We start from the raw sequence: 57,671 nt of genomic DNA on the forward strand, positions 1-57,671 counted from the left end.
TCCTTAAAATTTGCTGCTTCGCCGTGACACTGCAGGCAATTTTTGTTGGGAAACGGCTTATACAGCTTAATGGGCAGATGCATGCCAATCCCGGTGTAGAAAGCGACTACGTGTCGCATGCCATCCAATTTCGCGTGGATTGGCCCCAAAAACGCGTAGTCGGCGTGGCAACGGTAGCATTGATCATTGAGAATAAACCGGTTCTTGTAATGCAGAGCGGCGAGTGCTTTGGAATGCGGGTCGGTCAGATCGGCGACCCAGGGAGTCATGGTGTGGCAGCTTGAGCAAAAACTCAAGGTTTCCGCTCTTTGGAATGAAAGATCGAACGTTGCCAGCGAAAGTAATGCTGGAGCCACTCCCAGAACTGCCAGCAACACCCACTTACCTTTTCCGCTCAGTTTGGGTTCCATTCGTCTGGTGGTCGTTTGGCCTGTTCTGAGTCCTGGGCAGAAGCCGGAGGAGGTCGGCCCGCCTCTTACTTCGCGTGCCTCTCATTTCTTGAGATTGCGAATGTATTTCACTAAATCTTGGATCTGCTGTGCGCTCAGCTTGTCGGAATAGGCCGGCATCTTCTTTTTTCCATTAGCAATCATGGCATTGAGCTCGGCATCGCTCTGCTTCTGCACGTCAGCCGACCGAAGGTCGCGTACCTCCAGTTTTTTTCCAGCGGGAGTTTCTCCGCTGCCATCCACGCCGTGACACGCCGCACATTTTGATTTGTAAAGATCCGCCACATCAGCTGCCATCGAGGGTAGCGATAGTCCCGTAAGTACAGCCGCGGAGATGACAACTGTAGCAAGTACCCTCATCTTTATGCCTCTGGTTTCGAGAAATCGTGGTCCCATCAAAATGAATACCGTGCTGAGATGGTCGCCAGGTTCGAATGAAATTTTCGCGGCAGTGTAGGCCCGACCAGCGACCTCTCATCATAATCATAGTAGTTCCAACCAACAATCCCGTCCACATGTCTCGCGAGATTGACTTCAACCCCAGCTAATGGACGGTGATAGTTGAAGCTCAAGGGTCCCACTGGCTGCAGTGGATCCAAGATCAGGGTGCTGCCATTCGTACTGACGATTCCATACCCCACATGGGTGGTTACACGTTTGACTGGTTGGAAGCGCACTGAAGCCGAACCGGAATGCGTTATGTTGTGATAAAAGCCGAAGGTTTGCAGCAGAGTAGCATCTTCCGGGCATGTGCTGCTTCCAGGCGGCACGAAAGTACCAATAAAGCAGATATTCTCGTTTTGCGAGTAATTGTTGTAGTTGTAATCGAAGTCCAGTCCGAACCGCTCGTTCCGCCCATACATTGCGGTAAGTCCCAGATTCCGGTTGTGCCCGTTGAATTGGATCTCAGAAAGGGGATCACGCCGTTCTAGCAGGTTCAATGCCGCCCCAAGCGTGAGCCACGGCCGCGGTGTGTAATTGGCATTGGCGCGGTACTGCCGCTGATGCCGCGGGTCAATGCGTACCAAAATATTATCGGCTGACATGAAGTCGGCATCCAGACTGACCCGCAAGTTGTCGATTGGCCTCAACCACAGCCCGAATATCCCCGCATGCTCGTTGATTTCGGTCAGATCGTCACCCGACTTGAACACTCCTGTAAAGGTGCAGCTTCCGTCGGGGTTGAGTGGCAATCCCGCACACTGACCACGATTTGGACGAGAAGGGAAGAACACGTTCCCCAATGCCGTAGCTAAATCCGAGTGATGCACCAGCCGATGGCGGAATCGGTAACCTACACGCGCTCCTACACGCGCCGAGAAGTCGTACTCCACGTCGAATTCATTTACTTTCTCGTTCTGCCCCAGAAACCGATTGAACAGCTCGGAAACTATGTCCGGGCCGGAACTGGAAGTGTGCGTAGGCTTCTTATCCGGAAATACCGCCGGCGTGGCCAGAAGGGAGGTGCCAAAAGAATCATTTTGTAACAATGCAAACGCGCCCGGAATCCGGAAATTATTAAACCGAAATGTGTCGGAGATGTGGAACTTCTCAGTCACCCGGAAAGTTGCGCCGCTCTCCACGGTCGTTGTAATTGACCTGGAACTGCTGCTGGACTTGCTAATTGACTGCCGCAAGTTAGTGCGACTTTCGCGTCCATTGAACATTTCCAACAATGGCGAATTCAGGTCCGACCAGCTGTACCCCACCCGCCCTACCAGATCCAAACGTGGAATGGCTCTCGTGACAAAGCTCAACTGGCTGCTAGGGGCCGTGGCTCGCGCCCGCTGGACGCGACTGTAGCCGAAATATCCATTACACCGTGGAAATACAAAGCCGCCCACTAAGGGCGTGGCGCAGGGCTGCCCGGCTCTTGTGTTCCACGGTAGTCCCAATTCCACCGGGGAGCCGTTCGGCAGCGGGAAGGTGGCGAAGGGCGCCAGACCGCGATCGCGGTCGTCCCGCGAATACTGTAGGAATTGGTCAAAACTGAGGCTGCTCTTGCGATCTTCTGTTTTCACCGTTCCGCCGAAGCGGTAAGAATCTGACGAAACGTCCCAAGGTTGATACAGAAGTGCATCGGTGCCGGTATGCAGACTGCTGAAAGATGGTCCGGAGACACCCGTGCGCCAGTAGCCAAAACGAAATGTAACCCGGGATTGTGGCAGTACGGTCAGGTCCACATTTCCCATTTTGCGGACGGTGTAGAAGCTGTGTGGCGATTGATTGACGGTGATGCCTAAATTCAATCCCGGAGGGTTTAGCGGATTCGCAAAAAGATCGTAATCGAAATAATTCTGGTCGCGGCGGAAACTCGCATTCACGTCATACCACTTGAACTTTGAAGCTCGCAGCCGGGCTGCATCGTTGGGATCCCCACCCCAGCCGAAACTGCTGACACTTAAACTGTCGAATAGCGCTCCCGTGTGCTCGAGTGAGCGCATGGACAGGCTCTGTTCGAAAATTCGTGGCCCGCTTTGAAGATTGACGAAGGTGTTATAGACAGCGTCGCTTCCGCTGGTATCCGTAAAGCGATAGCCCATCTCGATGGATTGCTGGACCCGATAGTTGCCGGACTCTATGCCCTCGTTTTCCGCAGCCGTGCTTGCCTGCGGCGCAGTTTTTGGGGATGAGGATGACTGTGCGCAGGCAACCGGGTTCAGAGCGCTCAATAGACAACAGGACAACGCAACCCGTAGCAGATGATCATGGTTCATGAATCGCCTCCTGCATCCTGCCTGGGAATCCACCCACCGTTGCCCGTCTATTTAAAAAAGAATTCATTAAAGTTCGACCCGTGAATTTGCGTGTGACACATGGTGCACGCCTGGTACTTCTGCGCCTGGTTGTGAAAACTTGGGGTCCCCGGGATTCCACTGTTCGCGATCGCTGAATGGCATTGCAGGCAGAGCAGGTTGACCTGGCTTACGCGCAGCATTCTTGGATTAGTGGAGCCATGCGGGGTGTGGCAACTTTCGCATCTCTCCGTCTTGACCGGCACGTGCTCGAATGCGAAGGGCCCCTGCTTCTCCACGTGGCAATTTACGCAAACTTGCTGCTGCGTCCGGGCGCTTCGCAATTGCTTGTCGCCGAAAGTTCCGTGCGGGTTATGGCAGTCGCTGCACTCGATCAAATGCTGGTCCACGCGGTGCCGGAAGGGCTTGGAAAAATCCGCCTTTGCGGGAGAGTGGCAGCCATAACACAACCCCGGTTGCGCCTTGCTCAATAGGAATTGGGGGGTGTTTGCGTGGTGGGGTGAATGGCAGCTCAGGCAACCGACATCGTTCTTAGCATGCGATGAGCGTTCGAAGTTAATGTGCTCTAGAGATCCGCTCTGGTGGCAACTCAGGCACCTTTTGTCAGCCTCTGCGGTGGAAAGTTTGGGAAAGCGGATGATCTTGCTGACGTCGCCGCCGCTTTCTGCGTGCGCCGCACCCGGGCCATGACAGGTCTCGCAGGAATGGGCTTCGCCGCCGCCCTTCAGCTTGAGCACGCTCTCAGAGTGTGGCGTGCCGTGGATGGATTTAAATTCCTCTTCGTGGCAGGTCTTGCAGGTGTCCGCGCCCACATAAGCGGAAGAGCTTGCAGGTCCATTGCCGGCTGCTTGCGACTGTGATTTCTCCCCGAGAAGCGTCCCCGCCCAGGCCAAGCTGGCCAGTGTCAGAGTTGAAATCGCCGCCCGCCTGAGTAGCTTCATCGTCGCCTCCACCTCGGGGATGCGTTTGTGAAACTGGGGCCCAGCCGGTGCGCACAACTTTGCCGGCAACTAAAAAGTTGGATTCGGTACAACCAAGATAATCGGCGTGCAACCCGAAAGCTCTAAAATTCGTATTTGGGATAACATTTGATCGCAGACGCTTCCGCGTTTAGAAGCGTTCCCGAAACGATCCCTGCCGCCAATTACCCGACCTCCAACGCCTTTCAGAGTATGCGAAGGGCGAAAGATTACGTTGTGACGGACATCACCATGGCTGGTGACATGTCCCGCCGCTCAATCCGGGCTCAGAAAATTGAGCTTACTTTACGATTCGCGCCACGTGGATGGTGTCAGAAGCCACGCTTCGGGCCGCACAGCAGTCGCCCGGAGGAATGGGTGTTCCGTGCGGGCAAGCGCGAGGGTGTCCAAGGAAAGTACAGATTCTGTCGGTGGCTTCCGGCGAGAGAATGTGCTCGAACTTGCAGGCCTGCTCTTCAATTTCCGCCTGGTTGTCCATTCCCAGGCTCTCGGTGAATAGCAGCTCCGCCAGGCGATGTCGCCGTATGACGTCCTGAGCGCGCTGCCTGCCACGCGGTGTAAAGGCGATCACCATGGCGCCGTCGCCCGCCGTCTGCGACACGTGACCCAGCGCATCATGGCAGGGATTGATCACCGCTTTGTGGCCGTGCACAATCGGCGGATGCGGCGAAGTTACCACCAGTCCCAGTTCAACCATCTTTTCCAGCGCGATCGTCACCGGAACCCCGCCATGAACTTCGAGCAACCCCAGTTCCGCCTGCTCGCCGTGCTCTTCAATCACCCAGATCTCTTCCAGCACTTCATCGAACTGCTCTTCATCGGACATGGCGAGAGACTCGGTTGCAATACGCCCATGATGCAATTCAACCCTGCGGTCGGCGAGACTCGCCACCATCGAGTCATGGGTGACCATGATGATGGTGCGGCCCTGCTTGTGCAGCTCACGCAGCAAGCGTAGGACGATTTCTTCATTCTGCGCGTCCAGGTTCCCAGTTGGCTCATCCGCAAGGATGATCTTGGGATCATTGATCAAGGCGCGCGCGATGCATACCCGCTGCTGCTCGCCACCCGAAAGTTGCGCGGGAAGGTGCCGCGACCTGTCCTTCAGCCCCACCCGCTCTAGCGCCGCCAGCGCTTCCTGCTCGTCAGTCATGCTATGGAAGTATTGCGCCAGCATGATGTTTTCGACGGCCGTCAGGTAGGGAATCAGATGATATTGCTGGAAGATGAAACCAATCTTTTCCGCGCGGACGCGGTTCAATTCTGCTCCGCTCATCGCGGCCACGTTTTGCCCATCCAGCCAGATCTCTCCCGAGGTGGGACGATCAAGACAGCCGATCAGGTTGACCAGCGTGGATTTCCCAGACCCCGAAGGCCCCATGATCGCCAGCCATTCGCCCGGTGGCACCAGCAGGGTTACGTCGTCCAAAGCGCGGATCTCGCCGCTGGCATCGGCGGTCGCCGGATAGACCCTGCTCACTTTTTGCAGACGAATCATTACTTAAGCTGCCCCAATTACTCTCCTCTCAGGATAGCGGCAGGCTGTACCCGTCGCAATAGCACCAGCGGCAATTGGGCGGAGAGAAGCGCCACAGCGATGCTTCCTGCGAACACAACAGGAAGGACGGCGAACCGGGGCATAATGTCGGCATGAAAGTTGGCGCGGCCGATCCATTCAGCAACCCCGACTCCAATCACAAATCCCAGCAGCGCTCCCACTGCCCCCAATGACACTGCTTCGGTTGCGAAGAAGCCACCTACCAGCCGTTCGGAAGCTCCGAGCGCCTTCATGACGGCGAAATCGCGCCGACGATCCAGCACCCACGCGGTCAGCGTGGCCACTAGACAGAGGGCCGCGGTAATGATGATCAGAATCGCCGATGCCAGCAGCGCCGACCGAGTCTTCCCCAGCACCCGGCCTTCCGCCTCTACAATCTGCCGTACCGGACGTACCTCCACCTCGGGCGCCGCCTGGGCGATTCTGGCAATCGTGGCGTTTACTTCGGCTGCGCTCCCGTTTGCGGCTACCTCAACGACCGAGGGCTCAACTCCTGTCCAAGCCACAAAATCAGGCAGCGCCACATATATACGGCTGTCTTCCGCGGCGCCGGTTTGCAAAGTTCCCACCGGATTCAGCCGGGTGCTCCGGCCCTGGAACTTCAATTCAAAAGCATGGTCCTGTGCGCTGACGACCGCTGCTGCGCGATTTCCCACCAGGGCATCGCCACTCAATTTTGGCCAGGCTGTAACCGACCACCAACTGTCCAGCTGCTGCACGGAACTCATGTCTGTTCCCGCCACCACGATTGGCGATCCGTTGCTGGTGCTCGCCACCACGTATGCGAACGGTACTGCAATGCCACGCCCATCGAGCGCCTTTTGAACCCTGCTCAACGTGCTCGGCGGCAGGGCTTGTCCTTGCTTTGCCACCACCACGATGTTCGCACCGTATCTGCGAAATTCTATTCCCAGCTTCGCCTGCACATCCTGGTACACGGTGAGCATGGCCGTTGCTGCCGCGGCCGCTACCACTACTGCCAGGAGTGCCGAAAGCGCTCTCCCGCGCCGCACCAATGCCCCACGGAGTAACATGCGCACAAACATCTTGGAGCGCGGTTGCAATCCCGTGCGTACGCGCGATCCGGTCATGCGTCGCCTCGCAGCACGATTGCCGGATCAACCCGCACCGCGCGGCGAACTGCGATTGCGCTTCCGCCGAATGTCACCAGCGCGGCAATGGCCAGAATGACAGGCAAGAGAACCGGTTGGACTGAGATTTGCGATCCAAAGATGCTGCGGCCAATTTCACGCGCCAGAATGCCGCCAGAGAAGAAGCCCACGCCCCCTCCCAGCAGCGCCAGCAAGGCCGCTTCAGCAAAGAACAGGGCCGCCACGGACCGGTGCGCCGCGCCCAAAGCCTTCATCAACCCAACTTCGCTGCGGCGTTCAAACAGCGCGGTAGCCATGGCCGCGGAAACTGCCAGCCCCGACGCCAGCAACGCCGCCAAGGTAACCAGCAGCATCAGTCCCTTGATGCGAGCCAATACCGTACCTTCGGTTTGCGCTACCTGGCGGATTTGCTCCACGTGCGAATGGGGGATCGCTTCGCCGAGTTGATAGGCGATTGAACGCGCGTATGGGGAGCAATACCAGCGATCGAAAGTGGGACCGGCGAGGGTTCTTGGATCGCGGCGGGCAAATGCGTCTTCTGGCTTGGTCAATGCACTGACATAGACCCGCCGCACTGCTCCAGGGTGACCGATGATCTCCTGCGCCATGGCGAGTGGCGCCACAATCTGTTCATCCTCTGCGCCTCCGCTTGAAAGCACGCCAGCAACACGGGTGTTGCTTCCATTTATATCGACCGTCCCACCCGCGCTGACTGCGACCCGCTCCGCCAGGCGCTCGCCGAGGAGCACGTCGTGAGAATTGTCATCCGGCCAGGCGCCATTGACTCTCCACCAGGAATTGGTCTTGGTCACCCCCGAGGTGAAGGTATCTTGCCCATACTTGAGTTGCTTGTTGAAATAAGTTCCCAGCAGCTCGACATCCTGCTCATGACCCGTGGCTTTGAGTTTTACGCGCACCGGCAGCAGGGGCGCAAAACCCAGAATATTATTTCGCCAGAACGTTCCTTTGATTTTGGGGAGGTCTGCTTCGCTGAGAAAAGCTCCATCGCTGGGCGGCTTGAGGTTGACCCCGCCGATTTCCACATCCAGGGTGTCCGCCTGCGGAGTAATGACCAGGTTGGCGCCATAGCCGCGCAGCTCGCGGTTGATTTTGTCTCCGATGTCAGTGGCCACTGCAATGATGGCCGTCGCCACCGAGACCCCCAGCGCAATGGCGACTCCGGCGAGCAATTTGCGGCGCTGCTGCCGCCGAAAGGATTCGAAAAGGAGCCGACCGAACACGTTATTTCAGGAAATGGCGAGCGCCGGCTGCCACCTCTGACTCCTGGATCACCACCCTGTCGGCAGTCACCGTGGCCTTGAGCGGGATGGGATTGCAGCCTCCTGGCTGGCCGACAGTCTGCGGATTAACCGGCGCCGCGCAGTTCTTGCAGACTATCCCGTGCGGACCTTTGGTGAAGCCCACGCCGCCGCAAATCTCGCAGGCGTCCAACACGGTCGCGACATTGCCGTCAGGTTTGCGATACAGCCAGAAACGTACAGGCACACCATTCTCTGTCGCCACGTAGCGGTGCAGATCGCCGTCGGCAAGTTGCGCGAGCGGAATGCGCGCTTCACCATTCGCGAAAGTAACCTCGGTGGCAGGCGAGAGGGAAGTGGTGCTCTTGGCGTAAATGAATTCCGCTGTCACCAGCATGATGAAAAGAAAAGAACTGGTGTACACGGAAACCATCCATAGCCGTTCGCGCCGCGCGCTCCACATGGCCTTGCGCCGCTCGGCTCCTGAAACAGCAGCCGGCACCGGCGCGCGCCGCTGCACTTCGAAGAGCACCATCAGCGCCGCCAGAGCCAGAATGGTTACGAAGAAGAAAACATCGTTGCGCACGATCGGCCCGATCAGCGCCATTTCACGCTTGCTCGAGGGCAGCACGCCATTCTCCGAAAGCTCGTGTAGTCCGGAGATCACCAGTTGCAGCGCTACAAAGAACAGGATCACGCTGGTGACGCGGAAAAACTTGCCCAGGTTGATGCGAACTGAACCCTTCACGAACATCACGTAGAAGACCACGGCCATCGCCACACCCAGCAGGGTTCCGATGACGCTCATCAGCTCGGTTGAATTCAGCGTGACCGCGGAAAGAATAAGGACCGTTTCAACCCCCTCGCGCAAAACCATCAGGAAGACAAACAGGAACAATCCTACTTGCGAGCCCCGGTCTGCGAGCAGACCAACTTTTCCTTCGATCTTGCCTTTTAGGCTGCGGGCGGTCTTCATCATGAAGATCACCATGGTTACCACGAAGAACGCAGCCACCAGCATGACCCAACCTTCAAAAATGTCCTGGTTGAGGTTAAAGCGGGAGACAATCACCGCTGCGCCGATGCTGCCCACAACGGCTGAAGCTAAAGCGGCGTAGACCACCCGGCGCAACTCCGGCCGGTTGATTTTGGCGAGGTAGGCGACTGTGATGCCAACAATAAGCGCCGCCTCCACTCCCTCACGCAGCGTAATTATGAAGGCGTCTATCACAACATTGGCTCCAAGCCCTTACCGGCGATTTTGAAAATGAATTTCATTTTCAACTAGATACAGGATACCCTTGGGCGGAGCGGAACGTCAACGCGCTTACAGCGAAGTGCGCCCACGCGCGGTCGCTGTTTACCCGAAATCCGCATTCATCCTGCGCAAAAAAGCCTCGAACATCCAGTCGCACCCCATCCGCTTCTAAGCTGTTGCGGGTTGGAGTGCGGCCTTTGGTCAAAATCAGAATCGCACGCTCGGCGGAGGAGATGGATTCCTTCCGTCCTCTCTGGGAGCGTCTTGAGAAATCCAACTCCTGCACTTTATTCCAAAGCTTCGCCTGGAACCGGCTGGTCGCAAGCAGGTTTCCCGCTCGCGAAGACCCCTACGTAGTGTGCGCGGAAAGCGATTCCGGCGCCGCCATCATTCCGGCCGCCATTGCCGACTACGGGCTCACGCTGCTCGGCGAAGCCCTTTTTGATTATCGTGACGTGCTCCATTTAGGTGATCCCGAAGTGCTGCGGCGTGCTTGGCAGGAGTTAGCCCGATTGCGCCTGCCCCTGTTCTTCACCGCGCTTCGTGGCGCGACCAGGCGCAGCCCCTGGGACGATCTCCGGCCCCAGCCATTCGTCAATGCGCCTTGCGTGCTGCTCAGCGATGTGGGAAATGCAGAGCAGTTCGCGGCCAATCACAACCGTCTGGGCCGGTGTCGCCGTCGGCTGGAGCGGCAAGGTGTCCATTTCTCTCGTCAGAACGCACCCTCGCCAGAGAGCTTGCGGCACGTTTATCAGCTAAAAGCTGACCAGCTTCCTGGCAGCCTCTTCCGCGATCCGGCGCGCCTCAGCTTCATCACTGCGGCGGCGAATCTGGACCCGACGAGTTGCGATCTTTACACTCTACGTCGCGATGAGTGCCTTGTGGCCGCTCTGGTTACCTTCCGCGATGGACCGACCCGCCGTTTCTACACCATCTACTACGATCACCAGTGGGCCCACTTCTCGCCCGGTGTAGTGCTGTTATTCGAGGCTACTCGTCAGTCGCTGGCCGAGGGCCTGGACTGTGATTACATGACGGGCGAACAACCCCACAAAGCTCGCCTAGCCACCTCAACCGTGCCTCTCTTCCGAGTCGAGGCCACCTGCGAAAGCCTCGCCATGTTTAGCGGCCTTGAAGAGCAGCCGGTCCCCGAGCTGGCAGCCTGAGGGCGGATTCTTCTCAAAGACGCTTCAGAAACTCCTTGGCTTGCTCCAGGTGAGGGAACATCTTCTCTTCGGCCTGAAATTCCGCGGAATGCACACAGCGCCGGCTTCCGCGCAATTTGACGGGATGCTTCAAGTGCAGCATCTCGTGATACAGAATGTACTCCACCGCATGTCGCGGGACCCGGGCATGGTCGAAGACGCGACTGATCACAATGGTGTTGTGCGCCGGATCGTAGTGCCCCAGGCTGTTGCGCGCGTGATCGCGGCTCCAGGTGAGTTGCGGACGTGCCATCAGTCCGTAGAAGTAACGCCGGTTCAGCTCTTCGAAGATCTCATCCAGGTCATAAACATGCCCGCGGGCGGAGTGAATCTGCTTGCGCCCGCGCAGCTGCCGCAGCAAATTCGCCTTCTTGCTGATTTCGTGACTTGAAATGTATTTCCGGTAACGGGTGGCGTGTGCCCGCTCAATCGGCTTGCGATACATCTTCGCCAGGAGAATATGCGCAATCGCCCGTACAACCGCCTCCGGAGCGCCTTCCAACAGGTCAGAAAGTCGCACCAGCAGCCTGTCCCTGCGCAGCCGGATGGTGTTATTGATGTTGGCGAACGCGAAGAACTCCACCACGATTTCCGGCATCGGCGCCCGCGGACGCAGATCACGGTAGCTTTCCTGGAAAATTAAGAGGAGCTTATCGGACAACTGTCTGAGTTCCTATTTGTGATACGTGAGGCTCCCGACTATTCTACTCGGACTAGAACTGGCCACTGCCCACTGAAGTTACTTCTTCTTCTTTGGCGCTGCATTCTGTTCTTCTAAGAGTTTGCGATGCTCCACGGAGCCATCGTTCACGCTATCAATTGCACTGGTTAACACGAATTCATCTTCCTTCCCCTCGTCCGGGGTAGAACTCTCCTTGAGTTTGTGGAGACGGGCGCGGAATTCAGCATCGCCTTGGATCACGTCCTTCAGTGGTTTTCTGAGGTCGGCGCTCTGTTCGCGATACATATCCAGGTTGTCGCCCAGTTCGTCGTAAATGACCACAAAATCCTGCAGCAGATCGTGCACCTGGGTTGTCTTATCGCCAGCGCTTGTCTTGGTGTCGGCACGTGCCCGATCTATGGCGTCCAAGCGGGCGCGGGCAAACTTCAAGATCAGCTTGAGGCGCTTCTCAGGCTCTTGAGTGGCCTCGCGCATCTCGTCCACTTCCGCGGGATTCAGCGGGTCCCGTTGTTGCGCCCACGCCGGAACTATCGCCAACAACATCACCAGAATAGGCCCGCGCAATCGTTCAAGTGACACTTTCATGATTTAATCCTTGCAAAGTCAGTCCTTGCAAACTCAGTTCTTGGAGAACATGCTCATCAACAGTTCGGTCCTGATGTGTTCCAAACGTTCCACGGCCTGCTGCATCTGGGGCCGGTCTTCGATGTCCAAGGTAGGAGTGATGTCCCGCAGCCGTTTGGACAACTTCCGCACTTCAATTTCCGTGTCCTTCATGTGTTTGCGGGATTTCAGGGAAGCGTCGCCTGCCTGCTGCGCGTAAGAGACTACCTCTTCCACGAGCGTCTTGCCCTCAGAAAATTTGCCGGCAGAAAATGCCTTGTCCGCTGCCTCAAGTTGCCGCTTGGCTATGGTCAGGCAAATCTTGGGCTGGTCCGCTACGGTGGCCGACTTCAATTTCGCCTTGAGGTCATCCAAGCTCTCGTCGCGCGCCCAGGCCGTCGTCACCGAGGCAAGCACCAGCGCTACTGCAACGAGCCCTTGGGCCGGCACTTTCATTTCGCTGCCGACTTTCTCTTGGGGGCTGATTGTCCTTTAGGATCAATGGCGATCAGCCGGTGCCTTGCCTGCCATTCCTGCTCCGGGTTCTTGCCATCCGAAAGCGCCAGAAACTGACGATAGTTTTCCGCGGCTGGTTTGAACATTTTCAAATGGTCCAGCGTGGTGGCGCGAAGAAAATAGGTTCCGGGATTCTCCGGAAGAAAACGGGCGCGTGCATCCAGGGCCTTCAGCGCCAGCTCGTAATTCTTGTTTTCCGCCGCCGTGACTGCAAGGTCCCCGTAAGCAGCAGAGAAGTCCGGCTTGAGTTTCAATGTCGCTAGCAATTCAGGCTCAGCATCGACGTATTTATATTGGCGAATCAAAGCCGATGCCAAACCAAAATGCAGAGCCGGATCATCACCGTGTCTTTGCAGGAGAGAACGGTACAGCGCCTCGGCTTTCTCATACTTGGCCGCATTTTCGTAAGCAGACGCGAGCTCGCGCGCCGCATCAGCGTCGTCGGGCGTTATGGCAATGCCTTGCTCGAGTTCCGAAATTGATTCCTCGTGCTTGCCTTGTGCCTCAAGCACATGGCCCAACTGGATGTGAGCTTGTCCGTCTTTTCGCTGCGTCACCAAATAGCGGCGCAGAGCTTCTTCCGCCTCCGGCAGGCGTCTTGACTTTATGTAAACGTTTACTAATCCCGCTAAAGGCTCTGCGGCATTGGGGGATAATAAGGCCGCCTGCTTGTATTCTCGCTCTGCGCCTCCGAAGTCGTTCTGCCGTTCTAACACCGCGCCCGCAGAAAGATGTGGCTCCGGATCTTTGGGCTGAGCCTTAGCCGCTTCGAGATACGCCTCTACGGCTTCGCGGGGCTTGGTGGATTCAATCACCTTGCCCAGCGAGAGCCAGGCCCGCTCCATTTCACGTTCCGGCTGCGCGGAGGGCTTCAACTGAGTGGCGTTACGCAAATACTGCTCGGCCTCTGGATTGTTGGCCTTGATCAGCGACAGGCCCAGGTTCAAATTCGACTCAAATACATCCGGCTTTGCGCCTACCGATTTGCGATAGGCCGCGATCGCCTCCTGGTTCCGGTTGGTAGCGGTGTAGACATATCCCAAGTCAAACCAGGCACGATAGTTGCCGGCGTCACGCTCCACTACTTGCTTCAGCAGCGGCTCGGCTCCGGAATAGTCGTTCTTATCCAGGGCAGCTTCCGCCTGTACCAATTCCGGAGGATTGGCCGCGCTCTCCGCCGCTACTCGATGCCTTCGCACCGTCCTGCCGGTGTTCTGCGCTATAGCTCCCGCTTCCGCGAGCAGCATCCCCGCCGCCAGATACAGCACGAACTGTTTACCTGCGCCCATTTCCGCCAGAGACGCTACTCCCGTTTAGAACGCGCGCCAGCCACTTTCCGGTGTATGACTTGGAGTTCTTGACGATGGTCTCCGGTGTTCCCACGGCGACCAGTTCGCCGCCTCGGTCCCCGCCCTCCGGCCCCAGGTCAATCACCCAGTCGGCTGTTTTAATCACATCCAGGTTATGTTCGATGACCAGCACCGAACCGCCGGCATCAATCAGGCGACGGAACGCAGCTAAAAGCTTGCTTACGTCATCGAAGTGCAAGCCTGTCGTCGGTTCGTCAAAAATGTAGAGCACGCGGTGCCGCTTGCGGCTGCTTTCAGGCATCGAGCGCAGCAGCGTGCGCGGCTGCAGGTGCGCCGCCAGCTTCATGCGCTGGGCCTCGCCTCCGGAGAGCGTAGTCGCCGATTGTCCGAGCCGCAGATATCCCAGCCCGACCTCTTCCAGCACGCGCAACTTTTCCGTGATCTTCGGCACGGTGGCGAAAAATTGCAGCGCTTCTTTGACCGTGAGGTTCAGCACCTCATGAATATTCTTGCCGCGATATCGGATATCCAGTACCTGCGGTTTGTAGCGCGTGCCCTTGCATTCTTCGCAGACCAGTTCTACGTCGGCCAGGAACTGCATCTCTACCGTGACCGTACCATCGCCTTCGCAGGTATCGCATCGCCCGCCGGGGATATTGAACGAAAAATGGCCCGCGCTGAAGCCTCGTTTTTTCGATTCCGGCAGAGAAGCGAACAAGTCGCGAATAGCGTCGAAGGCCTTGATGTACGTTACCGGATTCGACCGCGGCGTGCGGCCGATCGGCGACTGATCCACCAGCACCACGTCGTCAATGAACTCGGCCCCTTCTACCCTTTCCACACTGCCGACCTCAGGACCGCTGCCATTGCCGGTCTTCTTTGCGGCCGCCAGCGCCCGGTACAGCACATCGTGCACCAGGGTTGACTTGCCGGAGCCTGAGACTCCGGTCACGGCCACAACCATCCCCAGCGGGATGGTGACGTCGAGGTTCTTCAAATTGTGGGCCCGCGCCCCCCGAATTTTGATCTGCTGCGGCCCCGGTTTGCGGCGCACATTCGGCAACTGGATTCGCAGCTCGCCGCCCAAATAGCGCCCGGTAAGCGAATGCGACATGCGCCTGATCTGATCATAGGTTCCGCTGGCCACGACTTTGCCGCCGTGCTCGCCTGCTCCTGGCCCCAGATCCAGAATGGTGTCGGAGGCGCGCATGATCTCGGGATCGTGCTCCACCACCAAAATTGTGTTTCCCAGGTCCCGAAGACTCTGCAGTATATGAATCAGCCGGTGCGTATCACGGCTGTGTAGCCCAATTGAAGGCTCGTCGAGCACGTACAGTGTTCCCACCAGACGCGAGCCGAGCGAGGTCGCCAGCTGAATTCGCTGCGCCTCGCCTCCCGAGAGCGTGGACGACAGCCGGTCGAGGGTTAAATACTCGAGCCCGACATCGTTCAGGAAGCGCAATCGCTCCCTTAGCTCTTCCAGTATTTTGTCGGCAATCTCGCTTTCCTGTCGGCTCAGCTCCAACCCAGAGAAAAATCGGGTCGCTGCTTCCACGGTCATACTGCAAACTTCGCAGATGTTTTTCCCTGCAATCCGCACCTGGCGCGCCTCTGGCCGCAGCCGTGCCCCGCCGCAGGTCGCGCAGGTTGAATATCCGCGATACCGGCTCAAGAACACCCGTACGTGCAGCTTGTATTTCTTGCGTTCCAGGTGAGCAAAGAAGCCGCGAATGCCACCATAGCGTCCCTCGCCTTCGATCACTACCTGCTGCAGATCGGGGTCTAGGTGCTCCCAGGGGATATCCAGCGGAATGTCCCGCTGTTTGGCAAAGCGTTTTAGCTCGGTGAAGAGAGGCCGGTACTTCGGCTTGGTCCAGGGCTCAATCGCACCCTCGGCCAGGGTACGGCTCTTGTCAGGAATGACCAGGTCCAGATCGAAATCAATGGTGTTCCCGAAACCCTGGCAGCGGGGACATGCGCCGTAGGGGTTGTTGAACGAGAACAGCCGTGGCTCCGGCTCTTCGTAGCGCAGATTGCAACGCTTGCACTCAAACCGTTGCGCAAAGCGAAAGCGCTCAGACGGCTTATCATCGCGCGGCGCTGTTTCAAAGATGACTTCACCGGATTCCCGATAGCAGCTTTCAACCGCGTCCACAATTCGCGATCGTGCATCCGCCGAGACTGTCAGCCGGTCCGCCAAAATAAAGACTGGTTTGTTGAAATTAATCTCCAACAGCGACTCCGGCGTGGAGAACTCAAACACTTGCCCATCCTGATACAAGCGATTGAATCCACGCTTGCGCAGTTCAAATAACCGGGCCTTGAGCACATCGGCCTCAGCGGCGCTTTGCTCACGGGTGGCTTTGCGCCGGTGACGTTTTTCTGAAGTCTTTTCAGAGGAGGGAACTGGCGCCCGCGACTCCAATGGAAACAGCACATTCAGCCGTGTGCCTTCATCCAACCGCAGGATGGCCTCGGCGACCTCGTCAACGGTATCTTTCTTTACTTCGGCGCCGCATTGCAGACAATACGTCCGGCCGACGCGCGCAAACAGCAGCCGCAGGTAGTCGTAAATCTCCGTCGCCGTCGCGACCGTGGAACGGGGATTGCGCGTCGTGTTTTTCTGGCGGATAGCGACCGCCGGTGCGATGCCATCAATTACGTCGGCGTCAGGTTTCTCAATGCGCTCCAGGAACTGCCGCGCGTACGCCGAGAGCGACTCCACATAGCGCCGCTGGCCTTCGGCGTAAACGGTGTCAAAGGCGAGCGAGGATTTCCCTGAGCCGGAGACTCCGGTCACCACCGTTAGGGTGTTGTGCGGAATTTCAAAATCAATGTTCTTGAGGTTATGGACCCGGGCCCCACGAACAACAATGCTGTCGGTTGACATGCCTGAAGCAGCAGCGCTTGCGTGGAGGCGGAGTGCACCTCATCTAGTGCGATCAGGAGGGCTGCTGAATCTTTCTATTATAAATCGGCCGGGAGGTGGGCTCAAAGAACCTGCTTTTAGCCGCTGAGGATCTAATAGTTCTCCCTCTTAGTGTGAGCTTTCGCTTGCTCACCTCTGTAAGCCTTCCACGATTGGTCAATCACATACGCATGGATCGCATCCGCGTCTTCCACCGTCATTTTCGCGCTGGGAAATGCGAACTTGGGAGGATTCGCAAAACCCGGCATTCCCTGGTCCCAGTGGCTGCCGCCTAGCACAATGGGATACCAATCGCGGTGAACATCGGCGGGCGCATAGCGCAGGTCCGGCACCGCTCCGTTGAGCGTCCAGGCGCCGCTTCCGTCGGTTCCCGGCGAGTGACATCCATCACAAACGAATTTTCCATAAAGCATCTCGCCTTTGCGGATCACTTCTTTGCTCGCGGTTTGCGGCGGCGGTTTCGGCACCGGCGGAACGATATCAGCCGGGGTTGGGAAGGGCATGGTCGCGCCTAACTTAAAAGCCAGCAATCGCACCGGCCCACGCTTCGATTGCGGGGTCGCCATGGTGCTGGCCGGAGCGAACAGTCTCGATCCTGACCCCCATCCCACCGGAACCACCACGTACTGTTCACCCTTGACGGTAAAAGTCACGGGAATCGACTCGATCGCCGACCCCGTCTTGACCGACCAAACTTTTCTCCCGCTGTCGGCCGCATAAGCAGCGAATTCGCCGGTGCCTTGCCCTTGAAACACCAGATTGCCCGCCGTCGAGATCACCCCGCCGTTAGTCGCGATTTGTTCTTCTGCCGACCAGCGTGCAGACTGCCGCACCGGGTCCCAGGCCATGAGCCTGCCAACCAGGCCCTTCATGCTCTCACCCGATTCCACTGTTTTGGCTGTCGCTCCTCGATCGGTAGTCGGGACGTACACCAGCCCCGTCAGCGAGTTGTAGCTCATCGGCCACCAGTTGTGGACAGTCCATTGTTTTCCGCCGCCGGCCGATCGCGGGATTTCGACCGGACGCCCGGTCTTTAAATCAACCGACTTGGCCCAGGTCGTGTTCACCAGCGGCTTCGCCGAAATCAGCTTTCCGGTTTTCGCATCCAGTACGTAGAAGAAGCCGTTCTTCGGAACCGTCATGGCCACGTGCCGCTTCTCGCCGTTTATGACCAAATCGGCCAGCATGATGTGGTTGTTCTCTGTCTGCATGCCCGGAGCGCTGGTCTGAAAATGCCAGGCGTATTCACCCGTGTCCGCATTTACGGCAATGATGCAGCCCGCGAACAGCTTGTCCCCGCTCACCTTGATGCGTGACAGCTCGCCGTAATCCACTCCTGCGCCGGCCGTTCCGAAAATCACCAGATTGGTCTCGGCATCGTAAGTGATTGCATTCCAAACGTCACCGCCGCCGATCTTCCACCATTCGTCACCCGACCACGTCTTGGCGGCCATTTCGAGGGCTTTGTTCTCAAATCCTTTTGCAGGATCTCCGGGCACCGTCCAGAAGCGCCATGCTTCTTTTCCCGTCTCGGCGTCGTAGGCAGCCAGAGAGCCGCGCACGCCGTCATCTGAACCGTTGTAGCCCATCAAGACTTTGCCTTTGGCGATATGAGGCGCCCCCGTGATCCCGGTCTGTGTCGGATCGCAAACCGTCGCCTCCCACAATTGCTTTGCCGAAGCCGCATCTATGGCAATCAACCGGCAATCGCCCGTGCCGACAAAAACTTTGCCGTCCCACACCGCCACTCCGGCATTGACTCGCGCCGAGTAGGAACCGTTAATCGCTAAGTTCAATCGAATCTTGGGATCGAATCGCCACAGTAATTTTCCGGTCGCCGCATCCACCGCATCCACTCGGGAGAGTGGTTCGCTCATATAAATCACGCCATCTACGACGATCGGCTCTGCGACTACGCCCATTCCGCTGTCAATGTCCAGGACCCAGGCCAAACCCAATTTGCCAATATTTTTATCGGTGATCTCTTTCAGGGGACTGAAATGCTGCTCGTCGAAAGTGCGCCCGTTGATTAGCCAGTTGTTCCCCTCGGTGGTATCCGAAATCACTCTGGCCTCGTTCACATCGCCGGCTTTGGTGGCTGTGTCCGGCGACCAGCCCAAGAGGGCCGTCATTCCGATTGCAAGACACACAATTGTCAAGCTAACAATGTGCCATCTCTTCATGCTGGGTTACCTTTCCCAAGATGCCGAATTGTATGACATTGCGATGCGAAAGTAACTTAGTGTGTGAATCGCAGCAGCAGCTGATTGTCAGGCAAGAACTAAGAAGGAAATTGGTAGAAATTATTCGCCGGCGCGATCGCGCTTGCGCGCATACATAAATCCAGCGCCAACCAGAATGCTCATCATGCCCACGGGCGGGACCAGCAGCACGCCTACTCCTCTAGTAAGCGCGCGCTGACTCTTGGGGCTGGCGCCCAACGCCGACTGGTAACACATGGCGCAGCCCTGGCCAAACGCAGGCAACGTCCACAGCGCCCCAGCCAATACCAACCATAGTATGCGCAATCTCACAGGACTATCTTACTCCCAGATTCACAATCCGGTAGGCATCCGCAAAAAAGATGAACATCAACGTCAGGCACGCCACCAAGGCCACCATCATGATCCACTTCATCCGGGCGATCTCAAATTTCAGGTGCATGAAGTAGCCGATAATGAGCGCCGACTTCACCAGCGACAGCGCCATCAGCACTTCCAGCATGTGCAGCGGGGTGAACACCTGCTCGTAAGCAAGCACGACTTCGACGGCGGTCAAAACCAGCAGCACGCCCCAAACCACAAAGTACGGCATCTTGCTTTCGTCGTGCGCTGCTGCGATCGGTCTGGCGGCTACATGCATGATCTTCGGCTCCGTTTAAACAATCTTGGTGGACATCAGATACACCAGCGGAAAAATAAACATCCACACCAAATCTACAAAGTGCCAATATAATCCGGCGATCTCCACGTCGTGATCGTCATAGTCCTTCGGGTGCAGAAAGAGCACCAGCGCGCAGACCACAAAGGCCAGCAGTATCACGTGAACACCATAATGAAACACGCTGCCCGCCGGCGTCAGGAAGAAACCTAGCGCCCAAAGCACCAGCAGTATGGGCAAGAATTTCTTTCGTAAAGCGACTACGCCGAGGTAAATCACGCCAATGGTCACGTGCAGCATGTGCATTCCGGTCAGGGTGAAAAAAGTTCCCCCAAACTGTGGCACATTCGCTGCCCAGGGATTGTTAAAAGGAGTAAGACCCTCGTGAATCAGGTTGTTCCACTCCCGAGCGTGCAGCACCACGAACACGGCGCCGAAGAACATCGTCGCCAGGATCCACCTTGCCGTGCCTTTGCGGTCGCCCCGCTTTGCTGCCAGCACACCCAGCACCATGGTCAGCGAACTGGAGAGCAGGCACGCCGTCATGATGGTCGCGTTGGCGATGCTCTCCTTGCCGAATGGCGTCGGCCAGTTCGGAGTCGAGATGCGGCCATATGAATAGGCAAACAACAACGCGCCAAAGGTCAGGGAATCTGACAGCAAAAACAACCACATCCCGATTTTCTTTGAGTAGGTGCCAAACAGCGAAGGCTCGTAAACCCCACTTACTCCGTGTTGGACTACCGCATCGGCCATCTTGTCAGTCTCCTGATAACCACAAATGTGCAGCCCGCCATCCGCCTAGCGCGCAATTTGAATCAAGGCGAAGATGTAAATCCACAGCAGCGCCATAAAGTGCCAATACCGCGCGGTGGTGTCAATCACCACTCGGCGCGCTTCAATGGGTTTGTGCAGCCAGCCAGTGGCTTCCGAATAAAGCAACGCCAGCACCCCGCCCGCCAGGTGCATAGCATGCATCCCCGTCAACAGGTAAACGAACGAGCTACTCGGGCCGGTGGAAAGGAAGAAGCCGCGCGCCGCCAGTTCCCGCCATGCCAGTATTTGTCCCACCAGAAAGCCAATCCCTAGCACAAGCGTAATGGTCAGCCACGGTGCTGGCCTTCCATCGGCGGCAATTCCGGGCAGGGAAGTCACCGGCGCAAGCGCAGCTTGTGTAGCCGCCTGTCGTCGAGCTTTCTCCATGGTGAAGCTGCTCACCAACAGGATCACCGTATTGATCGCGAGGATGAGGGTGGGCAGGCTTACGGGAAACCAGTCATTCACGTAGCCGTTTGCATTCGGATCCCAGGAAGCCATTCCGGAGCGGACGATGTAGGCGCTGGTGAAGGCAACGAACAACATAATAATGGGCGCAATGCCCACTGCCAGTCCCAGTCGGTATCGACGGAGCCGCTCACCGTAATCGGGAAAGTTCTCGGCACTTCGCCCATGGCCATCGCCACCCGGATAGTGGGGTGTGCCCTCGCCGCCGCCGCCGCGGACCTTCGGCTGCTTGATCGTGAGTGTCGGAGTCAAGGTCGCCATATCTAGTGATGCGCGGGTATCGGTGTGGGATCGGTTTGCATGATGTAATCCTTAGCCGCGCCCGGAACACTGTATTCGTAGGGCCCGTGGTACACCACCGGGGTCTTTCCCCCAAAGTTGTCGTGCGGCGGAGGTGTGGCGGTTGTCCACTCCAGGGTGGTGGCTTCCCAAGGGTTGTCCGTGGCCTTCTCTCCCTTAAACATGCTGTAGAACAGATTGAAGATGAAGATCAGCTGCGCGGCAATGGTGATCACTGCTGCAAAAGTAATGAACTTGTGAACGGGAATGAGTGGCGCCAGAAACTTCAGTTCGGTAAATTGCGAGTAGCGCCGCGGATTTCCTGCCATCCCCAGGTAGTGCATCGGCATGAAGATCGCATACGTGCCGATGAACGTGAATACAAAATGGATGATGCCCATCGTGTTGTTCATCATCCTGCCGAACATCTTGGGGAACCAATAATACGTTCCGGCAAAAATTCCAAAGATCGCGGCCACTCCCATGATCAGGTGAAAGTGGCCGACCACGAAGTAGGTATCATGTAGCGGGATGTCAACCGCGGGCTGCGCCAGGAAAGGGCCGCTCAATCCACCGGAGACGAACAGCGAAACAAAACCGATGGCGAACAGCATTGGCGTGGTGAACCGTATTTTGCCCTGCCACAGAGTGCCCAGCCAATTAAAGGTCTTGATCGCTGAGGGCACTCCGATTGCCATGGTCATAACGGAAAACGCGAAGGCCGAGTACGGGCTCATGCCGCTCATGAACATGTGGTGTCCCCACACCATGAAGCCGAGCAGCCCGATGCCCAGGATTGCGTACACCATCGCACGATAACCAAAAATCGGCTTGCGCGAAAAAGTAGAAAGCAGCTGCGACGCCACACCCATGCCCGGCAGGATGGCGATGTAAACCTCGGGGTGGCCGAAGAACCAGAACAGGTGCTGCCACAACAGCGGTGACCCTCCGTTGTGCTTGACCAGATTGCCGCTTACGACTAAACCGCCAGGAACAAAAAAGCTGGTACCCAGATTGCGGTCCATCAGCATCAGGATGCCAGCCGCCAGCAACACTCCGAATGCTAACAATCCCAGAATTGCCGTCACGAACCATGCCCAGCAAGTGAGCGGCATCCGCATCAGCGTCATGCCCTTGGCCCGCAAGTCCAGAACCGTGGTGATGAAGTTGAGCGCGCCCATCAGTGACGCGCCGCAGAACAACGCGATGCTCACCAGCCATAGGTCCTCGCCCAAGCCTAGTCCCGGCCCGGCGCTAGGAAGCGCGCTCAAAGTGGCATAGTTCGTCCAGCCGGCAATCGGCGCGCCTCCCGACACGAAGAACGCTGCAATCAGCGCCACAAAGGCAAGAAATGTTGTCCAGAACGACAGCATGTTCAGGGTCGGGAAGGCCATATCCGGCGCACCGATCTGAATAGGCAGAAAGTAATTGCCGAATCCGCTCTGCGGCGCTGTCGTTAACACGAAGAAAACCATGATGGTGCCGTGCATGGTCAACAGCATCAGATAGGTTTCCGGTTTGATTTCACCAATTAGAGGAAAGCTGATGCCGGGAGCTATCAGGTGAATGCGCATCAGCAGAGAAAGGAACATTCCCACAACAACCGCCACCAGCGCCAGAAAGTAATACTGGATGCCGATAACTTTGTGGTCCAGGCTGAAAACGTATTTGCGTATAAATCCGGTCGGCGCCGCATGCGCGTGCGCTACTGTTCCGTGTGTCGTGCTTGAGCCGTGCGTATCCATTATTGCTTCTCCGCCAACTGAGCATCGAACCACTTAGTGAACTCTTCCTGGCTTACCACTTTCATCACGCCGTGCATCTTGTAGTGCCCCAGGCCGCACAACTCCGCACACGCGATTTCGTAATCGCCCGTCTCTTGGGGTTGGATGTGCATGTGGATCATCAGGCCGGGAACCGCGTCCTGCTTGAATCTCATCTGCGGAATGAAGAAGCTGTGGATCACGTCCTGAGCGCGCAGTGTGAGGTCAATTTCCTTGTTAACCGGCACGTAAAAAGTTCCGGTCACGAGATCGTCTTTGGAAGCTGGGTCCGAGTCATCGATGCCTAACGCGGCTGCACCCCCAGCAGAAGCGTCCACCAGCTCCGGACGGGTCTTCCCAAACTTGCCATCCGGTCCAGGGTAGCGGAAGTACCAGGCAAACTGCAGTCCGGTTACCTCCACCTGTAAAGCGCCAGGTTCAGCGGGATGGAAACGTTCCGCCGCCCAGATGGGACTGCCGACCAGGTTCAATCCAATGAACAGGATTGCCGTCAGTGCCGTCCATACCAGCTCCATAGTTGTATTGCCGTGCGAGTAGCTGACCTTGCTTGCCGCGCCGCGGTCACGATAACGCCACACGAATAGTCCCAGCGCGAGCTGGGCCGCCAAAAACACGATTGCCATGGCGATGAACGTGAGGTGCCACTGATGATCAATATAAGGAGCGCTTGCGGATATTGGGTGCGGCCACCAATCGCGTGCAACGAAGAAGTAGGAACTCGCAAAAGTGATCAGCCAGATAATGCAGAGGAGCGCGAGGCCCATCCCCTAGCCTCCATGACCGCAGATTTTTGCTGCTGGACTGCAATTTACCGCCCTCAATTTTAAAAAGGTTTGGGTCGGCTGAGAAGCATACCACAAGCTTTAGTGGCAAACGCAAGATGAGATTATGGCCGGACGATGTTGGTTAAATTGTGCTTCAGCCGTCCCTCCCGGACTCTCGTTCTGAGGTGCAAAGTTTCCCCCACTTCAGTGGCGGGTCAACAGCCCTCCCCGCGGCCGGCATCCAACTCTCTTTGTACCCGGTCAGTTCAGGTTGAGAGTGATTTTCGATCCAGGAGGAATTAATGGGGCGTAATCGGCGATTTTCGATCACCTTGCTTGCAATCTTCCTCGCCGGCTTGGTCGCGTGTGCCACGCACAACATCGTGCAGGCACCGACGGGTCGTTTTCAACTGCAACCTGGGTTCAACCAGTTCTCACCACAGCAGGACATCCAGCTAGGACAGCAAGCCGCCGCTGAAGTGAACCGCACCATGCCCATCCTGCCGGAGTCCAGCCCGGTGACCCAGTACGTTCAGCGAATTGGAAAAGAACTGGCGGCGCATGCTCCGGGGGACATCAAATGGCCGTTCAGCTTTCATGTAGTGAATCAGAAAGAAATCAACGCCTTTGCACTGCCCGGCGGCCCCATTTACATCAACCTCGGTACCATCCAGGCGGCAGATGATGAGGCGGAACTCGCCGGCGTAATCGCGCATGAAACATCGCACGTGGTACTTCGACACTCGACGCAGCAGGCCAGCAAAGCAGCAATTGCGCAATTGCCGCTGGCAGTGTTGGGCGGAGTGCTGCCGCAAGGAGCAGCAGGACAATTGGCTCGGCTGGGTATTTCCTTTGGCGCGCAATCCGTATTTCTGAAATATTCACGCGATGCCGAGCGCGAGGCCGACCTGCTGGGATCTCAAATCATGTACGACACCGGGTACGACCCGTACTCTATGGCCGAATTCTTCACCAAGCTGGAAAAGCAGGGCGGACCGGGCGCGCCTCAGTTCCTGAGCGACCACCCCAGTCCCGGCAATCGCGTGGAGGTAGTCAAAGAGGCGATCAGCAAATATCCCAAGAAAAATTATCGCAAGAACAGCGCCGAGTTCGAGCGAATCAAGTCGGTAGTGGCCAGCATGAAGCCGCTGACCGCGCAGCAGGTTGCGCAGTACCAGCAGCAGCACCAGCAACAGTCACAGGCCGCAATCAGCAACGTCAACCCCGCCGACATAATGCCCAGCAGCAGCTTCCAGACGCTCGATCACAGCGCGTTCCAGATTTCGTACCCTTCGAATTGGAAAGCCTTCGGCGATCAGAACACGAGCGTGACGATCGCGCCGGAAGCAGGTGTGAGCCAGAATGCAATTGCCTATGGTGTGGTGATCAGCGGCTTCAAGCCGCAGCAGGGCACACAGTCCATCGAACAGGCCACGCAGGAGCTGGTGCAGTTCCTGTTGCAGTCGAACCCGCAAATGAAAGTTGCCAGCCAGATGCAGACGATCAATGTTAACGGTGTGCAAGGCGACAACGTGACCTTGCTCGGGCCTTCGCCAATCCAGAGCGACAGTGGGACGCTAGCAGAGCGGGATCAGGTGGTAACTGTGCCGCGTCCGGACGGGAGCGTGCTGTTCCTGATTTTTATCGCGCCGCAACGCGACTTCGACAAGCTCACCCCCGCGTTCCAGCAGATGCTGCAGAGTCTGAGGGTGAAGTGAGAATGCTTCACCACGGGCGAAACATTTTAACCACAGAGGACACAGAGAACACAGAGAGATAAAACAAAGAAACTACTCACCACAAGGACACGAAGTTTCACGAAGGATTAACTGCGTTTGTGTTTTTTCGAAACAACCTCTGTGTACTCTGTGGCCTCTGTGGTTAAAGCTTTTTGATCTTGCTTGGTGAACCTTCGTCTGCTTTGTGGTGAGCAGATATCCACGTCTATAATCAGATCATTGAATGGCGATCAACACCAAAACAATTCCTCAGTTGCGCCTGGCTAAGCGCATGTCTCGGCTGGGCACCGAGACGGCTTTTGAAGTTCTTGTAAAGGCCCGCGCGCTGGAGAAGCAAGGCAAGAACATCGTCCACCTTGAGATCGGCGAGCCCGATTTCGATACTCCACCCAACATAGTTGAATCCGCTGTTGATGCCTTGCACAAAGGTTGGACGCATTACGGGCCTTCTGCTGGCCTACCAGAACTGCGTCAGGCGATTGCGGAAGATGTAAGCCGCAGCCGTCGCGTGCCGGTTACGGCCGAGGAAGTAGTCGTCGTCCCCGGCGGCAAGCCGATTATTTTCTTTTTGATTCTGGCGTTAGTTGAAGAGGGAGACGAAGTAATTTATCCCAATCCCGGCTTCCCGATTTACGAGTCCATGATCCATTTTATGGGCGCGAAAGCGGTGCCTATTCGCCTGCAGGAGGAACTCGATTTTCGCCTGGACGTGAACGAACTGGCTGACCTGATCACCGACCGAACCAAACTCATCATTCTTAATTCACCGCAAAATCCCACGGGCGGGGTGCTCAGCGAGCGCGACGTGCGCGACATTGCCGCTGCCATTGGCGATCGCGACATCATGGTGCTTTCGGACGAAATTTACAGCCGCCTGATCTTTGACGGCTCGCATCATTCGATAATTTCGCAGGACGGATTCAAAGAACGCACCGTGCTGCTCGACGGCTTCTCCAAAACTTATGCCATGACCGGCTGGCGAATGGGATATGGGGTGATGCGCGCCGACCTGGCCGCGCACATGGCGCGCCTGATGACGAACTCCAACTCCTGCACTGCGAGCTTCACCCAAGTCGCAGGGGTTGAGGCGGTGCGCGGCGATCAGTCATCCGTCGAGCACATGCGGCAGGAATTTCAGCATCGGCGCGACGTATTTGTGCAGGGTATCAACCGCATCCCCGGATTTTCCTGCCGGTTGCCTAAAGGTGCGTTCTACGCTTTCCCTAACATCAAGCGGACAGGCTGGGCTTCGAAGAAGCTGGCTGACGCGTTGCTCGAACAGGCTGGCGTGGCTTGCCTCTCCGGCACTGCCTTCGGCGATTTTGGCGAGGGCTATTTGCGCTTCAGCGTAGCCAACTCAATTGAGAATATCCAGAGCGCCCTGCAGCGGATCGAGCAGTGGAGCAAGAAAAATCTATAACTGCTGTGCCTTGCCAGCAGCACTGGAACTCTCCAACTGTGCGAGAATAATGGGATTCACTTTGCTCCGTGAGGTGCATATGGCAATCGCATGGCTAAGAGATGTGGATGCTGCTCTAGCGCAGGCCCGTCGCGACGGCAAACCCTTGCTCATTGATTTCAACGCTGCTCCGATGTGAGGGGCATGCGCTCGGCTGGATGCCGAGGTCTATCCTGATCCCCGGGTGGAGAGCTTTATTCGGGAGAACTTCATTCCCGTCAAAATTCACATCAAGGAACAGCCGCAAGTCTTCCAGCGGTTTGGCGCGCAATGGACGCCGACCATGGTAATTCTTGATTCCGACGGCACAGAGCGATACCGCTTTGAGGGGTACTTGCCGCCCGATGATTTCCTGGCGCAGCTCAAGTTGGGACTGGCGCACGCAGCATTTGCCCGCGAGCAGTGGCAGGAAGCGGAACGCCGTTACCGGGAAATTCTCGAACAGCTGCCCAACACCGATGCCGCCGCGGAGGCGCTCTACTGGGCGGGCGTTGCCCGATACAAAGCAACCGGTGACGCCTCGGCGCTGAAAGAAACCGCTCAGCAATTCCAGAAGAAATACAGCGGAAGCACCTGGGCGAAACGGGCTTCAGTCTGGGCGGCCTGATCCCGCGCTCACAAAAAAAAGGGCCCGGCCAAAGCCGGGCCTGAAGATCGAGTTAGCTAATCGGACGAGCTTGTTTAGCGCTTCGAAGCTCCGCCCCAATCACCGAACCGTACCACCACACCAGCGGAGACGCGGAAGTTGTTCTGCGTCGCGCTTGCGGTGCTCAAGGTGATTCCAGCAATCGTCGGCAGACCATGGCGGGTCATCAAGTAGTCCGCACCAGTCGTGATCCCGAAGTGCTTGCTGAAACCGTACTCAAGTCCGCCACCAATTGCGGTTGCGAAAGCACTGTTACTTCCGCTCACGCTTACCGAGCTTCCGGCAACTGAGGTCGTGCCCGACAAAGACATGCGATCCAGCCCGAAGAGCGCGTGAACGAATGGGTTCGCGCGTCCGGCGCCGAAGCTCATGCGCGGTCCGAACACAAACGTGTAGTGCTTCTCGGAAGCCGAAACACTGGCCAACAGGCCACCGCTGGTGACGCTAATGCTGTCGGTGTGCGAGAGTCCCGCCACGTTGCCTTCAATCCCGAACCAGTTGTTCAGGAATGCGGTCGCGCCGGTATTCCAGCCGTTTGCGTTTAGCCGGCCAGTGCTGCCCAAGCCGACGTTCTGGTCCATGCTTCCGTAGGTGTAACCACCTGTGAACTCTGATTTCGGAACCAGGCTCTGGCCCCAGGCTGTGGAAACCAGGACCGCCATCACTACAACGAGTCCTTTCAACTTCGACATTGTTGTTCTCCCCCGCGAAAAGTTTAAGTTTTTTGCAATGGAACTCGTGTAGTTTCGCGTTTTGGCGCGGACTTCGCCAGATTACCGACGTCACGCCAGCGTTAATAATGAACAAACTAGGAGCCTACTCGGTGGCACTAAAGTACTTGTACTTTCGCGTTGGATTCTCGCCGCGGAGCATGATCCGCCCTGCTACGCGATGTACCCCCCGCCATTCATTATTGTGTTCTCCAGTACAATGAAAACTTTTCCAGGTTTTTCTGGAAACGTGCTCCTGAAAGCGTGCTCCTGAAGAGGCTCATGCCAATCAAAAATGGTTTTCGCGTATTCGCTACCTGTGATATTGGGGAATCACTCGATCTGCTTCGCAATCGTGGGTACGAAGTTGAGGTCTATCCCGAGACTGAGCCGCCACCTAAGCAAGTGATCATCAAGAAAGTCCAGCAGGGAATTGATGGCCTTATCACCACCTTGCGCGATCCCATTGATGCCGAAGTCTTCGCAGCGGGAGAAGGCCATCTGAAGGTCGTCGCCCAGATCGCCGTCGGATTCGACAACATCAACCGGGCGGATGCCAACCGTTACAAAATCCCGTTTACCCACACCGCTGATGTGCTCACCGAAGCGACCGCCGAGTTTGCCTTTTTCATGGTTGGCGCCTTAGCTCGCAAGATGTGGAGCAGCGAGAAACTGGTGCGCGAGAAGAAATGGGGGGCCTGGCACCCCTATCTTCCGTTTCTCGGAGACGAGGTCACCGGCAAGACGATAGCCATTATCGGCACTGGCCGTATTGGGTTGGCGATGATCAAGAAGTGTGCCGGCTTCGACATGAACATTCTGTGCTACGACCCGGCATACCAGAACCACGATTATGTGCGGGCCATCCAGGAGACCATGGATCTTCGCCACCAGAGCAAGATTTCACCCGAGAAGAACTGGATCAAGTATGCGAGCTTTGACGAAGCAATCCGCGCGGCAGACTACGTTAGCGTCCATGTGCCGCTCTTGCGTGAAGGCGAAAGCGAGACGCCTACCTATCATCTATTTAACGAGACCAATTTTCGCAAGATGAAGCCCACCGCGTACCTGGTAAACACTTCTCGCGGTCCCGTGGTAGATGAAAAGGCGCTCTACCGCGCGCTCAAGGAGAATTGGATTGCAGGCGCGGCCCTCGATGTTTTTGAAAAAGAGCCGCTGCCCGACGACTCGCTTTTGCGCGATCCTGCCATCGCCGACCGCCTCCGCCTTTTTCATCATTTCGCCAGCGGCGCCAACATCACCCGTCTCTCAACTGACCCCCAGAAGGGCATGGCTGGCCGCACGGTGCAGGGCCTGATAGATGTTCTAGAAGGGAACTACGGCGGCGACGTTACCAAGATGCCCTACGTGGTAAACAAAGAGGCGTTCAAAAAGTAACGGGCCTCTGAACCATCAACTCTGGCTCAGAGACCCGCCCATTGCCTTCATTCCGCGGCGTCTACACCCCTCCGCGGTTCTTCACTTCCAACTCATTGATCACCTGCTGGACGTTAGGCACGCTGCTGGCGATCTGTTGTGCGGCAGCCTTATCGTCAGGGCTATCCACCGATCCACTGAGCGTGAGCACCCCGTTCTTCGACTTGAACTTAATCTTCTGGTCGTTCAGGTGGTTCGCAACCAGAGCCGCGTGGTAGTTCTTCTCGATTGCCGTATCAACGTCCTTGGAAATCGTTTTCGCCTGGGATTCCACCCCCACCGGCTCTACGGCGATCTCGTTCGCGATCACCCGCCCCGGTGCTGCCGCCTTGGCAACCTCGGCCGCCCGTACTTTGGCATCCTCAGAGTGTACTTTGCCGCCCAAGGTGATCAGGTTCTTGTCTTTGTCCTCATCAACTTTGACGTCCTTCAGATCAGCTTGCTCCAACGCCTTGGTGACGTTGTCCTTCATGTCTACGTTATTCGCCTGCTGGTTCTTGCTGCACGCCACACCAAACATCAGCAGCAGAACCGCAAGGGTTACCGTCAAACGTGATAAGCGCATGGTTGTCCTCCGAAATAAGCTTCCTGGAAACAGAGAATCTGATGCTGGTACATCACCGGAGGAGGGCTGAAACAATCAACGGAGGAGAGCTGCTGCCACGTGACCTTAACACCGCCACTTAGCACGCGGAGACGACGCCGGAAGATGCTCGCTGCAACTAACGTGCGCCCACAGCAGCAGCAACCATGGATTGGAAGATTTTTAGCCCTTGCGTTCCGCCCAGCTCAGCTTCGCTGGCGCGCTCGGGATGCGGCATCATGCCCAACACATTTCGTCGTTCGCTGCAAATGCCGGCAATGTTATCGAAGGAGCCGTTGGGATTGGCTTCGGCAGTGATCTCCCCGGCGGGAGTCGAGTAGCGGAACACTATGCGCTGCTCGCGTTGCAATTTTTCGAGTGTCTGCTGATCGCAGAAATAATTGCCTTCCATGTGGCCGATAGGGATCTGCAGCACTTCTCCCTGCTGGCACGCATTGCTGAAGGGAGTGTCTGTGGTTTCCACTCGCACATGGACGGGCTTGCACACGTATTTCAGGCCCACGTTCCTCATCAGCGCGCCCGGCAGCAGCCCGGACTCGCAAAGAATTTGAAAACCGTTGCAGATGCCGATCACCAGCCCGCCGCTTTCCGCAAATCGGCGCACCGATTCCATTACCGGCGAGAAGCGCGCGATCGCGCCGGTACGCAGGTAATCGCCATAAGCGAAGCCGCCGGGCACCACGATAGCGTCGCAATTTTCCAAGTCATGGGACTCGTGCCACAGAAAGGTAACCGGTTGCTTCGCCACCTGGGATAGCACCCAGTAAGCATCGTGATCGCAATTCGAACCGGGAAAAACCAGCACGCCAAATTTCATGGTGATTTGCCTCGAGTTTAGCACGGGTTGAAACCTGCGCATTCAGAGATATAATGGGCCGCCCTACGATCACGTGTCGCACTTAAGGTCGCGTAATGCTGTACCTTCCGATCTCCCGAAGTTGGGTCACCTCCCGAACAGCTGAACGCCTGTATTTGGCTTCTGCGTTGTTAGCCCTGATGTTTTCTGGCCTTTTGATGGGAGTTTCAACTGCCCTCAACGCCAGCGGCCAGACCAACTTCTCGAATGCGCCTCTCTTGGCGGCGGCGCTCAAGGTGGTGTTCTTTCCGACCATTCTCGGAGGGGCGGTGATTTGGGTAGCTATGTGGTATTTCTGGTTCGGGGTTGACCGTTCTCATTGGGCAAAAAGGGCAGTGTGGTTCGCCGCACTATTCTTTCTACCTCCATCGAGTTCTGCTCTGTACTACTTCCTCGTCTATCGCCGGTTGGTTTTGTCTGAGCGGGATCGAGAAGCACAACTCCGCAGCGCAGCGGCCTCTGCCAATTAGTGGAAACCTATAAAATTGGAAGAACTCAGCGGCTGCTGACTCAATGGATCTCCGCGACCACCTGCGCATCACCGGCACCGCCCTGCAGCGCTGGTTTATCGCTCAGAGCTACGATGCCCTGATCGTGGGCCTGCTGTGGTATATCGGTCTTCTAGTCATTCGCGTGCCGTTGGCTCCTTTCTGGGCGCTGCTCGGGGGCGCGCTGCAATTTGTCCCCAACATCGGACCGGTCTTGGGACTCATAGGCCCGGCATTCACGGCCATGATTTCGGGAGGATGGGAGCGCTCGCTTTATGTGTTGATCCTTTACGCTGTTATCGTCGTAGCTGACGGCCTGCTGCTCCAGCCCTTGCTTATGAAGCGCATGAACCGCGTGCCCATCTGGGCTTCGCTCTTTACTCCCATTGTTCTCGGAATCCTGATTCCGTTTTGGGGAGTGCTGCTGTCCGCGCCGCTGCTCGCCGTGCTCTACGCCTATAAAGCGCATAACGCGCGCAGCAGCTAATTGTCATTCCGAGCACCTGTTACGACCGCCGAAGCCGAATCCCTCGTGCTAACCTCTGTATCCTCTGTGCCCTCTGTGGTAAAAGTCTCGTTGTACTTAGCGAGGCATCGCTCTCGCCCAAACTGAGCCAAACTCCCAAAAACAGCATGCTATAATTCCTGTTTGCCTGCATAGATTCTGGGCATCTGTCGCCCGCTCGCGAATCCTTCGCACTTATAAGTTCATTAACGAGGTTCGACCATGTCTGGCCATTCCAAATGGGCCACAATCAAGCATAAAAAGGGCGCCCTGGACGCCAAGCGGGGCAAGATTTTCACCCGTCTCATCAGGGAAATAACCATGGCAGCCAAGGCCGCCGGTGGAGATGCCGACCACAATCCGCGTCTGCGTACCGCCATTGCTGCCGCCAAAGCCGAGAACATGCCGGCGGATAACATCAAACGTGCCGTGCAGCGCGGCACCGGCGAGCTGCCGGGAGCCACTTACGAGGAGTTCAATCTGGAGGGCTACGGTCCGGGCGGAGTAGCTGTCCTGGTGGAGCTCTCGAGCGACAACCGGAATCGCACCGTCAGTGAAATCCGCCACATGTTCACCAAACACAACGGTAATCTGGGCGAAGCGGGTTCGGTGTCCTGGATGTTCCATAAGAAGGGTGACATCAACATCCCCAAGTCCTTAGCTAAAGAAGACGACTTGATGAACATCGTGCTCGAGGCGGGCGCCGAGGACCTGAAGGAAGATGGCGAAAACTGGGAGATCCTGACCGACCCTCACAGTTACGAGCCCGTGCTCGAAGCGGTGAAGAAGGCAGGCATCAACCCCACTCATGCCGAAGTCGCCATGGTCCCCCAAAATTACATCAAGCTTGAGGGCCAGAACGCCACCCAGATGATTCGCCTGGTCGAGGCGTTGGAAGAACACGATGACGTCCAGCACGTCTATTCCAATTTCGACGTGGATCAGAAGCTGCTGGAAGAGGTCGCCACCTAAAGCTTTACTTCATGTGTACCTCCCCCCCGAGCTGCCCTTCGGCAGCTCTGATTATCTTGCCCTACTTTTTTGCTTCTTAACTAGCGCCGCAAGCATCTGATTTACTTCGGCTCCCGCTGATCGTTTGCGGCGCCGAAACCCCGAACGGTGCGGGTATGAAAGTCTCGGCGGCTGTTTCTTTTTTCGCCTTGTTTTTGCTTGGCGCTCAAGTGCTGCATGCGCAGGACCTTCCGGCTCCAGGTTCTCGGGAAATTTCTTTTTGGGTCAGCGGCGGCCGCGGCACCACCGGCAGCACCGCCAATTCCGGCGTCTTCTCTATCGGCGTTCGTTATGGCTGGATCCTGACCGCTCCACATGGACCCGGGCCATTGCGCGGCAGCTTTGAATACGCCGTAGACGTTTCTCCCTTATATTTTGTTGCCCAGCGCAAGAACTCAATTGGGGCAAACATTAACCCTGTTATCTTCAAGTGGAACTTTAATTCTCATGGGAGGATTGCTCCTTATGTCGAAATCAGCGGTGGAAGCCTCTACACCAACCATGAAGTCCCCTTCGGCACTTCGAATGTGAACTTTTCGCCGGGGGCGGCGGTCGGTCTGCAGTACCTCGGTCGCAAATGGAATCCCGTATTCGCGCTGCGCTACGTTCACATCTCCAATGCCGGACTCTCCGAGCCTAATCCCGGCATTAACACGGTGCAATTTCTGATCGGGCTCAATCACTTCCGCCGTCACTAACGCCTCCAGGTTGCAGCCACTGGCCTCGCCCTTTATCCTTCCTTCATGCCCACGCTGGTTGAATGTGTGCCCAATTTTTCGGAGGGGCGCGACAAAGCCAAAGTTGACGCCATCATCGAAGCGATGAAGGTGGAAGGCGTTTACCTGCTCGACCGCGAGATGGACGCAGACCATAACCGCTGCGTCATCACGTTGGTCGGCGATCGCGGGCCCATCCAGGAAGCCGCCATCCGCGGCGTAGGCAAAGCGGCCGAGCTAATTGATCTCAATCAGCACCAGGGCGCGCATCCACGCATGGGTGCCGCCGACGTGATTCCCTTCATTCCCATCGAGGGTGTCACCTTGGAGGATTGCGTGGCCATGGCGCGCCAGGTGGGGGAAGAGATTTGGAAGCGCTTCAAGATTCCCGTTTACCTGTACGAAGCTGCGGCCACTACGCCCGAGCGCCAGAACCTGGAGAATATCCGTCGCGGGCAGTTCGAAGGCATACGCCAGGAGATTGCCACCAATCCGGCGCGCCGCCCTGATTTCGGCGAGGCGCGCGTTCATCCGACCGCTGGCGCCACGGTTGTGGGCGCGCGCAAATTTCTTATCGCCTATAACGTCTATCTCAACACCAGTGATGTCGAGATCGCAAAGAAAGTCGCCAAGGCGGTGCGCTTCTCCTCCGGCGGCCTGCGATATGTGAAGGGAATGGGGGTGCCGGTGCGTGGTCTAGCCCAGGTTTCTATGAACCTCACCGACTTCGAACAAACCCCGATCGCGCGGGTTTTCGAGTACGTCAAGCGCGAGGCCGCACGTTATGGCGTGCAGCCGCTGAGCAGTGAGATCGTTGGCTTGATTCCGAAGAAAGCCTTGGAAAATGCAGCCGAGTGGTTTCTGCAGGTAGAGAATTTCGATTCGTCGCTGATTCTGGAGAATCGGCTCATCTCGGTCATGAACGGCAAGATGGCGGTCGGCGGGTTGCGCGCCGGAGTAGAGCCCTTCGTCGAGCAGTTGGCCGCGCCTACCGCCACTCCCGGAGGCGGCAGCGCATCGGCTGCCAGCGGCGCGATGGCCGCAGCGCTGGGGCACATGGTCGCCTCTATGTCACGCGGCAAGAAAAACTATCTTCAATATGAACGCGAACTCAGCGACGCCATTGCCCGCCTTTCCACTCTGCGCGAGGAGTTGAAGACCTCGATTGACGCCGATGCCGACTCATACAACGCCGTGGTGAAAGCTTATAAACAGGCCAAAGAGTCCGCCAATGGCGATGGCGCCATCACTCAGGCTCTAAAGGGCGCTACCAGCATTCCGTTGGGAGTGGCCGAACGCGCGCGTGAGGTAGCCCGCATTGTCGAGAGTCTGCGCCCCATCACTAACCCGAAAATGTCCTCCGACTTAACGGTCGCGCTTGCCCTCGCTAACGCTGCGGTTGAAGGCGCGCTCGCCAATGTTGAAATCAATCTGGAAGATCTTGCCGACAAGACATTCGTCCATGAGGTCCGCCAGAAAGTGTCCGCCGTCCGCGCCGCAGGCTCCATCTAATCGAACTCTCAGGCCTTTTTTTCTTTTTTCTCTGTGCCCTCTGTGTCCTCTGTGGTTAGAGCTTTTTCCTGCAATTGACACGTCCATACCTTCCGGATACGCTCCCCTGCGCGCACAATTTTCCAATCAGGAGCAGGTTATGTTGCCTCGTTTTATCCCTATTGTTTCCCTGATTTCCTTATCGCTCGCCTCCGCCGCCGCACAGCAGCTGTCGCGCGCCGACCAGCGCACCGCCGACGCCGCCATGAATAGCATCCGACCGGACGCAATCCGCGCTCACATGCGTTTTCTCTCGGACAGCTTGCTCGAGGGTCGAGGTACCGGCACCCGCGGCCACCAGATCGCGGCGCAATACGTTGCCACTGAATTGGAAGCGATAGGCGTGAAGCCTGCTGGCGTGAACGGTACCTGGTTCCAATCCGTACCGCTGCGCAAAATCACTCTGGCAACCGAGCAAACCTCTTACGAATTTGTGCGCGACGGCAAGGCGCAAGCTCTGCGCGAGGGCGAAGAATTCGCCACCTCCGGCGATGCTGTTTACACCGACACCAACGTGGATGCTGCCGTAGTTTTCGTTGGCTTTGGCGTGACCGCTCCTGACCAGCACTATGACGACTACGCCGGGGTTGATGTTCACGGAAAACTGGTGGCCATACTCTACGGCGCACCCGCGCGTTTTCCTTCTACCGAGCGCGCCTACTACTCCGATGGCGTCGTCAAGTCCCGCAATGCGGTCGCGCACGGCGCAATTGGCGTTCTCGCCATGATGACGCCGGAAGACCAGAAACGCTATGCGTGGAAGTGGATCGTCCCTCAGATCCGCCAAGGCGACATGCGCTGGCTGGATGTGAAAGGCGTGCCCGCCGACTCATTTCCCGAACTGCACGCCGGCGGTCTTCTCAGCCAGAGCGGCACCGACATGCTGTTCGCAGGCGCGCCTAAAACGTTTGCACAAGCATGTGCCGATGCCAACGCCAGCAAGTCCCAGGCTTTTCCGCTGGCGGTTACAGCGAAGATTCATACCGTGAGTCGTCACGAGCGCATCACCGCCCCTAATGTTATTGGCGTGCTCCGCGGCTCCGATCCCAAGTTGCGCGACCAGTACGTTGTTTATACCGCCCACACCGACCACCTCGGAATTTGTGATCCGGTAGAAGGTGATAATGTCTGCCACGGGGCGCTCGACAATGCCTCGGGAACCGCCGCCCTGCTCGAAATCGCGCATGCATTCACCACGCTTCCTCAGCCGCCCCGTCGCTCCATACTTTTTGTGTTTGTGACCGGCGAAGAAATGGGTCTGCTCGGCTCGGACTATTACGCGCACTTTCCCACCGTCCCCGCCGAGCAACTCGCCGCCAACGTAAACATTGATGGCGCTCCCGGCCTTCTGTTTCCTCTCAAAGACGTCGTGGCGCTGGGCGCCGAGCACTCCACTCTGGGTGGGGACGTCGAGGTTGCCGCCAGGCGAATGAACCTGGAAATCAGTCCCGACCCCATGCCGGAAGAGGTCTACTTTATCCGCAGCGACCAGTATTCATTCGTCCGCCAGGGTGTGCCCGCGGTAAACATCACCGAAGGTCTGAAGGCGGCCGATCCCAAGCTCGACGGGGCCGCCATCATGAAAAAGTGGAACACGACCATCTATCACACGCCCAAAGACAACATGGACCAGCCACTCAACTTCGATTCCGCCGCCAAGTCCACGCGGCTGAATTTTCTGGTTGGATATGAGGTCGCCCAGCAAGCGCAAAGACCTGCCTGGAATGTGGGCGACTTCTTCGGAGCCAAGTTTGCGAAATCCCGCTCCTCTGCGGCTGGCGGCGGCCAGTGAATGGACTGAGCAACCGACATTCTGCGGTCCATAAGCGACCGCGCACCGTCGCCTGACTGCGCTATGCCCGACCTGCTCTACCTTTCCCATCACGACATAGAGGCAATTGGCCTCGCCATGCCCGAGATCGTCGAGCTGGTGACATTGGCGCTCATCGACAAAGCGCATGGTCGAGTGGAGATGCCGCCCAAGCCGAGCGTTCATCCCCGGCCCGGTGCTCTTCTGCAAGCCATGCCAGCCTGGGTGCAGGGCGCGAAAGCTTGCGGGATCAAATGGGTTTACGCCTATCCGAGCAATAAGTCGTTGCGATTACCGACGGTCGGCGGATTGATTGTTCTGAACGATCCCGAGACCGGCTTGCCACAGGCAATACTCGACGCCAGCTGGATAACCGCTGCTCGCACCGGAGCAGCCACTGCGGCCGCCGCTCGTGTCCTTGCAAATCCCGAATCACAGACCCTCGGGATGTTAGGCGCAGGTCAGCAGGCGCGCGCCCATCTTGCCGCCTTGAAGCACGTTTTGCCCAATCTTCGTCGCGTGAAGGTGTACGCGCCCCATCGCGAAAGCCGCGAACGCTACCGCAAAGAGATGGAGAAGACCCACGGCGTTGCTGTCGAAGCCGTCGCTTCACCCGAGCTGGCTGTTCGTGACGCCGATGTGGTGGTCACCGCCGCGCCTTGGCCGAGCGCCGGAGGCCCGGCGCCCATTCGCGCGGAATGGCTCGCACCCGGCATTTTCGCCTGTCCCATAGACCACGACGCCAGCTTCTCCGCCGCTTCTGCTGCTGCTTTCGACCGCGCTTTTGCTGACGATGTTGCCACGTTTAATTACTATCGCGATCAAGGCAGCTTCCAGGCATGGCCAGACGCCTCTGAGCTGGCGCTCGCCATCGCGCGACTCTCTCCTGCTCGCACCCGCAGGCAGGACCGGGTTCTGCTGGTGAATCTTGGTCTGGGAATTTACGACGTCGTTGTCGCGGGGCGCCTGCTCGAGCGCGCAAGGGAACAGGGAATCGGGCGGAGTTTACCTGCTTAACCAGGGCTGGCTTCCGGTATTTAAAACCGAACCTCCCGCCGCAGGTTAGCTCTTTTCGCCCATGTTTTGTAGCGTCGTGTCAGGTGGTTCCGGCCTCGTCCCGGACGCCGGCGGCTGCGTCTCATTCTGCAGGTAGCGTCGTATATTGGCGATGTCCAGATCAATGGCCCGCATCTCTTCGTACATGTCGCGGACCTTTGCATTCAATTGATTACGTTTTTCCACTAGTTCTCGGATTTTGTCAGTTCGCGGATCGCCCGCGGTATCTTTTTGCCCCATGGTTCACCCCACTCAGAGAAGCCGCATTCGGAGAAGAAGATGCGCCCGGCAAGGCGCTGGATGGCCCAAGAAAAAAGGCGGCCGGGTTGCGGCCGCCTTCTCCTAACTCTTTCGAATTACGGAACTATACAGGTTGTACTTTGTCTGCCTGCCAGCCCTTGGGTCCCTTGATCACCTCAAATTGCACCGTCTGGCCCTCTTGCAGGCTGCGGAAGCCGCCCGCCTGGATGGCCGAGAAGTGCACAAATACGTCTTCACCGCTTTGACGGCTGATGAAGCCATAACCTTTGGCGTCGTTGAACCACTTTACTGTTCCTTGTTCCATAGTGTTGATTGTGTTTCCTTTCGAATTTTACGCTGGAAGGGAATCTGCTGCAGGCAGGTACAAGCTGATAAGCGAGAGCTGCAAGAACGGAATCGAATCTAACGCACCTCTATTGTACATGAATACAGCTCTTGAGGCGAACGCCTGAACCTACCACTGTGTGCTCTATGGTTAGAAACCAGCCTTACGTCGTGATCCTTGGTGCTTTGTGGTAAAGATTCTAGCTTTGCCAACATTGAACTCAGAGTTTCGCCAAACGACCTCAAAAAAATTCCCCCTGTGGCCTCTGTGGTTAAACCCTTCTTGTCCTTTTGTGGCAATGAACTCACGACGTAACGTGCAATCCGCACTCAGTCCTGGCGAAACCTGCCCAGCGTCCGTCGCGGAGATCCTCACCCGGTCGGACAGCTCGGGTGCAATGAGTGCAGCCAATGCTGGGAAAATTCTGCTCGTGCAGCGGGTTGTAAGGGACGTCATGAAGGCGAATGTACTCCCACACTTTTTCCGTGCTCCAATCGGCCAGCGGATTGATCTTCACCAGCCCGAACTTATCGTCCCAACTTATCTTCGCTGCGCTCGCCCTCGCCACCGTTTGGTCGCGGCGAATCGCGGTAATCCATGCCCGCAATGTGGCCAACTTTGACTTCAGAGGCAGGACCTTTCTTAGATCGCAGCACTGGTCGGGGTTTCGCTTCCATAGTGCTGGCCCATGTTTCGCGGCCTGTTGTTCCGCCGTAAGTTCCGAATACACGCGCTCAACCTTGATCAAATACCGCTCCTCGATCCTGTCCACCAATTGATATGTCTCGGGAAACAGAAACTCAGTGTCCAGCGTGAACACGCGAAAATCCGGTCGCGCCCGAGACGCCATGTCAATCAGGGCCACTCCTTCGGCGCCAAATCCGGATGCCATTGCCACGCTGTTGCCAAATGTTTCGAATGCCCAGCGCAGTACCTGATCGGGTGTCCACTTCTCCGCCAAGGCTTCGATCTTTGCCAGTTCTTCTTTCATGATTCGACCTTAATCTCCAGCCAGCGATGCTGCATTTTCGAGAGCAGCCACTCTTTGACCAATCAGCAACTCCGACAAACTCTCGCCGACTCTTCGCTGCTGCTTTGCTAGCCGCACCACCTCACCTACAATCAAAACCGTCGGCGCCGACGCCGACATCGAAGCCATCGGCAGCTCACGCACGCTGGTCAAGAGCGTCCTCTCCTCCGAGGTTGTGGCCCCGGATACAAGTGCGCAAGGCGTCTCCGCCTTCACCCCGGCGGCCATTAACTTTTCGGCTAAATCGTGGTAATCAGAGCCTGGCATGTAGATCACGAGCGTCGCGCCGGATGCGGTTAGGGCCCGCCACTGCTTGGCATCGTGCGTGTCAGCGCTGTGCCCTGTGATGAAGACCAAGGCCGAAGAAATATTGCGGTGGGTGAGCGGAATCTGCGCGCCCGCCCCGGCGCCCAATGCAGCGGTTACTCCGGGGACAATTTCAACCTCAACGCCAGCTTTGCGCAGAGCTTCGATTTCCTCGCCACCACGGCCGAAGATAAGTGGATCGCCGCCTTTGAGCCGCACCACTTGCAATCCCGCGGCAGCGTAGGTCACCAGCAGGGAATTGATCCCCTCCTGCGTAATGGTTTGCCTGCCGCAGCGTTTGCCCACACTGCGCACCAGTGCCGACGCTGAGGCCAAACTTAATATCTCTCGCCCGACCAACTCATCGTGCAGCACAACATCTGCCGCTCTTAGAATCCTCAGCGCCTTAAAAGTGAGTAGCTCGGGATCGCCCGGCCCAGCCCCCACCAGATAAACCTTGCCTTTCGTATTCGCGCTCATCGACGCACCTTTCTCTTGCCAGGCTGTGCCCCGGATCCGATGCTGCGTTTAAAAGATTCCCGGCTGGCAAGCAGGTGCAAGCGCCGGCGTCTCTGTTCAGGATCCAGATCGGCCGCCAGCAATTTCCGTCTCGTCTCGCCCAATTCGCTCACCCAGCCCGCGTACTCCTCCCCGTATTGCTCTTCAAGCTCCGCTCTCAGCCTCTGAGCCAGGGCCGGACTTTCCCCTCCGGTCGAGATCGCAATCTGCAGCCGTCCGCGGCGGACCACTGCCGGATAATAGAAATCACAGTGCTCAGGGTCGTCCACGTTGTTGCACAAAACTTCGCGACGGCGCGCCTCTGCATAAATGCGGTGGTTCACTTCATCTGAATCGGTCGCGGCAATCACCAGAAATTGCCCTTCTAGATCGCCTGGCCGGAAGGCCCGCAGCTCGCAGACAATCGAACCTTCTCGCGCCCACTGGCTCACTCGCTCGTTCACGTCCAACGCGATCACGCGCACCGTAGCGCCCGCCTGCAGCAAGCTTTGGATTTTTGGTTCGGCAACCTTGCCCCCGCCCACCACCAGGCACCACCGCCCCGTCAGCTTCATAAACATTGGGAAAAGCTCCATAGACTCCTTCCACACCCGAAGACCGTCAGCCTTAACCTTCCGCTCCGTGCGGCACCCGTCCCGGAGACTGGTCGCGCGCAGCCGCCTCGACCACGTCGCCCGCCAGAAATTCCCGCAGATCCTCTTCGTTGTGCCGCGCGAAAAATCGCCGCAGGTTCTCCCCCGGGAACTTGTAGTCGAGATATCGCCGCAGTAAGCGCTCGATCGCGTCCGGCACTTCGGCAGCAACACACCGATATCCAACTGGACGCGCCACCGCCGCGTTTTCTCCAACCGCGCCGCCCAGGCAGAAGTAGTACGCATCCACCAGCTGGTCACCATGCTTGATTTTTTTGCCCTCAATACCGATGTCCGCGATCCAGTGCTGTCCGCAACTGTTCGGGCATCCGGTCACGTGCAGCTTCAAATGCTGCTCGAAACCGGGAAGCCTCTCTTCCAGTTCCTGCACCAGCCATCGCGAAAAACTCTTCGTCTCCGTCAAAGCGAGTTTGCAGAATTCACTGCCGGTGCACGCAATGGCTCCCCGCCAGAATGGCGACGCACTCACCGGCAGTCCTATTGCTTCCAGCTCTTTCGCCAGCTGCGCCGCGTTCTGCTGCGGGACATTCACCACCACCAGGTTCTGCATATTGGTGGTCCGCAGATCACCGTCGGCGTACTGGTCTGCCAAGTCGGCAGCCGCGCGCATTTGCTCAGCCGTGATCCGTCCCCGCAACACTGCCGCGCCGACGTATGCCAGTCCCGAATGTTTCTGCGGATGAATGCCGACGTGGTCGCGATAAACATCCTGCGGCGCTTGCTCAGGAACAGCCGCGCTCAGCCGGAACCCGATTCGCCGCTCCAGTTCCTCCTGGAAACTTTCAGCCGTCCATCCGTGGCGTAGAAAAAGAAATTTCAGCCGCGCCCGACTGCGGTTTTCCCGAAGCACTTCGCTTTCGCGGAACAATTCGGCGATGCCCTTCACCACCGGCAACACTTGCTTCCACCCGACCAGCGCATTCAGGCGCACTCCCAGATGCGGATCGGTCGAGAGCCCGCCGCCTACTCGCACTGAAAAACCCACATCGCTGGTGCCGTTCTGCCGCCGGCTCACCGCGGCGATGCCCACGTCGTTAATCTCCGGATAGCTGCACCAAACCCGACAACCGCTGATCGAAATCTTTAATTTGCGGGGAAGATTGTAGAAATCGGCATTGCCCGCCAGGAAATCGTTCACTTGCATCGCCAAGGGTGAAGCATCGCAAATCTCGTCGGCATCTACACCGGCGAGCGGGCATCCGGTGACGTTGCGCGTCACATCACCGCAGGCAGAGAGCGTCGTAAGCCCCGATCGCACCAGCGCATCCAGCATTTCCGGCAGCGCCTCGATGGTGACCCAATGCAATTGAATGTTTTGCCGTACCGTGAGATCAGCAACTCCGCGGGCATAGCGCTGCGTTATATCGGCAATCGTCCGTAGTTGATCGGAGAGCAGCAGCCCGTTAGGAATCCGGATGCGCACCATGAAGTAGGGAACCGCTCGCCCCTCGCGCCCCTGTCCGCTAAGGACGCCCATTCCATCGCCCTGGGTATAGATCCCCCACCAACGGAAATAAGTCGTCAGCCATTCCGGCGGGATCGCGTCATATCCTTCGCGCGCGAAGCGTCGAATATCGTCCAGGCACTCCCACGGGTTCTTTTCCCGCTTCAGCCGCTCGGCGCGTTGTGCCTTCGTCTCTTTTGCTGCGTCGTTCATTCGATAGCTTCCCAACCGCAAACTCGTGCAAAAACAAAAAACCCACCGCCAGTCTCTGCTGGCGATGGGGTATAAGTGCGGAATTCAGAAAATCTTTAGATCAGAGCCGCCTCCCATTGCCAGAGAGCACACCCGTACAACAGCTCATACAACACTGACAACGGGTCTGGCAGGCAGCTAACATGAAGTTGAAATTCTATGTTCGCGAACGGTAACCGTCAACAAACCTCGTACGCATCATCTGATTAGTCTGGATTGACCGGCGCATCAATTTATTTTCAGTCCAATAACATCTGTTACATCTCGGCAATACTGACCGATGCAACTCTACTCTGCGGGGTCCCCACTCTTCAGGGTGCTCGGCTCAAGCTTTGCCCGGGCGGGGACTTTGCACTAACTGGATCGTTACAACCCCTAATACTTCCAGCTCTTCACATCTGCTTCCTTCGGCGCGGTCTTCTCCATGTGCTCTACCATCTCCGGCAAAACCCGCTGCGTGGTAGTCAGATTATTCACCTTCTGGTTGGGATCGGAGCCTCCGGTGTAGCAATGTGGACGGCGCATGCCGAAGTCGAATGTCCCGTGATAATAGGGATCGTTTGTGTTCTCTAAAAAGTCATGCAATAGGTGAGTAGCCCGATCCAAATAATAAGTGTCTGCCTCGCCCACGTAAAAATGCATTTTGCCAGCCAACTTCGGGCCTAACGTCTTCCAGTCGCGCTGCAGAATATGGCTGAGGTCGTAGTGATCTCTCCAGTACGCCGCAACTTCATGGTCAATTTTGCCCGTGCGCTGGTCATAAATCTCCTTAGGATAACCGTCGTCGCCAGCCGGACTGAACACCGCCTGCCATATGTCAAACTGGTCGCCGGAGCGGCTTTTCGTACCCAGCACCAGTTCGTAGCGATTGTTCTGTTCCATCGTGGAGAGCACCAGCCCGTCGGGTTTGCGGGCTCCCGGACGTTCCACGCGTCCGTACGGCCCCTCAACGAAATAAGCATTCTCGTCATCGTACAGATTAGTAGTGACGTACGCGCGAAAGTCCACCACGTCGGGACAGAACACCCAAGCGCCGTTGTAAAAATCCGGGTAGAAAACCTGCGAGCTCAACGCCTCCCATCCTCCGGTAGAGCCGCCGAATACCGCCCTTGCCCACCCTTGGCCTATGGCACGAAACTTCTGCTCGATGTATGGAATCAGCTCCTGCGTGATCGCGTCGCCATACGGTCCCAGGTTGGCCGAGTTCACCGCGTACGAGTCATCGAAGTACGGATTCGCATGTTGGATTTGCAGGATGATTACTCGCGGCAATCTTCCCGCCGTCCAATCCTGAAAGAACTTGTAACCATACTTCGCGGCCAACTGCGCCTCTGGATCTTTGATCCCCGCCGGCGGTGGTTGCGTGCGAAACGGCGCGAACTCAGAGATGTCGCGATGAAAATGGGTCTGCTGCACTACCAGCGGATATCGCGCATTGGGATGCTCCTCCCACCCTTCCGGCAACAGCACGATAGCGCCTAGATACATCGGCCGCCCCCAGAATTGCGAGAGCAGCTTGCTCTGAATGCGCAGATGCTTCACCCATTTATTGTCAACGATCGGTTCCTCGGGCAGTTTGACCCACCCATCCAAAATTGCATACACGTCCTGCGCTTCCTCTTCAACCGGTGGGATTTTTTCGCTCAGCGTGATGCGCACCATCTGGGCGGAATTGGGATCGAGATGCACCTTCAGCGGCCTGCTATATAAGTTGCCCGGCTTCACTTGCCAATGCTGGCCTTCGCCTTTGTCCGGCGGCAGCTTTACCGTGTGCCCGTTCGCAAGGTGAAACGTCTCGTAAATGTTGATTAGGCCCTGTACCCAGTAATCGCCTGCCGGTACTTTGTTGAGGCTCTCTGCTGGATATCCGAGCGTAGACGAGTCCACCACCGCGGCAGTTCCGGGGGCAAGACCTTCTACATCCACCCCAAACATCTGCTGCGACTCCACCGGATTCTCGCCGCTGATCTGAAATCGCGGCTGCGCCCGGTCATTATTGGAGATCAGCAACAAGATACGGCCATCGAGGGGCGTCGCATTCGCTTGCCTGGGGAAAGAGATTTCAAATCGCAGCCCAGTTCCGGCCGCGGCAGTTTGAGCCGTAGCAAGCACGTTCCCGCCGAGCACAACCAGGACCGTCACCAACAGCAGCCTTGCGGGGATAACCCGGAGTCTCATGGATCACCTGTCGGAAAATGGTGTCCATGTGTAATTGCCAGTCGAAGAAATGTCAAGGCAGCAGGGGAGATGGCAGCCGGCATCGACCACCGTGTCTGGTGTTATCATCCAGCTCAGATGAGAAACAAGCCTTTACTCTCTTTGGTCGCCATTCTCGCCGCATTTCTTCCCGCCGCCGCGCAACGCGCCCCATCGGCAAAGGCCGTGCAGCGCATCCAAAAGCAGGTGCGGCATGAAATCCTGATGCTGCCCTATTTCGACGTGTTCGACAATATCGCCTACAAGGTTGATGGCTACAACGTAACCCTATTGGGCGCCGTGACCCGCCCGACTCTGAAGTCGGATGCAGAACACGCTGTCAAGAAGATTGAAGGTGTCGAGCAGGTCATCAACAAAATCGAGGTGCTTCCCCCATCTCCCGCGGACGATAGCTTGCGGCGTACCCTTTATCGCGCTATCTATGGCTACCCGTCCCTGCAACGTTACGCCCTGCCCCCGGTTAAACCAATTCGCATCATCGTTAAGAATGGCAACGTAGATCTGCAAGGCGTAGTGGACAGTAAGGCCGACAAGAACCTGGTTTACATCCGCGCCCGCGGTGTTCCCGGCATCTTCTCCGTGACTAACAATCTGGTAGTTGCGAAATAATACGGGAACTGTTTACACGTCGTCTTATTACTAATTTGTTACTGGAGCCGCACCCAACCTAAAGGTGCATGTTGTCGGGCATAAACAACAGGGCTGAAGTCCGCGTCCCTTCGCGGTTCTGAAGCACCCACCTGCGGGCAACAAGCACGTGACCACTTAGTCCGGGCATCTCCGCTCCCAAGCAGCAGCATCTCTCCTCTCGGCGTACGTCTCTCTTGACGCGCCGCCATACCTGAGGTCGAACCTTGAAGATCCTTCGAACATTGTGCAGTCTGAGCATAATAATCGCTATTTCCAGCTGTTCCGGGGTTAAGGACGCGTCGTCCGCGGTGTCGGTCAGCATCTCACCGCAAAGCGTTACGGTTGCGCCCTCGCAGGTGCAGCAATTCACAGCCAGCGTATCGGGCAGTGCCAATACAGCGGTCACATGGCGGGTAGATGACGTACCTGATGGCGATGACCGGACCGGGACCATCTCCCGTGACGGTCGCTACTCAGCTCCGCAGGAGGAGGGATCGCACAATGTAATTGCCGTCAGCGTGGCGGACCCAACCAAGCAGGCCACCGCCAAAGTGGTGGTGAGCACGACTGCCATCGCCGTCTCCGTTGCACCCGCAAATGTATCGCTGACCCCGGGGCAAACGCAGCAATTCACGGCCTCAGTAACCGGCAGCGACAACCACTCTGTCACCTGGGGGGTTGATGGCGTGGCCGGCGGAAACGCCACCACCGGCATCATCACCAAAGACGGCTTTTATACCGCGCCGGCAGCGCCGGGAAACCATACCGTCGCCGCAAAAAGCGCGGCCGACTCCACCAAGATAGGAAAAGCAACCGTAACCGTCGCAGCCTCGGCCGTAGCTGCTGGCGTCCTTACGGAACGCTACGATAACGCCCGCACTGGCCTGAATCCGAATGAAACCATTCTCACGCCGGCCAATGTTAACTCCGCATCTTTCGGCAAAATCCACTCCTATGGCGTGGACAGCTCCATGTATGCACAGCCCCTGTATGTTCAGAACCTCAACATCCCGGGAAAGGGAGTTCACAATGTCATATTCGTCGCCACCGAACACGACACCGTGTACGCCTTCGACGCCGATGGGCTGGTAGATGGGCCACTTTGGAAGCGCAGCTTCATTGACCCGGCAAACGGAATAACCCCTGTCCCTACCGGAGATGTGGGCAGCACTATTTTTCCTGAGATTGGCATTACCAGTACCCCGGTCATAGATCCCGCCACCGGAACTCTGTATGTGGTTCCGCTCACCAAAGAGAACGGGGACTACGTGCAGCGACTGCACGCGCTCGACATCACCACCGGCTCCGAGAAGTTCGGCGGCCCGGTGACCCTCGAAGGAGAGATAGGGAACCTCACCTTCGACCCAAAAATCGAACTGCAGCGTGCCTCGTTATTGCTGCTGAATGGCGTCGTTTACATCGCATTCGCTTCGCATGGCGACCATGGCCCTTATCACGGCTGGATCATGGGTTATGACGCTGCAACCTTGAAGCAGGTGGTGAACTGGACCGTCTCTCCTACCGGAAATGACGGCTCGATCTGGCAGTCAGGCTGCGGTTTATCGGCAGATGCGGCGGGAAACATCTACGCCGTAACAAGCAATGGGCAATTTGATGTGGACACACACGGCTCCAATTATGGCGATTCCATCCTGAAGCTCACTCGCAATGGCAACAACTCCACTCCGAACGGGACGGGATTGGCGGTCACTGACTTCTTCACTCCCTTTAATGAGCAGCATCTGGCAGAGAATGATATTGACCTTGGATCCGCAGGATTGCTCCTCATCCCGGGTACCTCATTAGGCACAACTGCCGGTAAAGAGGGCAGTATCTACGTGGTTGATACCAACAACATGGGCCACTTCCGGGCAGGGGACAACGGGCAAATAGTTCAGTTCCTGCCCAACGCTCTGGGTCATGGCCCCGACGACAACAACTTCAGTACCGCAGCTTACTTTAACGGCTTCGTTTATTACATCGGCGAGAACGATAATGTGAAGCAATTTCAACTCGTAGGTGGCAAACTGACGAATTCTCCCGTGGCCGTGAGTCCAAACACGTTCGATCATCAAGGCGGATACCCGGTGGTTTCAGCCAACGGGACCAGCAACGGCATTTTGTGGGCGGTGGAACGGATTCCTGGACAGAATGGCATTTTGCACGCCTACGATGCCACCAACGTTGCCAGGGAACTCTACAACACCGATCAGGCTGGCAGTCGCGACCACTTTGGCAACGCCGTGAAGTTTGCCGTACCCACGGTGATTAATGGCAAGGTCTATGTCGAGGGCCTCAGCCAACTGGCCATTTACGGGTTGCTCCACTAAATGCGCCCGTCGAGAAAAGCCCTGTACTGATCAGGTGCATCTCCGGCCATCCCGGCGGGTAGCTGCACGCGTCTTAACTGTCGAGTTACGAAGTCCAGGAGACTAATCATGCTTTGGACCATCTTTGTAATCTTGTTGATTATGTGGCTGCTCGGATTCGGGTTTCACGTTGCTGGAAGCCTGATTCACTTACTGCTTGTGGTCGCTCTGGTTGTGTTAGTGATCAACCTGCTCAGCGGCCGAGGCGCCACAGTATAAGTACGTCAGTCAGTCAAAAACGGCCTTTCTGTTACACAGCCGACAAACCAGGTACGCTGTTTCTTTTGGCGCGCTCGGACAAGCTTGCTGGTCTCTCCTTGCGTAAGATCGCATCGAGGGACCACCTTCCCGGGCCGTTGATTAACAGAAAAGCGGTGGTCAGCAGTTGAGCGTACTCGGACCGCACCTCATGCAAGACTGCCCACATTCCCACCTGCGGTGGCACCGGTGGCAGCGGCAGCGGATACCGTCCCAGATACAGCGAGATTTTGGTGGAGAGAATCGCCACGATCATCTCGGCGATAAACGGGATAGCGATCAGACGTGTCATCAAGCCGGTGAGCAACAGCAATCCTCCAAAGATCTCGAGGCAAGCCACAAAATTGGCTGTGAACTGCGGAAACGGCATCCCCAGTTTTGTGAACCGCCCCACCCCCTGGTTGGCGTAAACAAACTTCAATATCCCTTCCCAGAAAAACACTCCTCCCGCCATCACCCTCAGATATAACGTCGATCTCGGACCAGAAACGGGTGGGTTGAGCAGCCAGTTCAGTACTTTCTTCATATTGTCCCTCTCCTTGAGCGGCTTTCGCGCCCGCGTAATGTAGCTAACGAGGAAAGGGAATCTTTATTCCCGCAGAAGAGTGACTAACCGCAAGAGATTTGGAAGGCGTTTTTTGCCCGCGCCCCGCCAAGCGAGTTGCCCCGAGCCAAAGTAGTGCACGATTTGCCATTTCAGGGCAGCGAGTACGCGAATTGTTTAGAAATCCTACAGATCGCAATCTGGCTAAAAAAGGGCAGCAGCCCTGAGATGGAAAGATACATTTCCCAGACGCTGCTGCCGCTTTCTTCTTTATAAAAGCTACGCTACGTCTTCGCGCTTCTTGTCTTCACCTTCTTGCTGGCTACCCTGTCCTGGCTTGCGGGGCTGTTCCTGGTCCCTCCGTTGTTGCTGGCCGAATTGACCCTGTTGTCCCTTGCCGGGTTGACCTTCTTGGCCTTGCTGACCTTGCTGAGAACCACCTTCATTCCGTTCACGATCACCCATTTTTATATTCTCCGTTTTTCTGGGGCTGCCTTAAAGTGTGGTGCGGAACTTGCAACTTGAGTTGCCCTTAATTCGAGAGCTGCGGGCGCATTATCACGAGCGTTAAGGTGTCCCGATGGGCAAGGCAACCGTATATTCACACCCGCTGTGGGTAGCAAACTGGTAGCACGGCTGGTGGCGACGGGCTGGAAAGTGGCGCGCCCTGAGAGATTCGAACTCCCGACCTTCTGGTTCGTAGCCGTTGCCGCACGAGAACTCAACAACATGCACTGAGAGTCACAGATTGCTACCGAGCGTGCTGAATGCCGCACCGGACAATGGTTTCCGAGCAGCGTTGCTTATTCAGTAGCAGTAAGGTTCGGTGGTGGGCACAAAAGTAGGCACAGTCGCGGTGCAGGGATTGTCCGCGTGCGGGAGCAGGAATTGTCTTAGGGGTATCGATTGGGGCCCCCGGGAACGAGTGCATCGTCTGGGCGCGTCTTTTAAAAACCCGGAGTGCTGCAGGTGACATCTGTTCTCGGCATTTTGGAACAATGTATTAGCTAGCCGCAGCAGAAGCTCGATCGCACACTTCCCAGCCAATTCTCGGGAGCCGGCTTCTGGCGTGGTCTATAATTGCCTCGCTTGACGCCGAATTATGGAAATGCCGACGGAGTTCGCGCGCAACATCTTCGAATATCTAAACAAATACGGCGCCATCGCCAGCGCCATTTTGACTCTTGCCGGAGCTATCTTCGCCTCCAGGAGCACGATGGCATGGCTGGAAAAGAGCCTTACCTTTCGGCGCGAAAGTGAAGTGTTCGCCACAAGTTCGCGATATAGCGTCAGAGACAACGCATATGCGGGCAGCACGGTCTCGCCTTCACAAGTTGCCAGGCAACGCGCAATAACACGCTTGGACGAAGCAAAGCAGGCGATGACGAGCGGCCGGAGTTCCGAACGGATTGCCAGAATCTCTTCCAATCTTCTGACCGTAGGGCAATACATTATCGGCGGCGTGCTCGCCAGTTCGTTCGTTCAAGAGTCTCTCTCGCCTAAAGCTGTGGGATTGCTAGGAGTCCTTGTCCTGATTGCATCTCTAGTAAAGCAACAATTTCACCCGGAGCTGAACGCAGAAAAGGCAGGAAGAAAGATCTCGCAACTGAAAGCGCTAATTCGAATTTCGGAAGATCAACTCACGATCCTCGACGCCAAAATTGCTTCAGGCCAAGATCATTCAGATGCGATGATTGCCTTACTCACGCAGATAACGCAGAGGCTGAACGAGATCGAAAATCCCGAAACAAACGAATCAATGCCTCACCTTTAGCAAAATAATACTCATCAGTGGGCACGTATATCTGTTGCAGGCGCTCGAAACCCTTAATGAGAGGATGAGTGGGCACAAAACTGGGCACAACTACGCAAATCTTGGACAAGAGCAAGTGTCGGAGAAGCTGCTAACCGCTTGAAGGAACGGAAGTAAAATGGCGCGCCCTGAGAGATTCGAACTCCCGACCTTCTGGTTCGTAGCCAGACGCTCTATCCAACTGAGCTAAGGGCGCGGCCTTTCATTTATCTTAGCATGTCACCTTACTTCGGTTACCTTCACGCGCCATTCCGTAACCCCTAATATCCTTCTGCCACTCCAAAACAAATCAGGTCCGTGGCGCGGGTTAAACGGCCCGGCTCACGGACCTGGAGATGGCACTCTCATCCGGCATGCATCTTCAATGTTTATTAGTAACCCGGGACCACAGCCTGCTCGAACAGGTGAAGCCGGCGCTGGAATCGTTTGGCATCGAGCCTGAATTTCGCTCGGACGCCTCCAGCGCTTTGAGCGCCTGTGAGCGCCGCCACCTGGATGGGTTCATGGTTGATTGCGATGATCTTCCCGGCGGGCCTGAAGCCATGGTTCGAATCCGCAACAGCCGCTCCAATCGCCTCTCCACCATATTTGCCGTTGTGAATGGCGTCACCGCTGTGAGTTCAGCGCTTGAAATGGGCGCCAGTTTCGTTCTCGCCAAACCGGTTCCTAACCATCAGCTTCACGCCTACCTGAAGATTGCTCGCGTGCTCATGGAGCGCGAACATCGCCGTTATTTTCGGTACCCGGTTGATTTGCCGGTGCAAGTTGAAGCCGAACGCGTCACCGTTGATGGCCGGGCCGTGAATATCAGTGAGGGCGGGCTTGCCATGCGCATCAGCGGCAATACCTACCTGCAAGGTACGGTGCGCCTGAATTTCGCCTTGCCGAGCATTGAGCCGCAACCCGTCGAGGCTAAGGGCGATGTGGTCTGGACCCACGCCGATGGCGTTTCTGGTGTCCGCTTTCTTCATATGCCCGACCCCTCTCGCAAACAATTCGAGAAATGGATGGCCGTCCTGCATGCCCAGCGCGAATTGCACGCACCCGAAGAGAATGCGGCCGGCCTGGGTCTTTAGCTGGACGGGTCGCCGCGCCATCTTCCGCCACATCACCTAAGTAATATTTACTGGTACTCCTCCGCCCAGTACTCTCACTTTTGCAGTTGCTGTGTTGTCAGTAATTCATGACGCCGTATTGTGGAGGAAGCAATGAGTTCAACATCCATCATGGAGATTCTCTTCGGTTGCCTGATTTCCGTCACCACCGCGTTGACCTTCATGGAAGTTCGGCGTATGCGCAAAAACTCCAAGTAGAAACACACCGGAACAGTCAAACCCTTCTTACCGCCAACACCTCGGCGGCGGCTCGTCTTCCCGTGGCAATAGCGCCATGCACCATGGCATAGTGACCTTCGTAGTGGGTCGCCTCACCCGCAAAAAATAACGTGTCCTCAACCTGCGCCGCCAACTGGCGTTGCGCGCTTTCCGCTCCTCCCACCAGCACATAGCTGTAGGCCCCTTGCGAGAACCTGTCCGCTTGCCAATCGTGGAAGTACGAAGCCTGCTGCAAATCGCGTACCAGCTTTGTCTCCACCCCTAGAGTCTGTGCCAGGGCCGTCACCGAGATTTCTTCCACCTGTTCTGATGTGCTGCCGATAAGCTTGCGGGCACTGCCTCCTGCCGTCCAGCCGGTCAGCACCGGCGCTCCCGGACGAGGGCTCCACCAGGTAGGAAAAGGTTCACTCTTAGAAAAAAGAAAGCTCATTCGCGAAAGTCCTCCAGACACACCTTTGAACGAAGGATCAGCCCAGAATGGTTCGCGAAATCGCAGCGTAATGTGGAACGCGGTCCCCATCTCCAGGCACGCCAGCGCCGACTGCTTCATCTCTAGAGAGGGTGAAAATCGTACCGGCCCAGCCGCTCCTGCCTGGAGAATGCTTAAGGGCAGGGTGATAATCGCTCGCCGCGCTTGAAAGCGCCGAACTTCCTCTACGTTCCCGGAAGTCGCTTCCACCACGACCTGGCCTCGGCTCCAGCCCACCTCCCGCACTACATGATTTAAATGAATCGCGCACCGATTGGAATCAATGCGGGCACGCAACGCTTCCACCAGGCGAACATAGCCACCCTCGATGCGGAACGCCCGATCGCCATCAATCTGCTGTTCCGCAATCTCGCCTTCTACCAGCGATCTAACACTAATGCGTGACGCGTCGGCGGCGTTGAAACCCTCTACATAGCGCGTCGCCCACTCTTTTCCGTCGTTGGAAACCTCCGGGCAGCAGTCCCTTAAAAAATCCGCAAACGACAAGTCCGGCTTTCCACCGCGGACATGTTCTTCCATGCGTTTAAAAAGTTTCTCGTACTCGGAGAACACTTTCTCTCCTTGGATCAGCTTTCCCCCGCGGGAGTACCACATCTCACCCATACCCTCTCGAACCTTCAGGGCGCCGGCTCTTACGAAATCGAATATTTCTGGCGGGCGACCGTGAACAAATTCTGCGCCCAACTCGATCGCGAATTCAGCGGTGCTGTCTGGATGGGTCCATATACGCCCTCCCATGCGATCGCGGGCCTCAATCATGGCCACATTGACGCCCGCTTCAGTGAGCGTTCCCGCAGCCGCCAGCCCCGCGGCCCCTGCTCCGATAATCAGAACATCAACTGAGTCAGTCATTTGCTAAGCATGTGCGAGCGTAACGATGGTGAAAGGCAGAATGAGACGGCTCTTTCTGTTCGATGGCATCAAGTTCAGTCCCGGTACGGAAGTAATTTCGCCTTCCTGACGTAGCCTCTATAAGATGATTTCATGTTACGGATCAGTACGGAAGAGCGCTTCGCTGTTCTCATTGCCACCGGCGGCATCGTCTGGTCGGTCAGGACCGCAACCCAGGACCCTTCCAGCCTTACACAGTTCAGCCTTCTGAACCCTGGGCCGTTAGAAATTTGTGCGATTGGTATTCTGATATGGCTGCACGCCAAGTGGCGCAGCCTAACCAAGGTTGGCTGAGCTAAGTGCGCGTTTCCACCCCGACGGCCGCTGCCATGCTCGATCCAGCTTTCAGCTGCCGCTCGATTGACTCGAAAAGCTCATTAGCGTGGATCGGTTTGGAAAGATAGCCATCCATACCCGCTTCCAGGCAGCGTTCCTGGTCGCCCTTCAGCGCATGCGCCGTCATGGCGATGATGGGAATATGTGTGCCGGTGGTTTTCTCTCTCTCGCGAATTCTGGCAGTCGCTTCCAGTCCGTCCATCTCCGGCATTTGTACATCCATCAGCACTAGATCGAACCGGTGTTGTTCCAGCGCAGCCAATGCTTTTACACCGTTCTCGGCCAGTGTCACCAAGTGCCCATTTCGCTCCAGCAAACGGACCGCCAGCTTTTGGTTAACCAGGTTGTCCTCAGCCAGCAAAATGCGTAGCTGGTGGCGGTGGTCGCGCAGGGAATGCCGGGTCACTAGAGAGGCTTGACCTCCGGCGCTCTTTCCTCTCCCCAGGGCAATTTGAATGGCTTCCAGCAACTCCGACCGCGCGACAGGTTTGGTCAGGTAAGCGGCAATCCCCAGTTCCCGGCAGCGCGCCGCATCACCCCTTTGTCCCACGGTGGTCAGCATCATAATCGCGGCGCCCGCCAGGGCCGGATCCACCTTGATGCGTTCGGCGACAGAAAAACCATCAATATCGGGCATGCGCGCGTCCAGGATCACTAGCGGGAACGGGTGCGCAGCCGTCTTGGCAAGTTCCAGGATACCCAATGCTGCTCCGCCTCCATCCGCCGGAGTCGGCTGCATGTGCCACTTTTTAAGCGTCATTTCTAAAATTTGGCGGTTGCTGGCATTGTCATCCACTACCAGGACCGCCAACCCTTTCAGGTCAATCTCAGCCGCGGAATCCAGGCTGCTCGCGTCCTTCTGGAGGCCCAGGCGGCAGGTAAAGTGAAACGAGCTTCCCGCGCCGATGTGGCTTTCCACCCAAATGCGTCCACCCATGGCCTTCACCAATCGTGAACAGATGGTCAGGCCCAATCCCGTTCCCCCGTACCTGCGGGTGGTTGAGCTATCCGCTTGGGTGAAAGCCTCAAAGATGGCTTGCTGTCTTTCCATTGGAATACCTATGCCGGTATCCGAGATCACACAATGTAAGCGGATGTGCTGTTCCGTGTGCGAGTCCTCCTCAACGCGGAGTGTCACCTCTCCGCGCTCCGTAAATTTAATGGCGTTCCCCACCAGGTTCACCACAATTTGTCGAAGGCGGCCGGGATCACCGATCAGTGCGCAAGGCGTCTCCTGCCCGATATCGCAGATCAGCTCCAACCCTTTTTCATGAGCGCGGACGGCAAGGGTCTTCAGTCCGTCCTCCAGCGCGTTGCGCAGATTGAACTCGATGGCTTCAATCTCCATCCTGCCGGCTTCAATCTTCGAAAAGTCCAGCAGGTCGTTGATGATGGTCAGCAAAGAGTCTGCGGAAGTTTTCACCATTCCCAGGAATTCACGTTGGTCGGCGTTGAGTTCGGTCTCAAGCAGCATTTCCGTCATTCCCAGGACTCCGTTCATTGGAGTGCGGATCTCGTGGCTCATGTTCGCCAGAAACTCACTCTTGGCTTGGTTGGCCGCTTCGGCCGCCAGGGAGGCGCTTCGCAGCTCAATTTGAATTCGCTCCTGGCGGTACTGGATCACCAATGTCCGGCAACTAAAGCACAGGAAGCAAGCCAGGCCAATCATTGCGGCTGAGATTATCTGCTCCCCAATAATGCACCCCGCCATTACCAGGACCAGCAGCGGATACAGTAGCGGAAAAAAATGTCGCACAATTCCGTGTCGAGTAGTCGTACTGCGTATCACCACTTCCGAACCGGCCGTGCTCCAGGTGGCGGCGATCGCCATCAGCATCACATCTCCAATGCTCCAGACGATATCGAACCAATTGCCATCTCTCAGATTTCTTCCCGGGTAGCTGTAATAAGCGCCCCCGACGCCAGCCACCACAAAGAATGTTCCCATCCGTCCAAAGAAAGCTTGTACCACTGAAGAACTGGTCAACGCACCACGCAACAAGAATGCGCTCGCCAATACTCCGTTATAGACAAGTCCCCGTTCCCATAACCGATACGCCACTTCCAGAGGAGGATGCGCTCCCGGCGGACTGTAAGAAAAATAGAGATAAACGACAACCCAGAAGAGCATCGCCTGAATGAAGTCGAAGATGCGCAGCCAGTCAAATCGCCCCTCTGCGAAATCCACGTCAAGGAAGAGCGCCATGGCCAACGGTGCGTACCAGAAAACAAACAGCACGTCGCTGACTGACTGAACGAAGTGAGAAGGAGGGAAGACCGTACCGACCGCCAGCAGTGCTTCTGAAAAGGCAAGCAGCCCAAACGCCACCGTCCCCAGGTTCCAAAAATATCGCCCCGGGCTGCCAACCGAGCGACGAGAGGCCTGGTGCGCAACCCAAGCGCACAGCATCAGCAGCAAAAACTGAATCAGGTCGGAGAGCAGCGGACCCGGTGAGTTCGTTCCCAGGAGAATCAGGACAGCAGAGTGGGCGGTGAGCAAGAAACCGACGACGGCGATCCCCCGCCAGCTTCCCATTCTTCTCAGGTTCATGCGCGTTCCGCCGAGCGCTGGCTTGCGCCGAGACCTAAATGATCAACAGCGACGGAGTCCAGCTACAGCCATCCGAATGTGGATCAGTTCAGCCTAAAGCTTCACTGGCACCTCGCCGTAGGTGACGAAAGGCTCCGTCAGCGATGGGGAAGGGAAGGTGGTTGCAAGAATCGAATCAGGATCGGGTGATGGACCATTCCATGCGGCAGGCGCACGAAGCTTCCTGCAATGCCAGTTCGGGTCTGGTCATTCAGAGTGTCTCTCCTGGTCGCGATGCACGAACAGGCCAGTCAAAAATCAGGATCGCCGCCAATAGCGTGCCGCTTAGGAGTTTCACTGCTCGTCTCAGTAACGGGTCTCCCCGGAGTTCTCCAAGAGCTCAGCTTCCTATTTCGGGGTTATTTTGATACCGCAGCCGTCGCCGGCGCGGGATCGTACTTCTCCAGCCATTTCAACTCTTCCCGCACCTTTATCTTTCCGTGCCACGGATTTTTCGAGAGCGAATGGCCCTCTCCCGGAAAGATCAATAGCGTGCTCGGTATGCCCAGCGAGTGAAGCGCGTGCTCCAGCAGGTAGTCCTCGGCCACGGCCACTCGAATATCATCGCCTCCCCCAACCACATGCGTCGGCGTTTTCACCTTGTTCATCTGGAACAGCGCCGCTTCATCGTTGTACATCGCCTGCGCCTCCCACGGACGTCCGCCAAGATAGAACGCGTCATCGAATGTCAGATCATCATTGCCCCAGTTGGCCGCATGCTCTACTGCGCCCGCGCCCGTGACTGCGGCTTTGAAGCGGGTGGTTTGCGTGATCAGCCAGTTCGTCATATAGCCGCCATAGCTGTAGCCGCCGATAGTCAGGTGATCGGGGTCGGCAATGCCCTCGCGCACCAGCGCATCCACTCCCTCAAGAATGTCCTTGCCGGGACGCGAAACTAGATGCGGCACGATTTCGCCCATGAACTTGTCACCGTACCCGCTGGAACCGCGATAGTTGGGCTCGAAGACAAGCCATCCATTGGTCGCGGCCAGCGCCGCCCATTGATACCAATCCGCCTCGAAGTGGTCCCCGTCGGCGTCCGCTGGACCACCATGGATCAGCGTAAGCATTCGCAAATGCTTGGCGCCAAACTGTCCCGGCGGATAGATCAGCATGCCTTCCACGGTGCTGCCGTCATCGGCGGTCCAACGATAAGGTTTTCCCTGCGGAAGCTCACGCTCGGCGAAAAGCTTATTGAATGACGTGATCGGAC

Annotated in this window: 54 protein-coding genes and 1 tRNA gene (2 of these 55 cut by a window edge); 19 read left to right on the forward strand and 36 right to left on the reverse strand. The window is 56.9% G+C overall.

Going from position 1 to position 57,671, the window contains the following annotated elements:
• The 8 genes from VFA76_17500 to VFA76_17535 form a co-directional block, all read right to left on the reverse strand.
• Positions 1 to 410: the 5' portion of a NapC/NirT family cytochrome c gene (locus tag VFA76_17500; GenBank protein HZR33644.1), read on the reverse strand. 100 nt of this gene lie to the left of the window's left edge; only the first 410 of its 510 coding nucleotides appear in the window; it begins with the start codon at positions 408 to 410; its stop codon lies beyond the left edge, outside the window.
• An 81-nt stretch (positions 411 to 491) separates the two neighbouring features.
• Positions 492 to 809, reverse strand: a complete 318-nt coding sequence (locus VFA76_17505; protein HZR33645.1) for a cytochrome c — start codon at positions 807 to 809, stop codon at positions 492 to 494.
• Positions 810 to 844: 35 nt separating this feature from the next.
• Entirely contained in the window at positions 845 to 3,166 is a 2,322-nt protein-coding gene (locus VFA76_17510) for a hypothetical protein (GenBank protein ID HZR33646.1), read from the reverse strand.
• A gap of 47 nt (positions 3,167 to 3,213) precedes the next feature.
• A complete protein-coding gene (locus VFA76_17515; GenBank protein HZR33647.1) occupies positions 3,214 to 4,146 on the reverse strand; it encodes a DmsE family decaheme c-type cytochrome in 933 nt (310 codons plus the stop codon).
• A gap of 319 nt (positions 4,147 to 4,465) precedes the next feature.
• On the reverse strand, positions 4,466 to 5,683 hold the full coding sequence (locus VFA76_17520) for an ATP-binding cassette domain-containing protein (GenBank protein HZR33648.1): 1,218 nt from the start codon (positions 5,681 to 5,683) through the stop codon (positions 4,466 to 4,468).
• 17 nt (positions 5,684 to 5,700) lie between these two features.
• Positions 5,701 to 6,834, reverse strand: coding sequence for an ABC transporter permease (locus VFA76_17525; GenBank protein ID HZR33649.1), 1,134 nt, complete (start codon positions 6,832 to 6,834; stop codon positions 5,701 to 5,703).
• Positions 6,831 to 8,096 carry an ABC transporter permease gene (locus VFA76_17530; GenBank protein HZR33650.1) on the reverse strand — a complete coding sequence of 422 codons (1,266 nt, stop codon included), beginning with the start codon at positions 8,094 to 8,096 and terminating at the stop codon, positions 6,831 to 6,833. The genes VFA76_17525 and VFA76_17530 overlap by 4 nt, the downstream gene beginning before the upstream one ends.
• 1 nt (position 8,097) lies before the next feature.
• On the reverse strand, positions 8,098 to 9,345 hold the full coding sequence (locus VFA76_17535; protein ID HZR33651.1) for a Fe-S-containing protein: 1,248 nt from the start codon (positions 9,343 to 9,345) through the stop codon (positions 8,098 to 8,100).
• A gap of 224 nt (positions 9,346 to 9,569) precedes the next feature.
• Between VFA76_17535 and VFA76_17540 the strand changes: the two genes are divergently transcribed.
• Positions 9,570 to 10,538: a GNAT family N-acetyltransferase gene (locus VFA76_17540; GenBank protein ID HZR33652.1), complete on the forward strand. Its 969-nt coding sequence runs from the start codon at positions 9,570 to 9,572 to the stop codon at positions 10,536 to 10,538.
• 13 nt (positions 10,539 to 10,551) lie between these two features.
• Here the strand turns inward: VFA76_17540 and VFA76_17545 are convergent, their stop codons facing one another.
• The 12 genes from VFA76_17545 to coxB form a co-directional block, all read right to left on the reverse strand.
• Positions 10,552 to 11,238 carry a SprT-like domain-containing protein gene (locus tag VFA76_17545; GenBank protein ID HZR33653.1) on the reverse strand — a complete coding sequence of 229 codons (687 nt, stop codon included), beginning with the start codon at positions 11,236 to 11,238 and terminating at the stop codon, positions 10,552 to 10,554.
• A 78-nt stretch (positions 11,239 to 11,316) separates the two neighbouring features.
• The gene (locus VFA76_17550) at positions 11,317 to 11,844 is read right to left on the reverse strand and encodes a hypothetical protein (GenBank protein ID HZR33654.1); all 528 of its coding nucleotides are present in this window, start codon (positions 11,842 to 11,844) and stop codon (positions 11,317 to 11,319) included.
• Positions 11,845 to 11,877: 33 nt separating this feature from the next.
• Positions 11,878 to 12,318 carry a hypothetical protein gene (locus tag VFA76_17555; GenBank protein ID HZR33655.1) on the reverse strand — a complete coding sequence of 147 codons (441 nt, stop codon included), beginning with the start codon at positions 12,316 to 12,318 and terminating at the stop codon, positions 11,878 to 11,880.
• Positions 12,315 to 13,667, reverse strand: a complete 1,353-nt coding sequence (locus tag VFA76_17560; GenBank protein ID HZR33656.1) for a tetratricopeptide repeat protein — start codon at positions 13,665 to 13,667, stop codon at positions 12,315 to 12,317. Before VFA76_17560 ends, VFA76_17555 begins: the two co-directional genes overlap by 4 nt.
• Entirely contained in the window at positions 13,654 to 16,578 is a 2,925-nt protein-coding gene (uvrA, locus tag VFA76_17565; protein HZR33657.1) for an excinuclease ABC subunit UvrA, read from the reverse strand. Before uvrA ends, VFA76_17560 begins: the two co-directional genes overlap by 14 nt.
• 131 nt (positions 16,579 to 16,709) lie before the next feature.
• Positions 16,710 to 18,749: a PQQ-binding-like beta-propeller repeat protein gene (locus VFA76_17570; protein HZR33658.1), complete on the reverse strand. Its 2,040-nt coding sequence runs from the start codon at positions 18,747 to 18,749 to the stop codon at positions 16,710 to 16,712.
• Between the two features lie 171 nt (positions 18,750 to 18,920).
• On the reverse strand, positions 18,921 to 19,151 hold the full coding sequence (locus VFA76_17575; GenBank protein ID HZR33659.1) for a hypothetical protein: 231 nt from the start codon (positions 19,149 to 19,151) through the stop codon (positions 18,921 to 18,923).
• Positions 19,152 to 19,155: 4 nt separating this feature from the next.
• The gene (locus tag VFA76_17580) at positions 19,156 to 19,479 is read right to left on the reverse strand and encodes a cytochrome C oxidase subunit IV family protein (GenBank protein ID HZR33660.1); all 324 of its coding nucleotides are present in this window, start codon (positions 19,477 to 19,479) and stop codon (positions 19,156 to 19,158) included.
• 15 nt (positions 19,480 to 19,494) lie between these two features.
• Entirely contained in the window at positions 19,495 to 20,253 is a 759-nt protein-coding gene (locus VFA76_17585) for a cytochrome c oxidase subunit 3 (protein ID HZR33661.1), read from the reverse strand.
• 45 nt (positions 20,254 to 20,298) lie between these two features.
• Complete coding sequence (locus VFA76_17590; protein HZR33662.1) at positions 20,299 to 21,042, reverse strand: cytochrome c oxidase subunit 3; 744 nt, start codon at positions 21,040 to 21,042, stop codon at positions 20,299 to 20,301.
• 2 nt (positions 21,043 to 21,044) lie between these two features.
• Positions 21,045 to 22,805, reverse strand: a complete 1,761-nt coding sequence (locus VFA76_17595; GenBank protein ID HZR33663.1) for a cbb3-type cytochrome c oxidase subunit I — start codon at positions 22,803 to 22,805, stop codon at positions 21,045 to 21,047.
• On the reverse strand, positions 22,805 to 23,608 hold the full coding sequence (coxB, locus tag VFA76_17600; protein HZR33664.1) for a cytochrome c oxidase subunit II: 804 nt from the start codon (positions 23,606 to 23,608) through the stop codon (positions 22,805 to 22,807). The genes VFA76_17595 and coxB overlap by 1 nt, the downstream gene beginning before the upstream one ends.
• Positions 23,609 to 23,910: 302 nt before the next feature.
• Between coxB and VFA76_17605 the strand changes: the two genes are divergently transcribed.
• From VFA76_17605 to VFA76_17620, 4 genes are all read left to right on the forward strand, one after another.
• Positions 23,911 to 25,326 (forward strand): M48 family metallopeptidase, encoded by a 1,416-nt coding sequence (locus tag VFA76_17605; GenBank protein HZR33665.1) that lies wholly within the window; start codon positions 23,911 to 23,913, stop codon positions 25,324 to 25,326.
• 244 nt (positions 25,327 to 25,570) lie between these two features.
• Complete coding sequence (locus VFA76_17610) at positions 25,571 to 26,767, forward strand: pyridoxal phosphate-dependent aminotransferase (protein HZR33666.1); 1,197 nt, start codon at positions 25,571 to 25,573, stop codon at positions 26,765 to 26,767.
• 79 nt (positions 26,768 to 26,846) lie between these two features.
• Complete coding sequence (locus VFA76_17615) at positions 26,847 to 26,945, forward strand: thioredoxin family protein (GenBank protein HZR33667.1); 99 nt, start codon at positions 26,847 to 26,849, stop codon at positions 26,943 to 26,945.
• 15 nt (positions 26,946 to 26,960) lie between these two features.
• Positions 26,961 to 27,413: a thioredoxin fold domain-containing protein gene (locus VFA76_17620; GenBank protein ID HZR33668.1), complete on the forward strand. Its 453-nt coding sequence runs from the start codon at positions 26,961 to 26,963 to the stop codon at positions 27,411 to 27,413.
• 74 nt (positions 27,414 to 27,487) lie between these two features.
• Here the strand turns inward: VFA76_17620 and VFA76_17625 are convergent, their stop codons facing one another.
• Positions 27,488 to 28,144 carry an outer membrane beta-barrel protein gene (locus VFA76_17625; protein HZR33669.1) on the reverse strand — a complete coding sequence of 219 codons (657 nt, stop codon included), beginning with the start codon at positions 28,142 to 28,144 and terminating at the stop codon, positions 27,488 to 27,490.
• A 300-nt stretch (positions 28,145 to 28,444) separates the two neighbouring features.
• Between VFA76_17625 and VFA76_17630 the strand changes: the two genes are divergently transcribed.
• Positions 28,445 to 29,560, forward strand: a complete 1,116-nt coding sequence (locus VFA76_17630) for a D-glycerate dehydrogenase (protein ID HZR33670.1) — start codon at positions 28,445 to 28,447, stop codon at positions 29,558 to 29,560.
• 61 nt (positions 29,561 to 29,621) lie between these two features.
• Here VFA76_17630 and VFA76_17635 read toward each other — a convergent pair whose 3' ends face one another.
• Together VFA76_17635 and purQ are read right to left on the reverse strand one after the other, a co-directional pair.
• Positions 29,622 to 30,164 (reverse strand): BON domain-containing protein, encoded by a 543-nt coding sequence (locus VFA76_17635; GenBank protein HZR33671.1) that lies wholly within the window; start codon positions 30,162 to 30,164, stop codon positions 29,622 to 29,624.
• Positions 30,165 to 30,321: 157 nt separating this feature from the next.
• Positions 30,322 to 31,020, reverse strand: coding sequence for a phosphoribosylformylglycinamidine synthase subunit PurQ (gene purQ, locus VFA76_17640; protein HZR33672.1), 699 nt, complete (start codon positions 31,018 to 31,020; stop codon positions 30,322 to 30,324).
• A gap of 179 nt (positions 31,021 to 31,199) precedes the next feature.
• Here purQ and VFA76_17645 point away from each other — a divergent pair, with 179 nt between their 5' ends.
• The 7 genes from VFA76_17645 to VFA76_17675 all read left to right on the forward strand — a co-directional run bounded on the left by VFA76_17645 (position 31,200) and on the right by VFA76_17675 (position 38,157).
• The gene (locus VFA76_17645; protein HZR33673.1) at positions 31,200 to 31,529 is read left to right on the forward strand and encodes a hypothetical protein; all 330 of its coding nucleotides are present in this window, start codon (positions 31,200 to 31,202) and stop codon (positions 31,527 to 31,529) included.
• Positions 31,530 to 31,572: 43 nt separating this feature from the next.
• Entirely contained in the window at positions 31,573 to 32,034 is a 462-nt protein-coding gene (locus VFA76_17650) for an AI-2E family transporter (GenBank protein HZR33674.1), read from the forward strand.
• Positions 32,035 to 32,274: 240 nt separating this feature from the next.
• Positions 32,275 to 33,024 carry a YebC/PmpR family DNA-binding transcriptional regulator gene (locus VFA76_17655; protein ID HZR33675.1) on the forward strand — a complete coding sequence of 250 codons (750 nt, stop codon included), beginning with the start codon at positions 32,275 to 32,277 and terminating at the stop codon, positions 33,022 to 33,024.
• Between the two features lie 155 nt (positions 33,025 to 33,179).
• Positions 33,180 to 33,761, forward strand: a complete 582-nt coding sequence (locus tag VFA76_17660; protein HZR33676.1) for an acyloxyacyl hydrolase — start codon at positions 33,180 to 33,182, stop codon at positions 33,759 to 33,761.
• Between the two features lie 45 nt (positions 33,762 to 33,806).
• The gene (ftcD, locus tag VFA76_17665; GenBank protein HZR33677.1) at positions 33,807 to 35,291 is read left to right on the forward strand and encodes a glutamate formimidoyltransferase; all 1,485 of its coding nucleotides are present in this window, start codon (positions 33,807 to 33,809) and stop codon (positions 35,289 to 35,291) included.
• Between the two features lie 139 nt (positions 35,292 to 35,430).
• A complete protein-coding gene (locus VFA76_17670) occupies positions 35,431 to 37,122 on the forward strand; it encodes a M28 family metallopeptidase (protein HZR33678.1) in 1,692 nt (563 codons plus the stop codon).
• Between the two features lie 63 nt (positions 37,123 to 37,185).
• Positions 37,186 to 38,157, forward strand: coding sequence for a hypothetical protein (locus VFA76_17675; protein ID HZR33679.1), 972 nt, complete (start codon positions 37,186 to 37,188; stop codon positions 38,155 to 38,157).
• 45 nt (positions 38,158 to 38,202) lie between these two features.
• On the opposite strand, the gene VFA76_17680 is transcribed toward VFA76_17675, so the two are convergent.
• The 7 genes from VFA76_17680 to VFA76_17710 all read right to left on the reverse strand — a co-directional run bounded on the left by VFA76_17680 (position 38,203) and on the right by VFA76_17710 (position 45,164).
• Positions 38,203 to 38,436, reverse strand: coding sequence for a hypothetical protein (locus VFA76_17680; protein HZR33680.1), 234 nt, complete (start codon positions 38,434 to 38,436; stop codon positions 38,203 to 38,205).
• A gap of 124 nt (positions 38,437 to 38,560) precedes the next feature.
• Positions 38,561 to 38,761 (reverse strand): cold-shock protein, encoded by a 201-nt coding sequence (locus VFA76_17685; protein HZR33681.1) that lies wholly within the window; start codon positions 38,759 to 38,761, stop codon positions 38,561 to 38,563.
• 325 nt (positions 38,762 to 39,086) lie between these two features.
• Positions 39,087 to 39,773: a phosphoadenylyl-sulfate reductase gene (locus tag VFA76_17690; GenBank protein HZR33682.1), complete on the reverse strand. Its 687-nt coding sequence runs from the start codon at positions 39,771 to 39,773 to the stop codon at positions 39,087 to 39,089.
• Positions 39,774 to 39,782: 9 nt separating this feature from the next.
• Positions 39,783 to 40,598: a uroporphyrinogen-III C-methyltransferase gene (gene cobA / locus VFA76_17695; GenBank protein ID HZR33683.1), complete on the reverse strand. Its 816-nt coding sequence runs from the start codon at positions 40,596 to 40,598 to the stop codon at positions 39,783 to 39,785.
• Complete coding sequence (locus VFA76_17700) at positions 40,595 to 41,212, reverse strand: bifunctional precorrin-2 dehydrogenase/sirohydrochlorin ferrochelatase (protein HZR33684.1); 618 nt, start codon at positions 41,210 to 41,212, stop codon at positions 40,595 to 40,597. The genes cobA and VFA76_17700 overlap by 4 nt, the downstream gene beginning before the upstream one ends.
• A gap of 31 nt (positions 41,213 to 41,243) precedes the next feature.
• Positions 41,244 to 42,947: a nitrite/sulfite reductase gene (locus VFA76_17705; protein HZR33685.1), complete on the reverse strand. Its 1,704-nt coding sequence runs from the start codon at positions 42,945 to 42,947 to the stop codon at positions 41,244 to 41,246.
• 414 nt (positions 42,948 to 43,361) lie between these two features.
• Positions 43,362 to 45,164: an alpha/beta hydrolase-fold protein gene (locus VFA76_17710; protein ID HZR33686.1), complete on the reverse strand. Its 1,803-nt coding sequence runs from the start codon at positions 45,162 to 45,164 to the stop codon at positions 43,362 to 43,364.
• Positions 45,165 to 45,281: 117 nt separating this feature from the next.
• Here VFA76_17710 and VFA76_17715 point away from each other — a divergent pair, with 117 nt between their 5' ends.
• The 3 genes from VFA76_17715 to VFA76_17725 all read left to right on the forward strand — a co-directional run bounded on the left by VFA76_17715 (position 45,282) and on the right by VFA76_17725 (position 48,421).
• Entirely contained in the window at positions 45,282 to 45,812 is a 531-nt protein-coding gene (locus tag VFA76_17715) for a BON domain-containing protein (GenBank protein ID HZR33687.1), read from the forward strand.
• Between the two features lie 329 nt (positions 45,813 to 46,141).
• Positions 46,142 to 48,163 carry a pyrrolo-quinoline quinone gene (locus VFA76_17720; GenBank protein ID HZR33688.1) on the forward strand — a complete coding sequence of 674 codons (2,022 nt, stop codon included), beginning with the start codon at positions 46,142 to 46,144 and terminating at the stop codon, positions 48,161 to 48,163.
• 108 nt (positions 48,164 to 48,271) lie between these two features.
• Positions 48,272 to 48,421, forward strand: a complete 150-nt coding sequence (locus VFA76_17725; GenBank protein HZR33689.1) for a lmo0937 family membrane protein — start codon at positions 48,272 to 48,274, stop codon at positions 48,419 to 48,421.
• Between the two features lie 31 nt (positions 48,422 to 48,452).
• Here VFA76_17725 and VFA76_17730 read toward each other — a convergent pair whose 3' ends face one another.
• Positions 48,453 to 48,986, reverse strand: coding sequence for a DoxX family protein (locus tag VFA76_17730; GenBank protein HZR33690.1), 534 nt, complete (start codon positions 48,984 to 48,986; stop codon positions 48,453 to 48,455).
• A 297-nt stretch (positions 48,987 to 49,283) separates the two neighbouring features.
• Positions 49,284 to 49,469, reverse strand: a complete 186-nt coding sequence (locus tag VFA76_17735) for a hypothetical protein (GenBank protein HZR33691.1) — start codon at positions 49,467 to 49,469, stop codon at positions 49,284 to 49,286.
• Between the two features lie 643 nt (positions 49,470 to 50,112).
• On the opposite strand from VFA76_17735, the gene VFA76_17740 reads away from it, so the two are divergent.
• Positions 50,113 to 50,778 carry a hypothetical protein gene (locus VFA76_17740; protein ID HZR33692.1) on the forward strand — a complete coding sequence of 222 codons (666 nt, stop codon included), beginning with the start codon at positions 50,113 to 50,115 and terminating at the stop codon, positions 50,776 to 50,778.
• Between the two features lie 158 nt (positions 50,779 to 50,936).
• On the opposite strand, the gene VFA76_17745 is transcribed toward VFA76_17740, so the two are convergent.
• Positions 50,937 to 51,013: transfer RNA gene (locus VFA76_17745), tRNA-Arg, on the reverse strand.
• A 139-nt stretch (positions 51,014 to 51,152) separates the two neighbouring features.
• On the opposite strand from VFA76_17745, the gene VFA76_17750 reads away from it, so the two are divergent.
• Positions 51,153 to 51,893 carry a PilZ domain-containing protein gene (locus tag VFA76_17750; protein ID HZR33693.1) on the forward strand — a complete coding sequence of 247 codons (741 nt, stop codon included), beginning with the start codon at positions 51,153 to 51,155 and terminating at the stop codon, positions 51,891 to 51,893.
• Between the two features lie 253 nt (positions 51,894 to 52,146).
• On the opposite strand, the gene VFA76_17755 is transcribed toward VFA76_17750, so the two are convergent.
• On the reverse strand, positions 52,147 to 53,493 hold the full coding sequence (locus VFA76_17755; GenBank protein ID HZR33694.1) for an NAD(P)/FAD-dependent oxidoreductase: 1,347 nt from the start codon (positions 53,491 to 53,493) through the stop codon (positions 52,147 to 52,149).
• Between the two features lie 132 nt (positions 53,494 to 53,625).
• Between VFA76_17755 and VFA76_17760 the strand changes: the two genes are divergently transcribed.
• Entirely contained in the window at positions 53,626 to 53,826 is a 201-nt protein-coding gene (locus VFA76_17760; protein HZR33695.1) for a hypothetical protein, read from the forward strand.
• Between the two features lies 1 nt (position 53,827).
• Here VFA76_17760 and VFA76_17765 read toward each other — a convergent pair whose 3' ends face one another.
• Positions 53,828 to 56,419: a response regulator gene (locus tag VFA76_17765; GenBank protein HZR33696.1), complete on the reverse strand. Its 2,592-nt coding sequence runs from the start codon at positions 56,417 to 56,419 to the stop codon at positions 53,828 to 53,830.
• Positions 56,420 to 56,817: 398 nt separating this feature from the next.
• Positions 56,818 to 57,671, reverse strand: partial view of a prolyl oligopeptidase family serine peptidase gene (locus VFA76_17770; GenBank protein ID HZR33697.1) — the 3' portion only. It continues 1,309 nt past the right edge of the window; the window shows 854 of its 2,163 coding nt (coding positions 1,310–2,163); the start codon falls outside the window, past its right edge; its stop codon occupies positions 56,818 to 56,820.

The organism is Terriglobales bacterium (assembly GCA_035651655.1).
GTDB lineage: Bacteria > Acidobacteriota > Terriglobia > Terriglobales > Acidobacteriaceae > DASRFG01.

Bases quoted from the DNA above. Each gene is read 5' to 3' on its own strand.
- VFA76_17505 (HZR33645.1), bottom strand. From the start codon at position 809: ATGAGGGTACTTGCTACAGTTGTCATCTCCGCGGCTGTACTTACGGGA.
- VFA76_17510 (HZR33646.1), bottom strand. From the start codon at position 3,166: ATGAACCATGATCATCTGCTACGGGTTGCGTTGTCCTGTTGTCTATTG.
- VFA76_17515 (HZR33647.1), bottom strand. From the start codon at position 4,146: ATGAAGCTACTCAGGCGGGCGGCGATTTCAACTCTGACACTGGCCAGC.
- VFA76_17520 (HZR33648.1), bottom strand. From the start codon at position 5,683: ATGATTCGTCTGCAAAAAGTGAGCAGGGTCTATCCGGCGACCGCCGAT.
- VFA76_17525 (HZR33649.1), bottom strand. From the start codon at position 6,834: ATGACCGGATCGCGCGTACGCACGGGATTGCAACCGCGCTCCAAGATG.
- VFA76_17550 (HZR33654.1), bottom strand. From the start codon at position 11,844: ATGAAAGTGTCACTTGAACGATTGCGCGGGCCTATTCTGGTGATGTTG.
- VFA76_17555 (HZR33655.1), bottom strand. From the start codon at position 12,318: ATGAAAGTGCCGGCCCAAGGGCTCGTTGCAGTAGCGCTGGTGCTTGCC.
- VFA76_17560 (HZR33656.1), bottom strand. From the start codon at position 13,667: ATGGGCGCAGGTAAACAGTTCGTGCTGTATCTGGCGGCGGGGATGCTG.
- uvrA (HZR33657.1), bottom strand. From the start codon at position 16,578: ATGTCAACCGACAGCATTGTTGTTCGTGGGGCCCGGGTCCATAACCTC.
- VFA76_17570 (HZR33658.1), bottom strand. From the start codon at position 18,749: ATGACGGCCCTCTTGGGCTGGTCGCCGGACACAGCCACCAAAGCCGGC.
- VFA76_17580 (HZR33660.1), bottom strand. From the start codon at position 19,479: ATGCATGTAGCCGCCAGACCGATCGCAGCAGCGCACGACGAAAGCAAG.
- VFA76_17585 (HZR33661.1), bottom strand. From the start codon at position 20,253: ATGGCCGATGCGGTAGTCCAACACGGAGTAAGTGGGGTTTACGAGCCT.
- VFA76_17590 (HZR33662.1), bottom strand. From the start codon at position 21,042: ATGGCGACCTTGACTCCGACACTCACGATCAAGCAGCCGAAGGTCCGC.
- VFA76_17595 (HZR33663.1), bottom strand. From the start codon at position 22,805: ATGGATACGCACGGCTCAAGCACGACACACGGAACAGTAGCGCACGCG.
- coxB (HZR33664.1), bottom strand. From the start codon at position 23,608: ATGGGCCTCGCGCTCCTCTGCATTATCTGGCTGATCACTTTTGCGAGT.
- VFA76_17605 (HZR33665.1), top strand. From the start codon at position 23,911: ATGGGGCGTAATCGGCGATTTTCGATCACCTTGCTTGCAATCTTCCTC.
- VFA76_17610 (HZR33666.1), top strand. From the start codon at position 25,571: ATGGCGATCAACACCAAAACAATTCCTCAGTTGCGCCTGGCTAAGCGC.
- VFA76_17615 (HZR33667.1), top strand. From the start codon at position 26,847: ATGGCAATCGCATGGCTAAGAGATGTGGATGCTGCTCTAGCGCAGGCC.
- VFA76_17625 (HZR33669.1), bottom strand. From the start codon at position 28,144: ATGTCGAAGTTGAAAGGACTCGTTGTAGTGATGGCGGTCCTGGTTTCC.
- VFA76_17630 (HZR33670.1), top strand. From the start codon at position 28,445: ATGCCAATCAAAAATGGTTTTCGCGTATTCGCTACCTGTGATATTGGG.
- VFA76_17635 (HZR33671.1), bottom strand. From the start codon at position 30,164: ATGCGCTTATCACGTTTGACGGTAACCCTTGCGGTTCTGCTGCTGATG.
- purQ (HZR33672.1), bottom strand. From the start codon at position 31,020: ATGAAATTTGGCGTGCTGGTTTTTCCCGGTTCGAATTGCGATCACGAT.
- VFA76_17645 (HZR33673.1), top strand. From the start codon at position 31,200: ATGTTTTCTGGCCTTTTGATGGGAGTTTCAACTGCCCTCAACGCCAGC.
- VFA76_17650 (HZR33674.1), top strand. From the start codon at position 31,573: ATGGATCTCCGCGACCACCTGCGCATCACCGGCACCGCCCTGCAGCGC.
- VFA76_17655 (HZR33675.1), top strand. From the start codon at position 32,275: ATGTCTGGCCATTCCAAATGGGCCACAATCAAGCATAAAAAGGGCGCC.
- VFA76_17660 (HZR33676.1), top strand. From the start codon at position 33,180: ATGAAAGTCTCGGCGGCTGTTTCTTTTTTCGCCTTGTTTTTGCTTGGC.
- ftcD (HZR33677.1), top strand. From the start codon at position 33,807: ATGCCCACGCTGGTTGAATGTGTGCCCAATTTTTCGGAGGGGCGCGAC.
- VFA76_17670 (HZR33678.1), top strand. From the start codon at position 35,431: ATGTTGCCTCGTTTTATCCCTATTGTTTCCCTGATTTCCTTATCGCTC.
- VFA76_17675 (HZR33679.1), top strand. From the start codon at position 37,186: ATGCCCGACCTGCTCTACCTTTCCCATCACGACATAGAGGCAATTGGC.
- VFA76_17680 (HZR33680.1), bottom strand. From the start codon at position 38,436: ATGGGGCAAAAAGATACCGCGGGCGATCCGCGAACTGACAAAATCCGA.
- VFA76_17685 (HZR33681.1), bottom strand. From the start codon at position 38,761: ATGGAACAAGGAACAGTAAAGTGGTTCAACGACGCCAAAGGTTATGGC.
- VFA76_17690 (HZR33682.1), bottom strand. From the start codon at position 39,773: ATGAAAGAAGAACTGGCAAAGATCGAAGCCTTGGCGGAGAAGTGGACA.
- cobA (HZR33683.1), bottom strand. From the start codon at position 40,598: ATGAGCGCGAATACGAAAGGCAAGGTTTATCTGGTGGGGGCTGGGCCG.
- VFA76_17700 (HZR33684.1), bottom strand. From the start codon at position 41,212: ATGGAGCTTTTCCCAATGTTTATGAAGCTGACGGGGCGGTGGTGCCTG.
- VFA76_17705 (HZR33685.1), bottom strand. From the start codon at position 42,947: ATGAACGACGCAGCAAAAGAGACGAAGGCACAACGCGCCGAGCGGCTG.
- VFA76_17710 (HZR33686.1), bottom strand. From the start codon at position 45,164: ATGAGACTCCGGGTTATCCCCGCAAGGCTGCTGTTGGTGACGGTCCTG.
- VFA76_17715 (HZR33687.1), top strand. From the start codon at position 45,282: ATGAGAAACAAGCCTTTACTCTCTTTGGTCGCCATTCTCGCCGCATTT.
- VFA76_17725 (HZR33689.1), top strand. From the start codon at position 48,272: ATGCTTTGGACCATCTTTGTAATCTTGTTGATTATGTGGCTGCTCGGA.
- VFA76_17730 (HZR33690.1), bottom strand. From the start codon at position 48,986: ATGAAGAAAGTACTGAACTGGCTGCTCAACCCACCCGTTTCTGGTCCG.
- VFA76_17735 (HZR33691.1), bottom strand. From the start codon at position 49,469: ATGGGTGATCGTGAACGGAATGAAGGTGGTTCTCAGCAAGGTCAGCAA.
- VFA76_17740 (HZR33692.1), top strand. From the start codon at position 50,113: ATGCCGACGGAGTTCGCGCGCAACATCTTCGAATATCTAAACAAATAC.
- VFA76_17750 (HZR33693.1), top strand. From the start codon at position 51,153: ATGGCACTCTCATCCGGCATGCATCTTCAATGTTTATTAGTAACCCGG.
- VFA76_17755 (HZR33694.1), bottom strand. From the start codon at position 53,493: ATGACTGACTCAGTTGATGTTCTGATTATCGGAGCAGGGGCCGCGGGG.
- VFA76_17760 (HZR33695.1), top strand. From the start codon at position 53,626: ATGTTACGGATCAGTACGGAAGAGCGCTTCGCTGTTCTCATTGCCACC.
- VFA76_17765 (HZR33696.1), bottom strand. From the start codon at position 56,419: ATGAACCTGAGAAGAATGGGAAGCTGGCGGGGGATCGCCGTCGTCGGT.